The following is a 57,671-nucleotide window of genomic DNA, read 5'->3' as shown; positions in this document are numbered from 1 at the left end:
TCGCGGGCTCGCGCGCCCGGCGCTTCTGCAGGTCGAGCAGGCCAGCGACGATCGCGAAATTGTTCTTCATGCGATGATCGAACTCGGCGAGGAACAGGTCGCGCTCGGCGATCTCGCGGTCGCGCTCCTGCGTGGCGTGGTGGGCGGTGCGGCGGAACAGCTCGGCGATGGCGATGGTCATGACCGTGGTGACGATCACGATGCCGACCGAGAAGGCGCCCGCGCTGTTGACGAATTTGAACGAGCGCTCGAGCGGGTAGAGGAAATACCAGATATAGAGGATCATGATCGTCGCCGTCAGCGCGCCGGCAAAGGCGCGGGCGAACAGCGTTGCGAGCATGATCGCCGGATAGATCAGCGCGAAGGGTGCTGCGCCGCCCGCCACCATGTCGAAGCCCAGCCGCAGGATTCGCGCGCCGACCACGATCAGCAAGGTGACGCCGACCTGGGTCACCCAGACAGGTATCGCCGGCGACAATCGTTCACATAAATCAAAGGCGCCGATGCGGGACATAAGCGAAGTCACCCCGCGCACGCGCCCAAGTCAAGCGACGTTGCGACAAAGATGAGCCATATCAATGACTATATGAGCGATCGCCCATTTCGTCCCGCCAGATCGGTTATATAATGCCAGGCGACGCGGCCCGAACGGCTGCCGCGCCGGGTCGCCCAGCCGATCGCCTCGACCGGGTCGAAGGGCAGGCCGTACGCGTCGGCATACCCCTTCACGATGGCGATATAGCCGTCCTGGTCGATCACGTGGAAGCCGAGGCTGAGCCCGAACCGGTCGGCGAGGGCGAGCTGGTCGTCCACCGCGTCGCGCGGATTGATCGCGCTTTCCTGCTCCGCGATGTCGCGCGGGATCAGGTGACGGCGGTTCGAGGTGACGATCAACCGGGCATTGGCGGGCCGCGCCTCGGCCCCGCCCTGGAGCATCGAGCGCAGCGCGCGGGCGTCGCCCGCCGCGTCGAAGCCGAGATCGTCGATGAACAGGACGAAGGACCGCGGCAGCGGCGCGATGGCGGCGAACAGCGCCGGGAGGGTGTCGAGCCGGGTCGTCACCACTTCGATCAGCGCGAGATTGCCGCCCGATGCCTGGACATGGGCGACCGCGCTTTTCACGAGCGCCGATTTGCCGGTGCCGCGTGCGCCCCAGAGCAGCGCGTCATGCGCGGCCGCGCCCTTCGCCAGGCGATCGAGATTGTCGACCAGCGCAGTCTTCTGGAGATCGATATTCTGGAGCTGTTCGAGCGGCAGCCCGACAAAGTCGCGTGCCGCCGTCAGCGTGTCGCCCCGCCAGATATAGGCCGGGTGCACGAGCGGGTCGGCCGGTGGCGGCGGCGGCGGGGCCAGGCGTTCCAGCGCATCGGCGATGCGGATGAGAGGGTCGGTCATTCCCGGCCTGTTACAACCCCCCGCCTACCAGGCAATAGTCTTCACCGGGGAGGGAGGGTTCAGCTGTTGAGCGTCCTCAGCACCGCCTGCGCCGCATCCCGATCCTGGAAGCTCGGATCGGCCAGCGCCGCCTGGATTTGCCCGGCAGCCTCGGCCTTGCGGCCGAGATCGGCATAGACCTGGCCGAGGTGCCAGCGCAGCACGGCATGGTCGGGCGCGATCGATACGGCCTTTTCTAGCAGCTGCAGCGCTGGGGCATTCTCGCCCGACTGGTAAAGCGCCCAGCCATAGGCGTCGGTTGCGGCCGGGTTCATCGGGGCGAGCTTGTACGCGGCTTTGCCATAGGCCAGGCCGGTCTGGTCGTCCTCATCGCCGAGATAGGCATAGGCCAGTTCCGCCAGCAGCGCGGCGTCGCGGTTGCCGACGCGCTGGCGCAGGCCCTCGAGCGTCTCGATCGCCGAATCCCATTCGCCCCCGGCGATCTGCCAATGCGCAGCGAGGCGCTGACCGGCGATGTTCTGCGGGTTCTGCGACAGGAACAGCGCCAGCACATTGGCCGCGGCGGGCCGCTGGCCGGCACGGTCGAGCGCATCGACCGCCCGGAGCATGGTCGGCTCGTCGAAATGCACGTCGGCGGCGCGGCGATAGGCGGCCGCTGCGTCGGCGTAACGGCCCAGCACCATCAGCGTGTCGCCGACCGCGAGATGCGCGGCGGGCGCGCCGGGATTGTCGCGGGCGAGCGCCTGGGCCTGGGCCAGCGCACTGCCGGCATCGCCCGCGTCGATCAGCCCACGCAGATAGCCGACCCGGCGGATCGGATCGTCGGGCGCCTCGTTGGCAGCGGCGGTGAGGATCGGCAGGCTGTCGTCGGTGCCGAACGGGGCCGATCCCTCGCGCGACGGCCAGGCGGCGCGGTCGAGGAACTTGCCCGACCAGTCGCGTTCGCCGGTGCGCTCGAAGGCGCGGGCGACGAGGCTGAGCGTATAGGTGTCGGCATCGCCGCGCAGCGCCACGGGGCGAAGCGCCTCGAGCGCACCCTTCGCATCGCCCGAGCGCAGCAGCGCGGCACCGAGTAGGCGGCGCGCGGTGATGTTCATCGGCTGGCGGCCGACGACCTGGCGGAACTGCTCGATCGCCTGCTCAAAGGCGCCGGCCTGATAGGCAAGCGTGCCGCCGAGCAGCAATGCTCCGGGGATGTCGCCGAGCTGCCCGGCGGTCCGCTCCATCAGGGTGCGGGCCAGATCGAAATTGCCGGCGCGCGCGGCGAGCACTGCCTGGAGATAATAGGCCTGTGGGCTACCCGGCCGTGCAGCGAGCGCCTTGCGCGTCGCCTCCAGCATCTCGCCATAGCGTCCGACATCGCCCAGCGTGCCGGCATATTCGATCAGCGCCGGGTGGAAATAGGCGTCATGCTTCAGCGCCTGCTCGAACCAGGGCAGGGCGGCAACCAGGCCGTATTGGCCGCGCACCAGCTCGCCGCGCAAGGTCAGCGCCGCGATATTGTTGCGGTCGATGGCAAGCGCGCGGGTCGCAGCGTCGATCGCGCCGGCAATGTCGCCGCTATTGTAGCGGACCCGGCCGAGATCGGACCAGGCGGCGCTGTCGTTCGGCGACGCGGCGAGGATATTGGAGAGCGTGCGCTGCGCGCCGGGCAGGTCGCCCTGCGCCGCGTGGGCAAGGGCGCCGACCCGGGCGGCATAGCCGGCATAGAGCGGTTTCGCCTTGGCGGCCTCGGCGAGGGCGCGCTTGGCGTCGCCCTGGAGCAGCCAGGCATGCGCGTAGAGCTGATGCGCACGTTCGATATCGAACCCCGTCGCCCGGGCGCGACCCAGCTCGCCCTCGGCCGCGACGCCGTCGCCGAGCGCGAGGAAGATGCGGGCCATCACGGCATGGGCCAGGCCCCAGTCGGGATCGGCCTTGATTGCCGCCTGGGCATGAGCGCGGGCGGCGCTGATATTGCCGAGCTTGAGCAGGCCGAGGCTCTGGCCGAGTTCGGTGCGTGCGCTGGCGGCGTCGGCGCGCACGGGGCGTGTCACCGCAAAGGCGAAGGCGAGCGCGCACAGCAGGGCAGCGCCGCTCGCGACGATGAACACGCCCCAGCGCCGCGTGCGCCCGGCCTTGCTCCGGGAGCGGCGACGCCGCCCATTGGCATGCGACGGAAGGTCCGGCGCGGCGAGGGGCTCGGCACGGACGGAGAAGCGGGTCGGCGATTGCTCAAGCATGGAGGTCATAGCTCTTCAGCAGGTCGTACAGCGTCGGGCGGCTCACCCCGAGCAGCTTGGCGGTGTTCGAGATATTGCCCTCGGCCCGGGTCAGGGCGTGGCGGATCGCCTTGCGGTCGGCGGTCTCGCGCGCGGCGCGCAGGTTGAGCGGCACGTCGTCCGCGCCTTCGGCCAGGTCGAGATCGGCCGCGGTGACCAGCTTTCCCTCGGCCATGATCACCGCACGCTTCATGCGGTTCTCCAGCTCGCGGACATTGCCGGGCCAGCCCCAGGCATCGATTGCCGAGCGCGCATCGGGCGAAAGGCCGGTGACGGCGCTGTTCATCGACTTGGCGTATTTCTTCAGGAAGTGCCGCGCCAGCAGCCCGGCATCGCCGCTGCGTTCGGCGAGCGACGGAATGCGCACGACGATCTCGGCAAGGCGGTAATAAAGATCCTCGCGGAAACGCCCTTCCGCGACCATCGCGTCGATGTCCTGGTGCGTCGCGCAGACGATGCGCGTGTCGACGGCAATCGCCTTGCGCCCGCCGATCCGCTCGATCACGCGCTCCTGCAGGAAACGCAGCAGCTTGACCTGGAGCGGCAATGGCACGTCGCCAATCTCGTCGAGGAACAGGGTGCCGCCGCTGGCCTGCTCGATCTTGCCTTCGGTCGTCTTGATCGCACCGGTGAAGGCGCCCTTTTCGTGGCCGAACAGCTCGCTTTCGAGCAGGGTGTCGGGGATCGCCGCGCAGTTGATCGCGACGAACGCGCCTTTCGCCCGGCGACTGGAATCGTGCAGGCCGCGGGCGAGCAACTCCTTGCCCGTACCGCTCGCGCCGAGCAGCATCACCGAGACGTCGGCGCCGGCGACGCGCTCGATGGTGCGCGTCACTTTCAGCATCTCGGGCGAGGCGGTGATCATGCCGCCCAGTGCCGTCTCGCCGTCCTGGCGCTCGGCGAGGCGGCGATTCTCCGCCTCGAGCGCATGGACGTGGAAGGCGCGCGCGACGATCAGGCCGAGCGCGTCGATATCGATCGGCTTGGCGTAGAAATCCCAGGCGCCGTCGCCGATCGCCTTGAGCGCGCTTTCGCGGGCGCCGTGGCCGGAGGCGACGATCACCTTGGTATCGGGCTTGAGCGCAAGGATCGCCTCCAGCGTGGCGAAGCCTTCGGTCACGCCGTCGGGGTCCGGCGGCAGGCCGAGATCGAGCGTGACGACCGCCGGCTCCTCGGCGCGCAGCGCGTCGAGTGCCGAGGCGCGGTCGCTGGCGACGATCACTTCATAATCCTCATAGGCCCAGCGCAGCTGGCGCTGCAGGCCGAGATCGTCCTCGACGATCAGCAGCTTGGGTTTGGGGGTGCCGGTGCCGTTCATGCCGCTTTCCCGAACTGCATGTCGCGCGCGGCGGGCAGGGTGACGCGGAAGCGCGATCCTTCGCCCTCGCGGCTGTTGACCTCGAGCGTGCCGCCCATCGCCTGGGCGAGCTGGAGCGCTTCATAGGCGCCGATGCCGAAGCCGCCCGTCTTCGACGAGACGAAGGGCTTGAACAATTTTTCGCGCAGAAAGGCAGGCGACATGCCGCAGCCCTTGTCGATCACGTCGATCTCCACTCGTGTGTCCTTTACCGCCACCGCGATCGTCACGGGCTCGGCAGGGTTGCTTGCCTCGATGGCGTTCTGGACGAGATGGCCGAGCAATTGCTCGAGCCGCGCCGGGTCGGCGAGCGCCACCGCTTGGCCGCGCGAAACGGTGGCGATCGGGTGCTGGGTACGCCGCCGGGCCGCGACTCGCTCGATCAAGGGCGACACCTCGACCGCACGCAGCTCTTCGGCGCGGCCGGAATGATGTTGCGACAGGCGGGCGAGCAGGTCGTTCATACGCCCGGCCGAATCCTGCAGGGTCGCGATCATGTCGGCGCGGAACTCGGGATTGTCGGCGTGGCGTTCGGCGTTGCGCGCGGTCAAGGTCAGCTGGCTCACCAGATTCTTGATGTCGTGCATGATGAAGGCGAAGCGGCGATTGAACTCGTCGAACCGCTGCGCATCCGATAGCGCCTCCTGCGCGCGGGCTTCCGCAAGGTAGCTCGCGACCTGGCGGCCGGCGATACGCAGCAGATCGAAATCCTCCCAGTCGAGTGACCGGTCGACCGGCGGGCGGGCGAGCAGAATCGCGCCTTGCAGCCGGTCGAGATGGACCAGCGGCACCAGCGCCCACGCCGTGCTCTCGTCAGTCATCCACAAGGGCACGCTGGCGAGTTCGCCCGGCTCCGCGGTGTCGCCGCGCACCATGTCGAGTTCGACGATCCGGCCGGTCGTCGCGAGATAGGTTGCGAGCGCTTCGTCCCCGCCGATCGGCGGCAGGCCCTCGGGCGCCCAGTTCCAGTCGGCGCCGATGCCTAAACCTGTCCCTTCGGGCACGAGCAGGAGTCCTGCGGGCGAATCGGTCAGGTCTGCCACTGCCTTGACGATGCGCTCGTCGAGCGGGGCCGCGCCCTCGCCGGGCTTGCCCAGCGTATCGGTGAAGCGAGTCCATTCGGCGCGGTAATCATAGCGGTGCCGGAAAAAATGTTTGGCCACCTTCACCTTCGCCCAGGCCCGGACCCAGGGCGAGGAGAGGATGGTCAGAACGGCGGCGGTCGACCCGAACACAAAGGCGGTCTGCAGCACCCGGGCATTGTCGCCGCCGAACGCCGCGATCGCGCTGGTCGCGGCCAGCATGATCACCGCGTAGAGCAGGGTGATGGCGAACGTCAGCGTCTGCCACGCGACTGTCCGCGAGAGCTGGAGCGTCCAGTCCCCGTTGCGCTGTACGGCGATGGCGAAGATGGGCGCCGCCAGCACCATGACCACGCCGCGTACGGCGATCAGCACCGCAGGCGCCAGGCTGGTAAGATAGGCGGTCGCATAGAGCACCAGGTCGATGCCCCACATCCCGGCCAAGGCAATCACCACCAGCGAGATGCCGCCGCGTGCCCGCGGCGCGACCGCCGAATAAAGATGGTTCACCAGAACCAGCGCACTGATCGCGACCATCGCGCGGAGCAGGGTCCTTACCGTGCCGAGCGCGGGCACCACGCCCGGGCCGATCGTCTCGTCGGTAACCGCAAGCCCGGCACCGATGACGACCAGGATCGCGACGACGCCGTAGATGATCGCGACGGCTCGAGCCTCGGGCCCGCCGCCGTCGCGCCGGACCAGCACGAACATGAAGCCCAGCCAGGCGATATTGCGCGCGCTCTCCGCGATGCGCGTCACCAGATCGGACGGACCGATGCCCGCCACGGCCAGCGCCCAGAGCGCAGTGACGCCGAGCGCGACGACGAAGGTCAGGCGGGGCAGGGCGGTCCCCGCATCGCGCAGCCGCGTCAGCGCCACGCCCGCGAAGAGCAGGGCGGCGAGCGCGTGGCTCCACAGGATGGCCGTCACCGGCATCGGATCAGCGCGCCCCCTCCGGCCAGAGCACGACGCGGATCGTCTGCAGCAGGATCAGCACGTCCAGAAAGGGCGAGTAATTCTTCGCGTAATAGAGATCATATTCCAGCTTCTGCCGGGCATCGTCGATCGAGGCGCCATAGGGATAGTTGATCTGCGCCCAGCCAGTGATGCCGGGCTTCACCATGTGGCGTTCGGCATAATAATTGAGCTGCTGCTCCAGGTCCTCGACGAACTGTGGGCGCTCGGGGCGCGGGCCGACAAAGCTCATCTCGCCCTTCAGCACCGACCAGGTCTGGGGCAGCTCGTCGATGCGCGTCTTGCGGATGATCCGGCCGATCCGGGTGATGCGCGGATCGTCCTTCTCGGCCCAGACCGCCTTGCCATCGATCTCGGCGTCCTGCCGCATCGAGCGCAATTTGATGACGTCGAAGCCGACGCTGTACAGGCCGACGCGGCGCTGGCGGTAAAAGGCCGGGCCCTTGCTCTCCAGCTTGATCGCGATCGCGGTGATCAGGATCAGCGGCAGGGTGACGATCAGCAGTACGAGGCTGGCTGTGATGTCGAACAGCCGCTTGAACATGCTGGACAGCATGCGGCCCGAGGAAAAGCCGTCGGAGAAGATCAGCCAGCTCGGGTTGACGCTCTGCAGGTCGACCCGGCCCGTCTCGCGTTCGAGGAAGGTCGAGATCTCGTTGACGTGAACGCCCGTGGTCTTGATGCGCAGCAGGTCCTTGAGCGGCAGCGCATTGCGGCGCTCCTCGAGCGCGAGCACCACTTCGCTCGCGTTGAGCAGCACGACATGGTCGGCGAGATTGTAGATCGCGTCACGCGCGATCGCCTCGGGGATGACGCGCGCCGCCTCGCTCATCGAGACATAGCCGACCACGACGAAGCCTGCGCCGGGCGTGGCGGCGAGCGCCTTCAGCCGCGCGGCGCGTGCGCCGGCGCCGAGCACGACGATGCGCCGCTTGAACACCTGGCCGCCAAGCGTCTTGCCGAGCAGGATGCGCAGCGCGATCAGCAGGCAGATCGCGATGCCCATCGAGTAGAGCAGGTTGGACCGCCAGAAGGTGATCGAGGGCACGAGGAAGAAGATCACGCTGAGGAAGATCACGCCCAGTGAGATCGCGACGAGCAGACGGGCAGCGGCGAAGCGCAGCGACTGGAGCGCGCCTGCGCCGTACACGCCGACCGCGATCATCGCGAGCTCGACCGAGGTGGCGAAGGTGATGAGCTGGGGGATTCGGTTCTGGATCGGGTCGAGCAGGCTGCCGATCTGGTGGATGCGCAGCGAATAGCCGAGCTCCCCCGCGACGACCAGCAGGATGAGGTCGAACAGGCCGAGCAGCAGCACGGCGTTGGGAATATAGTGCTTGAACAGCCTGATCATCGTCGTTCCAGCCTCTACGACCCACGTGTAAACAAATCCGACACGCGGCTTCGCTGTCGCAGAAATTGACAAACAAAGGTTGAACGCGAGCTCCTTAAGCCCCTCTCCTTCAGGGGAGGGGGAAGGGGTGGGGCAGCGTCGAGCGGGGCTCGATGCCCCGATCGGCGCTTCGACGCTGGCGCCGCGTTCGCGACTCCCCCACCCCAACCCCTCCCCTGAAGGGGAGGGGCGTAAGAAGAACATGGACCCGGATTGATCCACGACAGTTCCTAAGCCGCGCCTCCCGGGCTAAGGGGAGCGCGTCACAGGAGATCAATGCATGCCGCTTTCCAAGCCGATCATCCCTGTCATCCTGTCGGGCGGATCGGGCACGCGTTTATGGCCGATGTCGAAACCCGAGCGGCCCAAGCAGATGCTGGCGTTGACGGCCGAGGATACGATGCTCCAGCTGACAGCGCGGCGCGCCTGCGGGGAGCGGTTCGCGGCGCCGATCGTCGTCGCCAATGCGCGGCATGCCGACATGGTCGAGGAACAGCTCGAGGCGGTCGAATCAGCGGCGCAGGCGCTGATCCTCGAGCCGATGGGCCGCAACACCGCGCCCGCGATCGCGCTGGCGGCGCTGGCAGCGGGCGGCGGTTCGGATGCGCTGCTGGTGATGCCGTCCGACCATGTCATCACGGATGTGCCGGCCTTTCATGCCGCGATCCATGCGGCGATGCCGTTGGTGGCGGAAGGATGGCTGATCACCTTCGGGATCGATCCGCATGCGCCCGAGACGGGCTATGGGTGGATCCATGTCGGCGAGGAGATTTCCGGCGGCGTCCACCGGGTGGCGAAGTTCGTCGAGAAGCCGCCGCGCGACAAGGCCGAGGCGATGCTGGCGGCGGGCGACCATGCCTGGAACGGCGGCATCTTCCTGTTCCGCGCCGACATCTATCTCGGCGCGCTCGCCGCCCATGCGCCCGAGATGTTGCACGCCTGCCAGCAGGCGATGGCGGCCGCCCGCACCGAGGGTTGCCGCATCTATCCCGATGCCGATGCCTTTGCCGCCTCGCCGGCCGATTCGATCGATTATGCGGTGATGGAAAAGGCCGAGCGCGTCGCGGTGGTGCCGGTCAGCATGGGCTGGAGCGATGTCGGTAGCTGGGATGCGCTGCACGAGATCAGCGTTGGCGATGCCGACGGCAACGTCCATCACGGCGAGGTCATTGCGATCGATACCGCCAATTGCCTGGTGCGCAGCGACGGCGTGCGTATCGCGATCGTCGGGGTGGAGGACCTGATCGTCGTCGCCAGCGGCAATGACGTGCTGATCCTGCCGCGCGGGCGCAGCCAGGAAGTGAAGAAGCTGATCGAAGCGATGAAGGGCTGAGCCGACAGGCGAGCAGTCTGTTGGAGACTTTTGTCACACCTATGTGACCTTATCCGCCAGATTTCTTCAGATTTTATACAATGATATCAGCATTTTGTCGGAACGATGCATCGTAACCGTGTGACAAAATTCGTCTGTGTGTTCGGCGCTTGCATATCAAATACCACGTTATATAACGTGTTATGTGATTGGAAGGAGTGACGCATGGCAGGCGATATCGTTGCCGAACTCGGGCATCTTTTCCTCGGCACCCGGCTGAAGCGGCTGGCGGAACGGATGCAGGCGGACGTGCAGAAAGTGGCGGCTGAGGCCGGCCTGCCGATCCAGCCGAGCCAGTATCCACTGCTCGCGCTCATCGAACGCGAAGGCAGCATGACCGTCGGCCAGATCGCCGAGACGCTCGGCATCAGCCAGCCCGGGGTGACGCGCAACATGGCCCGGCTGATCGAGCTCGGCCTGATCGACATGACGCGGGAAGGGCGTGACCAGCGCCAGAAATCCTTGTCGCTGAGCGACGCGGGCAAGGCAGCGATGGAAGTGTCGAAGCGCGAAGTCTGGCCGCGGATCGACATGGCGGTCGCCGCGCTGTGCGAGCCCTTGTCCGGGCCGTTGCTCGGTCAGATTTCGGCGATCGAGCGAGCGCTCGACGAGAAGCCGCTCGATCGGCGCGCCGCCGATCTCGGGCTGACGATCCTGCGCTACGATGATTCGCTGGCGCGGGATTTCCACGACATCAACGCCGAGTGGATCGAGACGATGTACCGGCTGGAGCAGGCCGACCGCGATGTGATGGAGAATCCCCGAGAGCGGATCGTCGATCCGGGCGGCGACATCCTGTTCGTCGAGGCCGAGGGGCTGGGCGTGGTCGGGACCTGCGCCCTGCGGAAGACCGGGCCGGGGCAGTTCGAACTGACCAAGATGGGCGTGCTGGCCTCGGCGCGCGGGCGCAAGGCCGGTGAATTCCTCCTTCGTGCTACGATTGCGCGCGCAGCGGATATGGGTGCGGAGACGCTCTACCTGCTCAGCAACCGCAAGAGCGAGGCGGCGATCCATCTCTACGAGAAGCTCGGTTTCGTGCACGATACCGACATCATGCGCGATTTCGGCGCCCGCTATGAGCGGTGCGACGTCGCGATGCGCTACCGGCCGGCGTAGGGCCGACCCGTCCACAATCGTCATGCCGGACTTGTCCCGGCATCCACTGGCCCGCAAGAGCCTTGGCCTTTGATGTGCGGCACAGTGGACCCCGGGACAAGCCCGGGGTGACGGAAGATGTGTTGGGGGCGCTCGAAAACCTGGCCCGTCACCCCATCAGCGCTTCCGCCTGGTCGAGCGTGTCCTTGAACGTTGCAACCACTGCCTGGTACGGCGCGGGGCTGGCCATATCGAGGCCGGCGCGCTTCAGGATGTCGACGGGATAGTCGGACCCGCCGGCCTTCAGCACGCTCAGATAATTGTCCCGCTCCTTCGCGCCGCCCTTCAGGATCGAGCGGGCGAAATAGGACGCGGCCGAGATGCAGGTCGCATACTGATAGACGTAGAAGCTGGTGTAGAAGTGCGGGATATATGCCCATTCCGAGGCGTAGGACGGGTCGATCGCGACCTTGGGGCCATGATAGCGCTTCAGCAGGTCGAGATAGATCGCGGTGAACTTCTCGCCCGACAGGCCTTCGCCCGCCTCGGCCTTGTCGTGCACCGCAAGCTCGAACTCGGCGAACATCGCCTGGCGGTAGAAGGTGCCGCGCATCGCCTCGAGCTGCTGGCCCAGATAGAAGAGCTTCTCTTCCCTGGTCTTGGCCTGCTTGACCATATAGGCGGCGAGCAGCTGCTCGTTGCAGGTCGACGCGATCTCCGCGAGGAAGATCGGGTAGTCCGACTTCTCATAGACCTGGTTCTTGTTCGAGAGCAGCGAGTGCATCGCATGCCCCCATTCATGCGCATAGGTGGTCATCCCGTCGTAATTCTCGCCGAGATTGAGCAGCAGATAGGGGTGCAGGTCGTAGGCCGCGCCGGGGTTCATATAGGCGCCCGATTTCTTGCCCGGCCGCGGCAGCGGGTCCATCCACTTCGCCGCGGTCGCCTTGGCGAACAGCGCGCCATATTCCGGACCGAGCGGCTTGACCGCTTCGATCGTCGTGGTGCGCATCTCCGCCAGGCTCACCTTCTTGTCGAGCTGAACGAGCGGGGGATAGATGTCGTAATAGGCCATGTCGGGCAGCTTGAGCATCCGCCGGCGCAGCTCGAAATAACGGTGCAGCTGGGGCAGGCCGTTGTTCGTTTCCGCGACGAGCGAGCGGTACACGGCCTCGGGCACATTGGCGCCCGACAGGTACATCGCCAGCGAGGTCGGGTACTTGCGCGCTTTCTTGCGGAAGATGTCGGCCTTCACATGGCTGAGATAGGCGGTGCCGAGCGAGCTCTGGAACCGACCATATTCGGCCCAGAACGTGTCGAACACCAGCTTGCGGTCGGCGCGGTTGGGCGCGTCGCGGGTGAGGGTATAGGCCTGGTCGTCGAGCCGGACCTGCTTGCCGGTCGACAGGGTGACGGTCGGCCAGGGAATGTCCGACGCGACCAACTGCTCGCGCGTGTCGCGCGCACCTGAAAAGGGTGAGGACGTGCCGGCGAGGAGATTCTCGCCCTCTGGCGACAGGGTATGTTCTTCCTGGCGCAGGATGTCGGCGAGATAGAAATCGAAGCGCTTCTTCAGCACCTCATTGGCCGCGACGAAACCGTCGATCTTCGCCTTGCCGATCGCGAGCAGCTCCGGGGCGATCCAGGATGTGGCCTCGCCGAACGCGGTGAACATGTCGTTCGCCTGGGCCTGCTTCTCCTGCGCGGCGGCGACGCGAAGGTCCTCGTCCGCCTTCAGGCTGATATAGGTATAGACCCGGCTGGCGACGCGGCCGAGATCCGACTGGGCGACCAGCGCCGCGGCGAGCGAGTCCGCGCTGGTGCCGAGCGTACCCTTGAACTTGAGCAGACCGGGGATTTTCGCGAGCACATCCTTGCGTGCGGCGTCCCAGGCGGCGTCATTGGGATAAAGCTCGCTCAGGTCCCAGGCGGCGACGGTGCCGGCGGTTGCGGCATCCTGCGCCCAGGCGGGCATGGCGGCGGCAAGCGTGGTCAGGGCAGCGGCGGCGAGAGCCTCGCGGCGCGAAAGACTGGTCATGTGACGGGAATCCCCCAAAGTATCGATTGCAACGACTTTGTCGCGCTTCCCGGCGCTTGGGAAGGGGGTGTGCCGATAAACTAACGCACGTCTGCTGCGAACGGCACGCCTGGACCGCTCAACGACACAAAGTCGGCGGCGGCGCGGGCTGTATGGGCGGGATGAAGGCGATGCCGTCGAGCATACGGACCCGTGGGATAAGCGCCGCGGGCACCTGCTCGCCGCGATAGAGGATGTAGAGCCGCGTCGGATCGATCCGGCCGGCGAGGAAGGTGCGGCGATCCTTGTCGATCCGCGCCTGCACCGATCGTGGGATGCGTGCGACATACATGTGGCGCATCGGGCGGCAGGCCAGCATGGCGCGCCAGCCGATCTCCTCGGTCAGCCGCAGGTCGCGGTGCGGATCGGGCGGCTGAAGCTCGATCGCCGAGGCGCTGGCGATCAGCGCCTGCCAGCGCGGATCGCGCGTCGCGCCATAGGTGCCGGGCTTGCTCGCCAGCGCGGTCTGGGGGCGGATCGCGGCGAACATCGCTGACATGTCGGCGACCTGCAGTACCAGAGCCGCGGCAAGCACCAGCATACGCCGTTCGAGCCGGTAGGCGGTAAGGATGGCGGCATAAACCATGGTGTAGGCGACCGGCCAGAACAGCCGCCCGGAGCCGCGGACCAGATCGAGCGCATCGACTACCCGTTGGGGCAGGGGCACGAACAGGATGCGCTGGCCGTGCAGGACCAGCACATTGGTGATGGCGAGCAACGTGAGCACGGCAAAGGCGGGCAGGAGCCAGCGCAGGTCGCTTGGTTCGGCTTTCCGTGCGCGGATCGTGGCGACGATCGCGACGAGGACGAGCAGGATCAGCCCGGTGCCGAGATACTGGAAGCCCTCATAGCCCATGGCGCTGTTCGGCGTCGACGGCAGGAACAGGGTATAGCCGGGATTGGCCGGGTTGATCAGCGCATCGAGCGCCATCGGGAAGCCGCCATAGGTGCCGGTGGACACGGGCGGATCAAGCAGGCCGTGCAGCAATGCCAGCCCCGTCGCCATCGCCCCGACCACACCGGTCATGGCGATAGCGCGGCGCCGGTCGGGCGCGGCGCCCGTCACCAGGTCGCGCAGCATCGCGCTGGCCCAGATCGCGCCGACGATCAGCAGCATATAGCTGTGGACCAGCCCCGCCACGCCGATCAACGCGAGCCAGGGCAGCCAGCGGCGCGACCGCGCGCGGTCGATGAAGATCCACAGTGCCCACAGGATCAGCCAGTGCGCGCAGAGATTGGCGTGGCCGTAGCGATTGTAGAGCGTCGGCAGCAGGGTGAGCAGCGCCGTGCCCAGCCAGGCGCTCGGGAAATCCGGCGCGTGCGGCTCCACCAGCAGCCAGGCGAAACGGACATGCAGCGCGAGGCTGATCAGCAGCCACCAGCCGATGAACTGGACGCCGGCCGGCAGGAAGGGGGCAAGCGGCTTGAGCAGCAGCCCGAGCAGCGGGTTGCCGTCCATCATCAGCAGGTGCACGCCCTCCGGCGCGAGGATCAGCGGTGTCGCGGTGCCCGGCCAGTCGCCCGACTGGAGATAGGCCGCGAGCCCGAGCGCAGTCGGCCCCCAGTCCTGGCCTGCCAGCACCCAGCCGACATTGGTGACGTCGAGGATCGCCGGATTCATCCAGGCGAGGAATGCGCCCAACGCGATCGCCGCGAGCGCGATGAAGCGAAGGGCAGTGGTGGCCATGATGCGCTTCTGCCCGATCAGCGCGACTATATGGTTAACGCCGCGGCGGCGGGCCGGGTGCGATGATCGCGACGCCGTCGAGCTTGGTCACTCGGTGGGCCAGCACCGGCGGCGCCTTGCCGTCGAGCAGGACATAGAGGCGGCGCGGGTCGGTCTGCCCCAGGATGAACGCCGCGCTGTCGCGCTGCAGGCGGCGGCGCACCGCCACCGTCTCGCGCGAGGCATAGAAGAAACGCACCGGCTTGCCCGCGACGATCGCGCGCCAGGTGACTTCCTCCATCAGCGCGAGATCGCGGTACATTTCGGGCGGCTCGAACTGGATCATGTCGGCCTGGGCGATCAGCGCGTCCCAGCGCGGATCGAGCGTGCGGTGATAGGGGCTGGTCAGCTCGGCCCACCCGCCGCTCTCGCGCGCCGATTTGAGCAGCGGCATCGTGTCGATCACCTGCAGCAGCAGCGCTCCCGCGAGCAGCCAGGTGCCGAACCGCATCCGCGCCACCACCACGATCGCCGCGAAGGCGAGCGTGTAGAGCACCGGCCAGAACATCCGCCCGGCCGCGCGGATCGGGTCGAGTGCCTTGCCGACCCAGTCGGGCATCGGCAGGCTGGCAATCACCACGCCGCGCCAGATGAGGTGCGGGGCGATCGCGACGATCGTCAGCACCAGAAAGGCCGGCAGCAGCCAGGCGAGGCGGCGGAACAGCTGGTCGTCGCGGATTTCCCCCCAGCGGCGGATGCCCTGAAACAGCGCCACGACGATGAGCGCGAGCAGTCCCGCACCGGGATAGTTCATCCCCTCCAGCGCCTGGGAGGGGTTGAGCGCCTTGGCCGGCAGCAGCGCCGAATAGGCGCCGGTATTCGGATTCCACAGCGCGTCGAGCGCCATTGAGAAACCGCCATAGCCGCCGACTGCGATGGTCGGTTCGCTGACCGTGCCGAGCAGGATCGGGACGATCAGCAGCGGTGCGACGACGATCGCCACATCGCCGAACATCCTCGCGCGGGCCCTGTTGTCAGGCGCCAGCAGGAATTGCCGCAGCATCGCGCTCGCCCAGATCGCCGCGACCATCACCAGGATATAGGGGTGGATCAGGATCGAGGCAGTGACGACCGCCACCCACCAGCCCGGGCGCTCGGATCGATCGGCGTCGACATAGATCCACAATGCCCAGAGGATCAGCCACTGCGCGCAGAGATTGACATGGCCGAAGCGCGCGAGGAGCACCGGCATCAGGGTCAGCAGCGCAGCGCCGATCCAGGTCGCCAGCGGGTTCGGGGTGAACCGCCGGACCAGCGCCGCGGCGAAAGCGGTATGGAGCAGGATGCAGGTCAGCAGCCACCAGCCGATATACTGGATACCGACCGGCAGCACCGAGGCGAAGGGCCGCAGCACCAGGCCGAGCAGGGGATTGCCGTCGGTCAGCGAGAGCGGAATGCCATCGGGCGCCATCAACAGGTTGGAATGCAGCGACGGCCATGGTGGCGGTGCGCGCAGATAGGCCGCCATGCCGATGACGGCCTGACCATGGTCATTGCCGTCGAGCAGCCAGGCAATGCGGGTCGGATTGAGGACGTTCGGGTTCTGCCAGCTGAAGAACACGGCCACGCTCAGGGCGAGCCAGGGAAGGATCCAGGTGAGCAGGCGGCGCATCGGGGGAGGGTCATGGCGGAGTGGGGGCGGAAAATCCATGGCCCAACGCATTCCTCCCCGGAACGGGGAGGGGGACCACGAAGTGGTGGAGGGGCTTGGAGCGCGGGGCAGATGTACCGTGCCCCTAGCCCCTCCACCACGCGCTGAAGAAGCGCGCGGTCCCCCTCCCCCGGAGGGGGAGGAATGAGAATGAGAATAAAAAAGGGCCGGAGGTTTCCCTCCGGCCCTTCTCTTTTCCAGCCGGTCGGCCGGACAGTCCTGGAATTCCGGCGCGGGCAAAGCCCGCGCTGTCGTCGGACGGGTTCGGCAGTATCCTGCCGACCCGCCGTCCGTCCTCGGGCGAGTCCTGCGCCAGTCTGGCGCAGGCCGCCCTTCGGATCAGAAGTCCATACCGCCCATGCCGCCCATGCCGCCGCCGCCCATGGGCATGGCGGGCTTGTCTTCCGGCAGCTCGGACACGGCGGCTTCCGTCGTGATGAGCAGGCCGGAAACCGAAGCCGCGTCCTGCAGGGCAGTGCGGACGACCTTGGTCGGGTCGATCACGCCGCTCTCGACGAGGTTCTCATACTTCTCGGTCTGGGCGTTGAAGCCCTGGGTCGGATCATTGCCCTCGAGCAGCTTGCCCGAGATCACCGCACCGTCATGGCCGGCGTTCGAGGCGATCTGACGGACCGGAGCATAGAGCGCCTTGCGGACGATATCGATGCCGCGGGTCTGGTCGTCGTTCGCGCCCTTCATGCCCTCGAGTGCCTTGGTGGCATAGAGGAGAGCCGTGCCGCCGCCGGGGACGATGCCCTCTTCGACTGCCGCGCGGGTCGCGTGGAGGGCGTCGTCGACGCGATCCTTGCGCTCCTTCACCTCGACCTCGGTCGAACCGCCGACCTTGATCACGGCAACGCCGCCGGCGAGCTTGGCGAGACGCTCCTGGAGCTTCTCACGGTCGTAATCGCTGGTGGTGTTCTCGATCTGCTGACGGATCGCATCCGTACGGCCCTTGATCGCGTCATGGTCGCCAGCACCATCGACGATGGTGGTGTTGTCCTTGTCGATCGTGACGCGCTTGGCGGTGCCGAGCATGCCGAGCGTGACGCTCTCGAGCTTGATGCCGAGATCCTCGGAGATCACTTCGCCCTTGGTCAGGACCGCGATGTCCTCGAGCATCGCCTTGCGGCGATCGCCGAAGCCAGGAGCCTTGACGGCTGCGACCTTCAGGCCGCCGCGGAGCTTGTTGACGACGAGCGTGGCCAGGGCCTCGCCCTCGATGTCCTCGGCGATGATCAGCAGCGGACGGCCCGACTGAACGACGGCTTCCAGGATCGGGAGCATCGCCTGCAGGTTCGACAGCTTCTTCTCATGGATCAGGATGTACGGATCGGCGAGCTCGACCGACATCTTTTCCGGGTTGGTGATGAAGTAAGGCGACAGATAGCCGCGGTCGAACTGCATGCCTTCGACGACATCGAGCTCGAATTCGAGACCCTTGGCTTCCTCGACGGTGATCACGCCTTCCTTGCCGACCTTCTCCATCGCCTCGGCGATCTTCTCGCCGACGACGGTGTCGCCATTGGCCGAGATGATGCCGACCTGGGCGATTTCCTTGGTGCCCGAGACGGGCTTGGAGCGCGCCTTGAGGTCCTTGACGACTTCGATGACCGCGAGGTCGATGCCGCGCTTCAGGTCCATCGGGTTCATGCCGGCCGCAACCGACTTCATGCCCTCGCGGACGATCGCCTGGGCGAGAACGGTCGCGGTGGTGGTGCCGTCACCGGCGACGTCGTTGGTCTTCGAGGCCACTTCGCGCAGCATCTGCGCGCCCATGTTCTCGAACTTGTCCTTCAGCTCGATCTCCTTGGCGACGGTGACGCCGTCCTTGGTGATGCGCGGTGCGCCGAACGACTTGTCGATCACGACGTTACGGCCCTTCGGCCCCAGCGTGACCTTCACTGCGTCGGCGAGGATGTCGACGCCGCGGAGAATGCGCTCACGCGCGTCACGCGAAAATTTTACGTCCTTGGCTGCCATGTGAGGCTACCCTTTCAAATTGGAAAGTTGAGGAAATTCGGAAAGTCGTGGCTTAGCCGACGATCCCCAAAATATCGGATTCCTTCATGATCAGCAGGTCTTCACCGTCGATCTTAACCTCGGTGCCGGACCATTTGCCGAACAGAATCTTGTCGCCGGCCTTGACGTCCAGCGGGGTGATCGTGCCGTCCTCGGCGCGAACGCCGGTGCCGACGGAGACGACTTCGCCTTCCTGCGGCTTTTCCTTGGCGGTCTCGGGGATGATGATCCCGCCCGCGGTCTTCTCTTCAGCCTCTACGCGGCGGACGAGGACGCGGTCGTGCAACGGACGAAAGGTCATATGCGCTAGTCCCTTTAAAGTTGGGGTCGATGAATCATTGTTAGCACTCGCCTGCGGTGAGTGCCAGCGAGGTGCATATGTGCCCGCACCCGCGCCGCGTCAACGGGCCGCGGCCTGAAAAATGCCACCGGTTGTCGTTCCGCCTGCGTGTCGCACGGCGGCGCCGGCGGCCGTTGCCGTCGTCGCGTTCAGGGCCGGTACGGAATTTACTCCCGTTCACGCTTGCTCTAGCGGTGAAGGCCAACCGCTTGTGCAGGGGTAGGCTTAGTGAAACTGGTTCGGGGCGCCTGGAAGATCCTGGTCGGCATCAAGGACGCGCTTGTCCTCATCGCCATGCTCATCTTCTTCGGCCTGCTGTTCGGCGCGCTGTCCGCGAAGCCCGGGCCGACCGTGATCCGCGACGGCGCGCTGGTGCTGCGGCTCGACGGCCAGATCGTCGAGCAGCCGGCCGAGGCCGATCCCTTCGCGGCGCTGGGCGGTTCGGCCCCGGTGCATGAATATCGCCTGCGCGACCTGGTCCGCTCGCTCGACAAGGCCAAGGACGATGATCGGGTGAAGGCCGTCGTGCTCGATCTCGACTCGTTCGGCGGGGGCTATCCCGCGGCGGTCGACGAAGTCGCCAATGCGGTCCGCCGCGTGCGCGACGGCGGCAAGCCGGTGCTCGCTTACGCCACTGCCTATACCGATTCGGGCTATCGCCTCGCCGCCAATGCCAGCGAGATCTGGATGAGCCCGATGGGCGGCACGCTGTTCATGGGGCCGGGCGGATCGCAGCTTTATTACAAGGGCCTGATCGACAAGCTCGGCGTCAACGCGCATGTCTACCGCGTCGGCAAGTATAAATCCTTTGTCGAACCCTATACCCGCGCCGATGCTTCGCCCGAGGCGAAGGAAGAGAATCTGAAGCTCTACGGCGTGCTGTTCGGCCAGTGGCAGGAAGCGATCGCCAAGGCGCGCCCCAAGGCGAAGTTCGCCGATTTCCTGAGCAAGCCGGGCGAAGTGATCACGGCAGTGCAGGGCGATATCGCCAAGGCGAACCTGCAGGCCGGGCTGGTCGACAAGCTCGGCACGCGCTTCGATTTCGGCAAGCGTGTGGCGGAGCTCGTCGGGTCCGACAGCAACAAGCCGGCCGGCACCTTCAACACGATCAGATATGCCTCCTATGTCGAGGCGAACCCGCTGCCGACCGGCGGCGACGCCATCGGCGTGCTGACCATCGCGGGCGACATCGTCGACGGCCGGTCGCGTACCGGCAGCGCGGGGGCCGATACGGTCAGCAAGGCGCTGCTCGACGGGCTCGCCAAGAAGAACCTCAAGGCGCTGGTCGTGCGGATCGACTCGCCCGGCGGCTCGGCGCTCGCGTCGGAGGACATGCGCCGCGCGATCATGGAGGCGAAGGCGCAGAAGCTGCCGATCGTCGTCTCGATGGGCAGCCTGGCCGCGTCGGGCGGCTACTGGGTATCGACCGCGGGCGACGTGATCTTCGCGCAGCCCAATACCATCACCGGATCGATCGGCATCTTCGGCATCATCCCCTCGTTCGAGAACACGCTACGCAAGATCGGCGTCACGACGGACGGGGTGAAGACGACGCCGCTGTCGGGCCAGCCCGATGTGATGGGCGGCTTCACCGCGGAGACCGATACGATCTTCCAGGCGGGCATCGAGAATGGCTATCGCCAGTTCATCACCCGCGTGTCCGAAGCCCGCAAGCTCAGCCCGACGCGCGTCGACGAGATCGGCCAGGGCCGGGTGTGGGACGGCGGCACCGCGCGCCAGATCGGCCTGGTCGATCGCTTCGGCGGGCTGAAGGACGCGATCGACGAGGCGGCACGCCGCGCCGGCCTGAAGCCCGAGGACGTCCATGCCGAATATCTGGAGAAGAAGCCGGCCTGGTTCGGCCAGTTCGTCGAGAAGATCATGGGCCCGGGGGATGACGACGACGATGCGAGCAGCGAGGGCAGCGACGCCTTCACGAAGATCGCCGCCGAGCGCCGCGCGATCTTCGCCCGCGCGCTGGGTGACGTGAAGCGCATCGGCACCGGGGCCGCGATCCAGGCGCGCTGCCTGGAATGCGAAGGCCTGGGCGGCAGCTTCGGTACCGCGAGCGCCTCGGCCTCGGACATCAAGCTTCTCGATTTCGTACTCGCAAAGGTGACTCAATGATTGCAATCCGCGCCGCCCGATCAGACGACGCTGCCGCCATCGCCGCGATCTACGCACCCTATGTCGAAACCGGCACCGTCTCCTTCGAACTGGAGCCGCCGGACTCGCGGGCGATGCGGACTCGCATGGCCGCGTCCGAAGGACTCTATCCCTGGCTGGTCGTCACCAATGGCGACGAAGAGGGCGGGGTGCTCGGCTATGCCTATGCGACCAAGTTCCGCGACCGGCCGGCGTATAAATATATCGTCGAGACCTCGGTCTACCTCGCCAGCGGCACCCAGGGGCAGGGCAATGGCCGGCAGCTCTACGACGCGCTGGTATCGACGCTTCGTGCGCAGGGTTTCACGCATGCGGTCGGCGCGATCGCCTTGCCCAACGACCATTCGATCCGCCTGCACGAATCGGTCGGCTTCCGCCGCACCGGCGTGCTGCGCGAGGTCGGGTACAAGCAGGGCCGCTGGATCGATGTCGGCTTCTGGCAGCGCGAGCTGAACCCGGCGACCATCCCGCCGCTGGAGCCGAAGCCGTTCAGCGAAGTGGGGCTCGTGCGGAACGGGTGATATTTCCCTGTCCCGCCTGGGGATGATCGATTCCAGGCCTGACGATCAGGGTAACGTCATGCCGGACTTGTTCCGGCTTCAGCGAAATTGCCGGACAAATCGCATATTGCGAACGCCATTCGCCCAGGCGGCAAAGCCGTCGATCTTGCCGTTGGGCTTGCGCGTAAAGACGAAGGTGGTTGTGCCCCGAAGCCGCGTGGTGAAGCCATTGTCGAAGCGCGGCGTCAGCGCCCATTCCACGGCGAAGGGCTGGCGCATGACCAGGGCCTGGCCCTGTCGTACCACCGCGATTCGCGTATCCAGTTCCGCGCTGTAATAGGTGCCGACATAGGCGGCGAGCGCGTTGTCGTCGGTCCTGGCGGGCGCGACGGCGATGAAGCGCTGGCGCGCTCCGGCATGCTCGAATGTGACGCTAACCGGCCTGCCGGTCGCGCCGGCAAACTGCACGCTGTCACCGTCCGCGCGCCGAAAACGCTGGCCATGGTCGAAGATCAATATTTGGGATCCCCCTTGCTGCAGCGTCAGCCGATGATCGACGACCTTCATCTCGACCAGTTCGCCGGTGACCGGATTTCGAAAGAGTCCCTGGTACCGCGTTAGGTCCCCGTGGGGCGCCGTCGCGGCCGGTCGCAATGCGGAGGCTGCGATCTCCCCGTCGGAATGCCCCATGGCAAGGCCCTCGGCGAGGAGAGCCTGCTCTGCGACCTTTTCGCCCAGGCCGACCGGATCCACGCCCCCATTGTTGCAAAGCACCGCCACCGAAATGCCCTTTTCGGGGTAGCGACCCAGCCAGGTCTTGTAGCCACCGGTCGAACCGCTGTGCGAAACCATGCGCAATCCGTGCGTGCGGGTAACCTCGAGACCCAGGGCGTATTCGAGCGCTACGCCATTGCTCAACGTGCCGGGCGTTTGCAGCCTGGCCACCAGAGCCTCGCCGCCGGGCAGCTCTGACGGATGGTCGAGGAAGGCGTTCCAGCGCAACAGGTCGCCGATCGTGGTAAGCAGGCCGCCATTTCCGTAGACATTGGTGAAGGGCATGCTGGCGATGAATCCGTCACCGGCCGACGCATAGGCCATTGCCCGCCCCGGAACGACCGTACGGAAATCCTCCCGCCATCTGCTGTGGCTCATCCCGAGAGGCCGGAACAGCCGCTGGTCCGTGAAGCGCTGCAAGCTCGTGCCGCTGACCCGCTCGATGATGATCGCCGCCAAAGCGTAGTTCGTGTTGGTGTAGAGGAATTCCGCGCCCGGGGTGAAGTTCAACCCCTTTTGGCGCGATGCCAGGTCGAGGATCGTGGCCTGGGTGTGCACCTGGCTTCCGGGCGGATTGCCGGCGAGGGCGAGCAAGCTCCATTGCTCGCGCAGGCCGCTGGTGTGGGTGAGGAGGTGCCGGATCGTGACCGCGGTGCCATAGTCGGGCATTTCCGGCAGGTAGCGCCGGATATCATCGTCGAGCGTCAGTTTGCCGTCCTGAACCAGCATCAGCATGGCAGCGGCGGTGAATTGCTTGGCGACGGATCCGGTCTCGAAAACGCTGTCTGCCGTAAGCGCCGACGGGTGCTCCAGATCGGCGAGCCCATAGCCGCGCGTCAATGACGCGGTTCCCGCGGATTTCACACCCGCCACACACCCCGGGCCCGTTGGGGCGATCGATGCGAAGATGCCGTCTAGGTCGATAGTGGGGCGTTCTTGCGGAGAGGGCATGTTCTGGGCGGCGGCAGGCAAGGCAGCGGCAAGCAGCCAGGACAGGGCTGGGATGGCGATGCGAGGGGAAACAGGACGCATGGAGAACTCCGATGAACAGGAGGGGCTTCGAAATCGGGTTGCTGCAAACAGCCAATGTCGGATCGGTGAACGACGTGGCGGAAAAACCGTTGATGGTGCGACGGCATCGCGCACGAGAGAATTTGATCCGCCCGATCAAGCCACCTTGAACGTCGGCGGCGGCAGGGCCAGCCTTGTATCCGCCACCCCCTCGCCGCGGAAGAATCGCACCAGCAGGACCTGCACCTCGGGATGGGCCTCGAAGACATTGTGGCCGGCATTCTCGACGATCACCCGGGACTTGCGCTGGAACTGGGCCGCCACCTCGTCCTGTTCGGCCAGCACCGTGCGGCCGTCCAGCGACCCGGCGACGAGCAGGGCGGGATGGTCGATGCGCATCGGCGCCCGGAAGCCTTCGCCCAGGTCGACGCCGGGGATCGCACCCAGCAGCTGCGGCATCGGGAAGTTCAGCGTCTCGCCCAGCACGGCGCTCCGCCCCTCGCGCCGCACCAGCGCCAGCCGGCGCGGCGAGATTCCGGACGCCAGATCCATCGCCTCGGGCATGCCCCTCAGGTTCAGCAGGTCGGCCACGTCACCCAGGAACGGCGCCAGAACGTCGGTCCGGCCGGCGTCCAGCGCCAGATACATGGCCGGCAACATCGCCAGGGTGTGGGGATTGGCGATCAGCCCGCCCGCCAGCATCTGGACGCCGAAGCCGCCCATCCTGATCTCGGCCGGCGCGCCCTTCAGCATGACCTTCGTCACGGCCGGCTGTGCCTCCAGCCTGGCGTGCACGCGGCGCATCAGGGCCGGCAGGTCGGGGATCGCCGCGCGGGCGGCGGGGTCAGCGCCCAGCAGGGCGTCCACCTGGCGCAGATAGGCGTCGGTCCGCGCCGGCCGCTTCACCGTCTGGTCCAGGCCCTCCAGGCTGGACAGGGCCACGCGGTTCACCCGGTCGCCGTGCCGCTTGAGCACGCTGAGCGCCAGATGCGATCCGTAGCTGGTGCCCCAGAGGTCGACCTTCTCCGCGCCGAGGTGGCGCCGCAGGTCGTCGATATCGTCGGCGCTTTGTTCGGTGTTGTAGCCGGCCATGGACACGCCGGCCCTGGTCCAGTCGGCCCAGGCGCTCTGGAGTTCCTCGCGGAAATAGGAGGTCAGCCCTTCCTGCGTGAACAGCGGCAGCGGGCGCGTCGAGGCCGGGCGTCCCGGGATGGTGCTGGAGAGGCCGGTGCCCCGCTGGTCGAGGGCGATGACGTCGGCCACTGCGCGCAGCGCCATGAAGATCGGAAAGCGCGGTCCGGTTGCCGCTCCCGTTCCCTCGCCGCCCGGTCCGCCGGCCAGATAGACGATCGGCGGACCCGGCCTCACCGCCGTCGAGGCGAACCGGACATAGCCCAGCTGGATCTTCCGCGAGCCGGGATCGCGCCGATCCTCCGGCACCTCGAAATAGCCCCGCTCGGCATCGGTCTCCGCGCCGCGCCAGCCCTTGAAGCGGATGGGGCCGGCCTGCGATGGAGGCGCCGTCTGGGCGGAGGCCCGGGCGAGCGCCAGGGCGGGAAAAGCGAGGGCGGCGGCAGCGAGCACGGCGCGGCGATTGAGCGATGTGTTGGTCATGCCCCCGGCTGAGCCGTTCGCGGCGCCGTCCGCTACATCGCTTCGGCCAATGGCGGCCCCTCATCGGCGAATGGCGGTGCATCTCGGCGAGTGGCGGCCTAGAGGGACGCGCATGTGGCGAATCCTGTTCCTCCTTCTCCTCGTGATAGTCCCCGCGGCCTCAGCCCAGGCCCAGGACATGCCGTGGCAAGCCTGTCACGGTACGGTTGGTCCGGCCGGTCCGGTGCTGAGCGACTGCCGCCCGATCCGGGATTTCGTCGATCCCCAGGGGCGCGAGCTCTGGCTCCGGTCCGCCGTCGGCGCCCCCACTGATACTCGGCCGCACGCCTTTTATGTGGCGGGCGTCGCCTCGTCCGAGGCCTGGCTCAACGGCAAGCGCCTCGGCGTCAACGGCCAGCCCGGTGCCACGGCGCAGGCCGAGCGTCCCGGGCGCTACCAGGCGATCTTTCCCATCCGCGAGACCGCCTGGCGGTCCGGCGGGAACACGCTGGTGCTGCGCCTGTCGTCCTTCCATGGCGGCCTGCATTTCGCCCGCCCGATGAGCGCGATGGTCGTCGCGCCCTATCCCTATCCGCAGCGGATCGCGCTGCTGGCCATCACCTTCGTGGCGGCCGGCGCCTTGCTGGCCGCGGCGTTCGGCTTCGGCGTCATCCACGCCATGCGCCGTACCGGGTCCAGCCTGGTCCTGGCCGCCATGGCCGGGGTCGCGGCGCTGCAGGCCGTGGTCGAGAGCCTGCGGACGCTGTTCGACTATGCCTATCCGCTGCACGCCTGGCGGATGAGCGCCATCTGGGTGCTGGCCGCTGCCTTCGCGATCCTGCTGGTGACCTATGCCACCACCCGGTTCCTGCCCAGGGCGCGGGGCCTGATGGTCGGCCTGGCGCTGGGCGTGGTCGGCGCCACGGCCCTGCTTCCGGGCTTCGACGTAAAGACGGTCTGGGCGCTGATCCTGGGGGTGGCGCTCGCCGCCGTGCCGGCCGCGGCGGGCGTGCATCGGCATATCCCCGGCGCGCGGCCGACCCTCGCCTGGCTGGCGCTGTTCCTCGCGCTGGCCCTCGGCTTCCCCGAATGGCTGACTGACCTCTCCTATTTCCTGCTCGCCGCCAGTCTGGTGCTGCCGCTGCTGATGGTCGAGGTGGTGCGGCTGGGCCGCGACGCCCGCGGCCGCGAGGCCGCCCTGACCCGCGCCGCCAGCCGCCCCGACCGCCTGACCGTGGCGTCGGCGCGTGGCGTCGAACTGGTGCCGATCGCGGAGATCCTCGCCGTGGTGGGGGCCGACGACTATGTCGAGCTGCGGCTGGTCGGCGGCCGCACCCTGCTGCACGCCGCGCGCCTCGACGGCCTGGCAACCGAGCTGCCGGCGAGTTTCCTGCGCATCCACCGCTCGGTGATCGCCAACCTGGCCCAGGTGCAGCGCCTGGAACGCGACGGCGACCGCTGGCGGCTGCACCTGAGCGAGGGCGCCCCACTGCCCGTCAGCCGCTCCCGCCAGCCCGCCCTGCGCGAAGCGCTGGATGCGCCGCGCCTTGGGGCTGTGTCAGGGTAGCGATGGTTTGAAAAAATGCGGAGCTGACTTCTTCTTCCCCTCTCCCGGCGGGAGAGGGGCAAGCCGCGAAGCGGCGCGGGGTGAGGGTGAGTACGAAACGCTCGGATACGTCACCCTCACCCTCCCATCGCTACGCGATGGGCCCCTCCCTCTCCCGCTGGGAGAGGGGCTTGAGAGTTCAAACCGCCCGCAGCCCCGGATGAACGCCCCGGCGGATAGCGCTGATATAAAGCTCGTCGCACCGGCGCTGCTCCTGCGACAGGCGGTGGATGCGGAAGCGGACGCGGCACCATTTCTGTACCTCATCCCATCGGCCGCCCTGCGTGGCATTGGCGATGTTGCGTTCGATCGCCTCGAGCGAGCGGTCGCCCAAACCCATCGTCTCGCGTGCGAGCACGGCTATTTCGTCCTCGCCTGTCATGGTCATCTCCCATTCCCGTTCGGGCCAATTACCCAGGCTAGACGAGTGCCGAGGGGCCGCGGTTCCGGCGAATCATGCCTAAGCGCGGGTTAACGGCCGGGGCGGACGTTTCAGCCGGGGCCGCCGCCGCCGATTCACCTATGCGAGTCATCGGGTTATGACGGTGGGTCGATCGAATAAGGCCTGAAGTAAAGCATGAAGAAAATCCGATACCCCTCGCATAATTATTACTTGCGGAGCCCAATGCCGCGCGGCTCATCGTGCAGTCGCGCGAAGGTGCGTCCGCGAGTCGCAAGATGGCGATATCCGATCGTCACGAAAAGATTCTGCAGGCCGGAAATAGTGCTCGATTCCGGCTCTCTCGCAGGTGGGTCGCATAATTCCGCGAGTACTTGTCTTGCTCCGCCGCGCGAACTTGCGGAGTCCAGCGCCGGCCTGCCGAATTACGGGCGCTCCAACACCGCATCTTGGCCCGCCCTCTCGCGGCGCGGGTCTTTCAACCCATCAACCTCTCGTCTAAAGCCCGCTCACTCATGACCGACGCACCAGAAAATCAGCGCGATTGGCGCGACACCGTCTTCCTCCCGAAGACCGATTTCCCCATGAAGGCCGGCCTCGCCCAGAAGGAGCCGGCTATCCTCGCGCGCTGGGCGGAGATCGGCCTGTACGATCGCCTGCGCGAGCAGCGCAAAGGCCGCGAGCGCTTCATCCTGCATGACGGCCCGCCCTACGCCAATGGCGACATCCATATGGGCCATGCGATGAACAAGGTGCTGAAGGACATCATCGTCCGCAGCCAGTCCCTGCTCGGCAAGGACGCACCGTACGTGCCCGGCTGGGATTGCCACGGCCTGCCGATCGAATGGAAGGTCGAGGAAGCCTATCGCGCGAAGAAGCTCGACAAGGATCAGGTGCCCGTCGCCCAGTTCCGCGCCGAATGCCGCGCCTATGCCGAGAAATGGGTCGCGGTGCAGCGCGTCCAGTTCGAGCGGCTCGGCGTGATGGGCGACTGGGAAGACCCGTACCTCACCATGAAGTTCGAGGCCGAGGCCGCGATCGTCAACGAGCTGCTGAAGTTCGCCGAAAGCGGCCAGCTCTATCGCGGCGCCAAGCCGGTGATGTGGTCGCCGGTCGAAAAGACCGCGCTGGCCGAGGCCGAGGTGGAATATGAGGACGTGGTGTCGACCCAGATCGACGTCGCGTTCGAGATCACCGAAGCGCCGAACGCGCCGGAGCTGGTCGGCGCTCATGCGGTGATCTGGACGACCACGCCGTGGACGATCCCGGTGAACCAGGCGCTGAGCTATGGGCCGGAGATTCAGTATGTGCTGCTGGAAACAACGTCTGGCCTCAAGGTACTGGTGGCTGATGAGCTGCAAGGGGCTTTCGGCAAGCGAACCCGTGCCGCTGCTTTAAGTGGCGGCTATCAAGACGAACGCTTATCCGACGGCAACGACGTGGAGCTTTGGCGGGGCAAGGGCTCCGACCTTGCAGGTGCCGTCGCCCGCCACCCGATGCACAAGCTCGGCGGCTTCTTCGCCAGGCCCCGCCCGTTCCTGCCGGGTGATTTCGTCACCACCGACGCCGGTACCGGCCTGGTCCATATGGCCCCGGATCACGGCGAGGACGATTTCCTGCTGTGCAAGGCTAACGGCATCGATCCGGTTTTCGCGGTCGATGGCGCGGGCATGTACCGCGCCGACTGGCTGTGGCTGGGCGGGCAGGGCAGCGTCATCAACAAGAAGTTCGTCGCTTCGGACGGGCCGATCTGCACCGATCTGCGCGAAGTAGGTGCGCTGCTCGCAGCCTCCGACGATTTCGCGCACAGCTATCCGCACAGCTGGCGGTCCAAGGCCAAGGTGATCTTCCGCGCCACGCCGCAATGGTTCATCCCGATGGACGAGATCAAGCAGGACCTCGCCGTCGCCGAGCCGATCGAGCTTGGCGCCGATGTCGGCTTCGCGCCGATGCTCGGCCACGGCGTCGGCAATGCGCCGACCCTGCGCGAGATCGCACTCGACGCGATCGAGCGGACGCGCTGGGTGCCAGCGCGCAGCCAGAATCGCATCCGCGCGATGGTCGAGCAGCGCCCCGACTGGGTGATCAGCCGCCAGCGCGCCTGGGGCGTGCCGATCGCGCTCTACGTCGACCGCGTGACCGGCCAGTATCTCAACGATCCGGCGGTCAATGCGCGCATCGTCGACGCGTTCAAGGCCGGCGGTGCCGACGCGTGGTTCGCGGCCGACCATCAGACCCTGCTCGGCGAGAAATATCGCGCCGAGGATTATGAGGTGATCACCGACATCCTCGACGTGTGGTTCGATTCGGGCTCCACCCATGCGTTCGTGATCGAGCAGCGTTACGGCGAGGGCGTCCGCGCCAATCTCTATCTCGAAGGCTCGGACCAGCATCGCGGCTGGTTCCAGTCGTCGTTGCTCGAAAGCGCCGGCACGCGGGGGCGTGCCCCCTACGATGCGGTGCTGACTCATGGCTTCGCGCTGGACGGGCAGGGGCGCAAGATGTCCAAGTCGCTCGGCAATGTCGTCGATCCGCTCAAGATCATCCAGGAATCGGGCGCCGATATCCTGCGCATGTGGGTCGCGCAGACCGATTATTTCGAGGATGTGCGCATCGGGAAGGAAGTGCTGAGCACGACCAGCGACGCCTATCGCAAGCTGCGCAACACCTTCCGTTATCTGCTCGGCGCGCTCGACGGGTTCAGCGACGCGGAGAAGGTCGACACGCGGCACATGCCCGAGCTTGAGCTCTACGTGCTCCATCTGCTCGGCCGGCTCGATGTCGAGCTGAAGGCGGCGACGGAGAATTTCGAGTTCAACCGTTATCTGCGGCTGCTCACGGATTTCGCGCAGGAGGATTTGTCGGCCTTCTTCTTCGATATCCGCAAGGACAGCCTTTATTGCGACGCGCCGGACGACGCCAAGCGCCGCGCCTATCGCACGGTGCTCGACATCCTGTTCCACGCGCTGGTGCGCTACGCCGCGCCGATCCTCTGCTTCACCGCGGAAGAGGTATGGCAGGAGCGCTATCCGGACGATCAGGGATCGGTGCATTTCCTCGAATGGCCGGTGCTGCCCGCGCTGCCGGGCGACGATGCGGTCGCGACCGTCTGGGCCGATGTCCGCGCGCTGCGTGTCCAGGTGACCGAAGCGATCGAGCCGCTGCGCCGCGAGAAGATCGTGCGTTCCAGCCTCGAGGCCGAAGTGGTCGTCCCGAAATCGCCGCTGTCGAACGCGGCACTGGCCGAACTTTTCATTGTGGCGAAGGTCACGACCGGCGATGCCGTGTCGGTCACCCGTACCGCTTTCCACAAATGCGGCCGTTGCTGGCGCCATCTGCCCGACGTCGCGGAAGATGGTGCGCTCGACGATCGTTGCGCAAAGGTCGTTTCGCGATGAAGAAGCTTCCGCTTGTCGGCCTCGTCACCGGCGCCGTCCTGTTCGTGGTCGATCAGGCGACCAAATATGGCATCACCGACATGCTTCGCCTGGATGCATCCAGCCTGGGGCGGGAGATCACGTCCTTCTTCACGCTGCGCTTCGTCGCCAATCGCGGCGTGTCGCTCGGCCTGTTGCATGCCGATACTGAGGCGATGCGCTGGGCCCTGGTCGCGCTGACCGCGGCGATCGCGGTCGGCGTGCTGGTGTGGATGCTGCGCGAGCCGAACCGGCAGGACCAGGTTGCGCTCGGTCTCGTGCTCGGCGGCGCGGTCGGGAATATCCTCGATCGCATCCGGTTCGGCTATGTCGTGGACTTCGCGGATTTCCACATTGGGGCATGGCGCCCCTTTTTGGTCTTCAATGTCGCTGATGCGGCGATTACGATAGGGGTGCTCATCCTGCTTGTGCGAGCGCTCCTGGTGCGCGACAAGCCGCGGGCAGGGCGTGCTTCAGTGGAGAATATGAATGCGTAAGTTGGTGTCGATCGCAACCGGGCTTGGCCTGGCAGCCCTGCTCGCCGGTTGCGGCCATGGCGGCATGGACCGTGAGCGTCCTGACGAGTTCGCCGTCGCCCGGCAGGCGCCTTTGGTGATCCCGCCCGATTTCGCGCTGACGCCGCCCCAGCCGGGCGCCGCGCGCGCCAATGACGTGAGCCCCAACGCCCAGGCGCTCGATGCGCTGTTCGGCGGCAAGTCGGCCCGCTCCGCTTCGGAAAGCGCGACGATCGATGCGGCCGGTGCGGAAGTCGCCGATCCGGGCATCCGTTCCGCCGTGGGCGACCCCGGCACGACGGTCGTCGACAAGGGCTCGACCACCCGCGACATCGTCGCCGCCCCCGAAGGCGACGGCCAGGACGCCCGCGCCGCGACGGCGAATCCCTGACTTAACTCCCCTCCCGCTTGCGGGAGGGGTTGGGGGAGGGCCTGTTGGACAAAGCCTATGGCAGACCGACGCTACGCGCTCGCGAATTGCGCGCCAACGCGACGGATGCCGAGCGCTTGTTGTGGACCCATCTGAGCGCCCGCAAGGTGGCCGGGGTGCGCTTCAATCGCCAGGTGCCGATCGGCCCCTTCATCTGCGACTTCGTATCGCGCTCAGCCAAGCTGATCGTCGAGGTGGACGGCGGCCAGCATGATTCAAATGCGTCCGCTGATGAGGTACGAACACGATACCTTGAAGCGGGAGGGAAGTAGAGTTTCATGCGCGCGATCCTGATCCGCAGGCTCGCGACCGCGATTCCAACGCTGCTCGCCGTTATCCTGCTGTCCTTCGTGCTGATGCGCGCGGCGCCGGGCAGCCCGTTCGACAGCGAACGCCCGCTCGATCCCGCGACCCGCGCCGCCTTCGCGGCCGCTTACGGCCTCGACAAGCCACTGCCCGAACAGGCCGCGCGCTATCTCGGCGGCGTCCTGACCGGCGATTTCGGGCCGTCGCTGGTCTATAAAGACTTCACCGTCGGCGCGCTGATCGGGCAAGGCCTGCCCGTGTCGCTCACCCTCGGTGGCCTTGCATTGCTGCTGGCCCTGGCGCTTGGCATCGGCGCTGCGACCTTCGCCGGGACTCACGCAGGCGGCTGGGCCGATCGGGCGATCATGACCGTCGCGACCTTGCTGACGGCTGTCCCCACCTTCGTGACTGGCCCGGCACTCGCCCTGGTCTTCGCGCTATGGCTTCAGGTGCTCCCCGTCTCCGGACTGGACGGTGCCGCGTCGCTGGTGCTGCCAGTGGTCGCGCTGGCACTCCCCGTCGCAGGCGCGATCGCCCGGCTGGCGCGGGCCGGGCTGGCGGTGGCACTGGCGCAGGATCATGTGCTGACCGCCCGGGCGAGAGGCCTCGCGCCCCGCACCATCCTGTGGCGGCATGCCCTCAGACCAGCGTTGGTGCCGGTCGTGAGCTATCTCGGGCCTGCCGCAGCCGGGCTGCTGACCGGGGCAGTGGTGATCGAGACCGTCTTCGGCCTGCCCGGGCTCGGTCGCTATTTCGTGCAGGGCGCGCTCAACCGCGACTATCCGCTCGTGCTGGGGGTGGTGATCCTCTACGCGGGCCTGATCCTGCTTTTCAATCTGATCGCCGACCTTGCCTATGGCTGGCTTGATCCGCGGGTGCGCGGATGAAGGTCGCCGGCTGGACCATCGTGGTTGTGATGCTGGCGGCGCTGCTGCTGCCGTTCGCGCTGCCCTGGAGCTATGATCAGATCGACTGGCAAGGCGTCCGCGCTGCGCCCTTCACGCACGGCCATCTGCTCGGCACCGACAGCGTCGGGCGCGACTTGCTGGCCCGGACCCTGATTGGCACGCGGATCACGCTGACCGTCGCGGCGGCGGCGGCGCTGGTCGCGTTGCTGATCGGCACTGCCTGGGGCGCGATCGCGGGCTGGGTCGGCGGCCGGGTCGACGAGGCGATGATGCGCGTGGTCGACGCGCTCTATGCGCTGCCCTTCATGTTCGTCGTCATCCTGTTGATGGTCGTGTTTGGCCGGTCCATCGTGCTGGTGTTCCTGGGCATCGGCGCAGTCGAGTGGCTGACCATGGCGCGGGTGGTGCGCGGGCAGGTGATGGCACTGCGTCACCGGCCGTTCGTGCTGGCGGCGGAAGCGGCGGGGGCGCCATCCAGCGCGATCCTGCTGCGGCATGTGCTGCCCAATGTCGCCGGCGTGGCGCTCGCCTATCTGCTGCTGACCGTGCCGCAGGTGGTGATGGTAGAGAGCTTCCTCTCCTTCCTCGGCCTCGGCGTGCAGGAGCCGCTGACCTCGCTCGGCATCCTCGTGCATGACGGCGCGGAGGACATGGACGTCGCGCCGCTCGCGCTGCTGGTACCCGGCGGCGTGCTGGTCGGTCTGATCCTTGCCCTGACCGCTTTGGGCGAGCGCCTGCGCGACCGGCTCGCGCGATGACGCTCTATGCGGTCGAGCGGCTGGGCGTGGCGATTGGTGGGATACCGCTCGTCCATGATATGAGCTTCACGGTCGAGCCCGGGCGCTGCACCGCGCTGGTCGGCGCATCCGGATCGGGCAAGAGCTTGTCCTGCCTCGCGCCCTTCGGCCTTAGCGCAGGTGTTCCGAGCGGATCGGCACGCTTCGAGGGGCGCGAACTGATCGGCCTGAGTGATGCCGATCTCCGCCCGATCCGCGCGCGCGCCGGCTTCGTGTTCCAGCATCCGCTGACCGCGCTCACACCGCATCTGAAGATCGGCGCGCAACTGGCCGAAGCGGCGATGGCGCTGGGCGGACCGCGGCCGGATCGGGCGGCGCTCGCGGCGATGCTCGACCGGGTCGGGCTGACCAGGCCGGAGGCGAAGCTCGACGCCTATCCGCACCGCTTGTCGGGCGGCGAACGCCAGCGCGTGCTGATCGCCGCCGCCATCGCGCATGGGCCGTCCCTCCTTATCGCCGACGAGCCGACCAGCGCGCTCGACGCGCATCTGCGCCATGCGATCATGGAGTCCCTGGCACGGCTCCGCGACGATGGGTTGGGCCTGTTGCTGGTCAGCCACGATCTCGCGCTGGTCGCACGTCATGCCGATAGCATCGTGGTGCTCGAGGCAGGGAATCTTGCCGAGGCAGGCACCGCGGATGACGTCATGACGCATCCCGCGAGCAAGGCTGCCCGCGCGCTGATCGCCGCATGTCCGAAACTCAACGATCCGGCGCCGGACCTGCCAGCCACGGGCAGCACTCTGATCGAAGCCGAGGGGATTCAAGTCGGCTTTCGCGCTGTCGGCTGGCGTGGCGGGCGCATTGCGGCGGTCGACCACGCGTCGTTCGTGCTGGCGGAGGGTGAGGCGCTGGCGATCGTGGGGGCATCCGGCTCGGGCAAATCCACCCTGGCGCGGGCGGTCGGACGGATCGGGCCGTGCGACAGCGGGACGGTTAGGTGGCGCGGCGAGGACTTGCCGCCACGTCGTGCAATGCGACGCGAGCATCGCGCACGGATGCAGGCGGTGTTCCAGGATCCTGCGGCGAGCCTCGACCCGCAATGGACCGTGGCGGAAAGCGTCGCCGAGCCGCTGCGCCATCTGATGCCCGACCTGACCGCCGCCGAGCGCCGCACCCGAGCGATCGAAGCGCTGGAGACGGTCGAACTGGACGCGGGCTTTGCCGACCGCCGTCCCGCCGGCCTGTCCGGCGGGCAGGCGCAGCGCGTCGCGATCGCCCGCGCGCTGGTCGCGTCGCCCGACCTGCTGATCCTGGACGAAGCGACCTCGGCGCTCGATGTGCTGGTGGCCGGACGGATATTGGAGCTGCTCGAACGGCTGCAACGAACGCGCGGGCTCGCGATCCTGATGATCACGCACGATATCGCAGTGGCGCGCCGGCTGTGTCACCGTATCGCGGTGCTGGAGGCGGGGCGGATCGTCGAGGAAGGGCCGTCCGAGATGATCGTGACAGCGCCGCAATCAGCCGCGGCAAGGGCCCTGATTGCAGCGAGCAGATAAGCGAAAGGGGACGGCGCGAACCGTCCCCTTCCACCCGTGACGATTGCTTAGAAGCTGACGCCGACCGAGCCGACCACGCCGGCCTTGGACGCGTTCTTGCCCGTGTAGGTGATGAAGTCGCCGTCGGTGTCGACATACTGGACGCCGAAAGTCAGCGCCTTGTAGGTCACCGTCGCGCCGAGGCCCCAATCGGTATATTCCTTGCCGATCGACAGCCAGCTCGGGCCGAAAGTGTGGCCGAGATGGCCGGTCAGGCCGATCGGCGTGCCGGGAATCGCGGCCGACAGGTCGCCGGCGAGATACAGATTGTCTTCCTTCGGGCCGATCTGGTCGAGCGCCAGCGCCTTCTGCTTCGGCGCATAGTTCGCCGTCGCCTTGGCCGTGACCGGACCGAAGGTGTGCGCGACCGAGACATAGGGCTCGATGAAGTCGGAGCTGCTGTTGTCGCCGGCGAGCTTCGTCTTGGGATAGACGTAATAGAGCGCGCCGATGTCGAAGGTCGTGCCGTTCCAGGTCTTCTTGAAGCCGGCGATCAGGTCGAGTTCCTGCGTGCCGGTGACCGCTGCGGTCACATAGTTGCTGACCGAGGATCCCCATGCCGAGACATAGAAGCCCGATTCGTGGCTGATCGTGATGCCGCCCTGAACGGCGATGTTCTTGTCCGTCTGCGAGATGCCGCGGAACCGGTAATCGGTCACGATCGTGGCGCTGCCGTTGATCGTGATCGGCGGCGGTGGCGCGGTTTCTTCCTGCGCGAAGGCCGGCGTAGCGGAGGCAAGCATCAGCGCGCTGAGGCTGATCGTGGAGAAGCGCATGGGTGTCCCTTTCGATATGAAAACCGGGTCCCCACCTGCGGCCGACCGGACCTGGCATCTGTGGTGGGCCGTGAAACGACCCCGTGCCAATGTTTCCGTTCGGTAAGGAAATATTGCCGAAACGCGCTGCAGCGCACAACATAATTCTGTCACACGCCCGCCGGTTTGCGGAGCATGTTGCACCTGCGCAACAGTGGTGGGACGCTACGGCAACGGATTTGCGGTGCGCGAATCCGGGCTGATATGGACCTGGCGCTGCGGGAACGGCACCTGGATGCCATGCTCCTTGAACAGCCACCACAGGCGATTGAGCACGTCCGAGCGGACATTGCCGACGCCGCTCTCCGGATCGCTGATCCAGGCGAGAATCTCGTGCTCGACCCCGCTCTCGCCGAAGTTCGTCAGCCAGACATTGGACTTGGGGCTGTTGAGCACGCGCGGGCTTTCCGTCGCGGCGCGCAGCATCAGTTCCTGGGCGAGCTTCAGGTCGCAGCCATAGCCGACCGTCACCGGAATCCGCACGCGGACGTTGCGGTCGGTATAGGACCAGTTCTCGACCTCGTTGGTCATGAGGTTCTCGTTGGGGATCAGATGCTCCTTGCCGTCGCGCGTCAGCACCGAAACGGCGCGGATGCCGATGCGGTTGACCCAGCCGAAGCTCTCCCCGACGACGATCACGTCTCCCGGTTTGATCGAGCGGTCCATCAGCAGGATGATCCCGGCGATCAGGTTGCCGATCGTCTTTTGCAGGCCGAAGCCGACGGCGAGGCCGAACGCGCCGGAGAAGACGGCGAACGCCGTGAGGTCGATATCGAGCAGGTCGATGCCGATGAAGAAGGCGATGGTGACGACCGCGATGGCCGCGAGCTTCTGCGCGAGCAGCTTCTGCGTGGGGTCGAAGCCGCGCGAACCGGCGATCCAGTGCGCCATCGCGCGGTTGACCAGCCGCACCCCGGCAAACAGCGCGACCGCCGTGACGGCGATGATGATGAGCGACAGCAACGAAAAGCGGCGCTTGCCGATGTCGAAGCCGATGCGTTCGAGGACTCGCGTTATCGGCTCGAGCCCCCCGACGGCGTGACTGAAGATCGCAACGAACAGGATCGCCGCCACCATCCAGGCCATGTAGCGCTGAATGCCGAGGCCGCGGAGAATCGAAACGCTGGTGAGCCCAACTGCTGCCCCTAGCGCGAGCCCGATCGGGGCACCCGCAAGCGGCGGCCAAGGCGCCGAGTTGAGCAGGATGGCCAGCAACAGGGCAGCGGTGCCGTGGCGCAATATCCGGTGCAGCCGATCACCCACGCCCTCGGCGTGGTGCCCCAGGCGCTGCTTCCATTCCCGCTCCGCGACTGGTCCGACGACTCGACCCATCATCACGCCGCAGGCCAGCGCGGCGAGCACCAGCCCGCCAGCGATGGCAACCTCGTTCGCCATGCTCTGCGAAATCGTTGCCAGCCCCTGCGCATGCAGCCAGGCGGCGACCGAATTCATGCCAGTGCGGTCCGGAACCGTTCGAGCCCCGCATCGAGATCCGCGATCAGGTCGTCCGGATCCTCGATGCCGATCTGCAACCGCACCAGCAACCCCGGATCGCGGCGCTTGGTGGCGGTGCGGTAGCGTGCCGGATCGACCGGCAGCGCCAGGCTTTCGAACCCGCCCCAGCTATAGCCGATGCCGAAATGCTCGAGTCCGTCGATCAGCGCGGAGCGTGCGTCCTCGGTCGCGTCCTTCAGGGTGAAGGAGAATAGCCCGGTCGATCCCTTGAAATCACGCAGGAACAGCTCGTGGCCGGGGCAGTCCGGCAAAGCGGGGTGGAACACCGCCGCAACCTCTGGCTGCTCCTTCAGCCAGTGCGCGATCTTCAGCGCGCTGGACTGGTGCTGGGCAAGGCGGATGGCGAGCGTGCGCAGGCCGCGCGAGCCGAGCCAGCAATCGTCCGGGCTGGCGATCTGGCCGAGCTGGAAGCTGGTATCGCGCAGCTTGGCGAAATGGCCCGGCGCGGCGGTGACCGATCCGAGCATCACATCCGAATGGCCGACGATATATTTGGTGCAGGCAAGGATCGAGAGGTCGATGCCGCGCTCGATCGCCGGGAAGAAAAGGGGCGTCGCCCAGGTATTGTCGAGCAGGGTCACGATGCCGCGCGCCTTCGCTGCAGCCACGATGGCGGGAATATCCTGCACCTCGAACGTCAGGCTGCCGGGGCTTTCCATGAGGATCGCACGCGTCTTGTCGCCGATCAGGTCGGCGATGCCGGCGCCGATCAGCGGATCGTAGAAGCGCGTCGCGATACCCATGCGCTTGAGCAGGCCGGTGCCCATCGACCGGGTCGGATCGTAAGCGCTGTCGGGCAGCAGCAGTTCGTCGCCGGGCGACAGCACCGACAATAGTGCCGCGGCGATCGCCGCCACGCCCGAGGGATAGAGGAAGGTCGCCTCGGCGCCCGGCTCCAGATCGGTCAGCGCATCGGCGAGCGACCACTGCGTCGGCGTACCGCGCCGGCCGTAGAACAGCCGGTGATGCGTATCGCGCCCGCCCGCTGCGCGGAGCTCCGCGACCGAACCGTAGAGGATCGTCGATGCACGCCATACCGGCGCATTGACGATCCCCTGGGTCCATTCAGGCCGACGTCCGGCCGAGACGACGCGGGTCGCGTCGCCCTTGGGGTGGCCGTCCTTGTCACTCATTCATTATCGCTCACGCTGTTCCCATTGCCTTGGGGGTTGACCGGTCCGCGCCCCATTCGGACCAGCTGCCGTCATAAACGGCCGCCTCGTTGCCCAGCAGGTGAGCGCCGAAGGCGAGGACCGAGGCAGTGATGCCCGACCCACAGGTCATGACGACCGGTTTGGCCAGATCCACACCGGCCTTGTCGAATTCGGCCTTCAGCGCCTCGCCCTGTTTCCAGGTGCCGTCGGCGTTGAACAGCTGGCCATAGGGCAGGTTCTTCGATCCCGGAATATGCCCGGCATGGGTGGCGGGGCGCGGATCGGGCTCTTCGCCGGTGAAGCGCGCGGCGGAGCGGGCATCGAGGACCTGTTCCGCGCCGTTGCCGAGATTGGCCTTCATCTGGTCGAGGGTGCGAACGCCCTTGTCGTCCGCCCAGACCGTGAAGTGGCGGTGGCGCAGGCTTTCCTTGCCGCTTGCGACATCGCGGCCCTCGGCCTGCCATTTGGCGAGCCCGCCGTCGAGGATCGCCACGTCATGCGCGCCGAAGAGGCGGAGCATCCACCAGGCGCGCGCGGCGGTGTGGTGCGGGGCATTGTCGTAGAGCACGACGCGGCTGCCATCGCCCAGACCGAGCGACTGCATGCGGCTGGCGAATTTTTCGGGCGGGGGCAGCATCGAAGGCAGGGGATTCGACGTGTCGGAGATATCTGCGAGATCCATGAATACCGCGCCGGGGATATGCGCCGCCTCATATTCCGCCGCCGCATCGCGCGGCGCTTCGCCGGGCAGGGTGGTGAAATAGGTGGCGTCGACGATCCTGAGGTCGTTCGCGCCCAACTCGTTCGCGAGCCATTCCGTCGTAACCAGCGAGTCCATGTGTTCCTCCTAACAAGTCCGCTCGGGTCGAGCATCCGGTGACTCCCCTCCATCCACCGTCCCGGGGAGGAAGAACGACCCAAGGCCGAGGCACTGGGCGGAAGGAAAGGAATCTCCTGCGCTTATCTCTAGCCAGTGGTGGCGGCGGCGTCGAGCCGAACGCGGCGCGATTGCTCGATCCGTTCCATTTTGCGCACCGGCACCCTAGATAGTCGGCCATGACCCCCAAGCATCTCGGCCAGGCCAGCGCGCTGCCCGCTTCTCCCGAAGAGGCGGTGCTCGATTATGTCCCCAATCCGCGCCCCGGCCGCCTCTATCTGGTGCGTTTCGCCGTGCCCGAATTCACCTCGCTCTGCCCGGTGACGTCGCAGCCCGATTTCGCGCATCTCGTGATCGACTATGCGCCGGGCGAGACGATCGTTGAATCGAAGTCGTTGAAGTTGTTCCTCGGATCCTTTCGCAACCACCAGGCATTCCATGAGGATTGCACCGTTGGCATCGGCGAGCGGCTGGCGGCGGAGATGAAGCCGGTCTGGCTCCGAATCGGCGGCTATTGGTATCCGCGCGGGGGCATTCCGATCGACGTGTTCTGGCAGTCAGGACCGCCCCCCGAGAGCCTTTGGCTGCCTTCCCAGGATGTCCCGGGATATCGCGGGCGGGGCTGAGCCGTTCATTTCGGCTTAATCTTGACCTAGATTATCGCGAATCTCTTGTTGCGCTGCAGCATTGCTGCAACCATATTGAAACTTGGCCGTTCGTGGGAGGCAATTCCGGGGCTCCCAGCCCCGTTTCACAAGAGGTTTCAATCGATGGCTCTATCGGAAAAGGTCGTGACCCCGATCGATCACCTGGCACTGATCGGCAATTTCCTCCCTCGGAAATGCGGCCTTGCAACATATACTACCGATACGTTCACTGCGTTGAAGGGCCGATTCCCTGACCTGAAGATCGACGTCTATGCGATGGACGACCATCCCGGTCGCTACGATTATCCAGCCGAAGTGACCGCGAGCATCCCCGACCAGGACCGACTCGCCTATATCGAGGCCGCCCGCGCGATCGAACGCAGCGGCGCGCAGGCGCTCTGGGTCCAGCACGAATATGGCATTTATGGCGGGCCGGCAGGCGAGCATATCCTCGCCTTGCTCGACCGGGTGTCGATCCCGGTCATCGTCACGCTCCACACCATCCTCGAAAAGCCCAGCGCCGATGAGCGCCGGGTGTTGGAAGGGCTGCTGCGTCGCGCCACGAAGATCGTGGTGATGGCCGAGCGCGGCCGCGAGATTCTGGAGCGCGTCTACAGCGCCAAACCCCGCTCGATCGTGATGATCCCGCACGGTGTGCCGGATCGCGCGTTCGTCGACCCCGAGACGCTCAAGGCCCGGTTCGGTTGGCAGGGGCGCAAGACGCTGCTGACCTTTGGCCTGCTCGCGCCCAACAAGGGCATCGAGACGATGATCGATGCGCTGCCGGCGATCGCCGCCGAGCATCCGGACGTTCTCTATGCGGTGCTCGGTGCGACCCACCCGAACCTGGTCGCGCATGAAGGCGAGGCCTATCGCGAGCGGCTGAAGACGCTCGCCGAGGAGCATGGCGTCGCGGGGCATGTCGAGTTCATCGATGCGTTCCTCGAGCATGACGACCTGATCGACTACCTGCAGGCCGCCGACATTTATGTGACGCCGTACAACAACCCGGCGCAGATCACGTCGGGCACGCTGTCCTATGCCGTCGGTGTAGGAAAGGCGGTCGTCTCGACGCCTTATGTCCATGCGACCGAGATCCTGGCGGACGGGCACGGCGTACTGGTCGACTTCGGCGATAGCGCCGCCTTTGCGCGCGAGATCAACGGACTGCTGGGCAGTGATCGCAATCGCATCAACCTGTCGGAGCGCGCCTATGCGCGCGGCCAGACGATGATCTGGCCGCGCCTTGCCGAAGTGGCAATGGGCGAGATCGCCGAGATGGTCGCGACCAAGCCGCGCCGCCTTGCGCCCAAGGTGCGCCTGACGCCGCTCAAGCCGGATATCGCCGCCGTCGAGCGGATGAGCGATTCCACCGGCATGCTGCAGCATTCGATCTATTCGGTGCCGGATCGCCGCCATGGCTATTGCATCGACGACAATGTCCGCGCGTTGATGCTGATGACCGCGATCGACACGCTGGACGAAGGCGTGCGCGACAAATGGATGACGGTCTATGCGTCCTTCATCCAATATGCCTGGAACCCGGACAAGCGCCGTTTCCGCAACTTCATGAACTTCGATCGTACCTGGTGCGAGGATTTCGGATCGGAAGATTCGAACGGCCGTACGATCTGGGCGCTGGGCGTGACCGCGCGTCGTTCCACCCTCGCCAAGCATCGCGACTGGGCGGTGCGGCTGTTCGACGAGACCGCGTCGCTCGCCTTCGAGCTGGGCAGCCCGCGCGCGCAGGCCTTCGCCATGCTTGGCGCAGCGGCGATGCTCGGCGCGCATCCGGGGCATGAGCTGGCGCTCAATATCCTCGAGCGCTTCTCCAACGACCTGCTTGCCCTGGTCGAGGAAGCGCGGCGGCCGGAATGGGAATGGTTCGAGATCGTGCTGGCGTACGACAATGCGCGCCTGCCCGAGGCACTGATCCGCGCCGGTATGATGCTGGGGCGCGAGGATCTGCTGAAATGCGGCCTCTCCACCCTGAGCTGGATCGTCGCGCAGCAGACGTCGCCCGAGGGCCGCTTCCGCGCGATCGGCACCGAGAGCTTCGGCCGCGCCTATGAAGAGCCGCTGCCGTTCGACCAGCAGCCGCTCGAGGCGCAGGCGACGATCGACGCCTGCTCCGCCGCGTTCAGGGCGACCGGGGACTCGCGCTGGGTCGAGGAAGCGCAGCGCGCCTATCGTTGGTATCTGGGCCAGAACGATCTCGACCTGCCGCTGGCGACGGCGCAGGACGGCGGCTGTTTCGACGGGCTGATGCCGACCGGCCTGAACCGTAATCAGGGCGCCGAGTCGATTCTGGCACTGCAATTGGCATCTTGCGCCATTTCGGGGCTTTCAAAGCGGGTCGAAAGCGTGGCAGGACCGGAGCGCGCCGTCGCATAGCCTCGCTAGCGACGTCGCCAAGACGTCATTGGTGCGAGGCCCACACGTGATCGACCTGTTTCACCACGCGCTGCGGTTGCATGCCGATCCTTCCCGTGTCGTGGTGCGTCCCTTCCATCTGGCCTGGGCCGGAAACGGCGGCAGCCGCACCGAGCGGCTGGTCAGGGAAGTGCTGGAACTGGACACGGCGGCGACGCGCGCGGAACTGGAACTGGTGCTCAAGGATTTCGAGGCGCGTCACTGGCAGACGCGGCGCGTGTTCATGACGCGCTATGACGAGATCGAGGAAATGCTCGGGCTCGATGGCAGCGAGATCGGCGACGAGAAGCGTCAGCTGATCGGCGCCTATTTCTGCCATGAATACAGCTATGCCGCCGCGGCGTTGATGAACCCCAGCGCCGTGCCGCATTTCGACCAGACCGGCATGCCGGAAGGATCGCTGCGTATCCTGATGTCACTGCGCGCGGTGGGCGAGGGGCATATCTCCTCGGTCGCCTTTCGTGAGGGGATCATCACCAGCAAGAATGAGCTGAAGCTGGCGCCGGAGCCGCCTTTCGCCACCGCGACCGATGCGGTCGGCCAGGACGAGGAAGAGCTGCCCGAAGGCGAGATCACCGTTTATCGCCACCGCGATTCCACCCTGTCGGGCACGGTGATCTTCCCGATCACCGCCGCGCAGTCGAAGGGGCTGGAGGATCTGCGCCTCGTCAAGTTCACCCATGACGACGGCTCGGCCGAATGGCTTGGTACCTATACCGCCTATAATGGCTCGGCGATCCAGTCCGAGCTGCTGCGCACCCGGGACTTCCGCGCGTTCGATCTGGTGCCGATGACGGGGCCTGCCTCGCGCAACAAGGGCATGGCGCTGTTCCCGCGCAAGATTGGCGGTCAGTATATGATGATGGGCCGGCAGGACGGCGAGAACCTGTTCCTGCTCAAGTCCGACACCCTCACGCACTGGGAAGAGGGCGAGAAGCTGCTCACCCCGCATTATCCCTGGGAGCTGGTGCAGATCGGCAATTGCGGCCCGCCGATCGAGCTCGACGAAGGGTGGCTGATGCTGACTCACGGTGTGGGCGCGATGCGTAAATACTCGATCGGGGCTGTGCTGCTCGACAAGGAGGATCCGTCCAAGGTGCTCGGCCGCACCTGCGAGCCGATCCTGGCGGCGGCGCATGAGGATCGCGAGGGCTATGTGCCCAATGTGGTCTATAGCTGCGGGGCGATCCGGCATGGCGACAAGCTGTTCGTGCCGTACGGCGTGGCGGACAGCTCGGTCGCGTTTGCGTTTATCGATATCAAGGTGTTGCTCGGGGCGATGTGAGGCTTGCCTTAAGCCCCTCCCCTTCAGGGGAGGGGTTGGGGGTGGGGGACTCCGAGCCACCATTGAGTGCTGTATTTGCGGGACTGCCCCACCCCAACCCCTCCCCTGAAGGGGAGGGGCTTAAGAGGTCACCGCGCCATTGCCTTCGTCCGATTGTAGAGCAGCCAGATCAGGCCTGCGAACGCCACCGGCGCGGCGAACAGGGCGATCGTCTCGAAGCTCGCACCCACCACCGCCAGCGGCGCGTCCTTGCCCGAGGCGCCGACGATGCCGGCAAAGGCCACCCCGAACAGGCTCTCGCCGACGATCAGGCCGGTTGCGGCAAGCGTGCCCATGCGCTCGGCAAAGTCGGGGTTGCTCTGGCGCCTAGCCCATTTGTCGTAGAAATGGCCGATCAGCGCGCCGACCGGGATGAGCAGGGTCAGCGCCATCGGCAGGTAGATGCCCATGCCGACGCCGAGCGGAGGCAGGCGCATCTTGCCGGCGCGGCCGAGCATTTCGTCGAGGAAGATCACCACCACCCCGATGCCGGCACCGACGCCGATCAGCCGCCAGTCGAGATCGCCGCCGAGCACGCCCTTGGCGAGCGACGAGATCAGCGCCGCCTGGGGCGCGGCGAGCGCGGTTTCCTTGGCGTTGGGCGCGCCCTGGAAGGTGAAGGCGGTGTTGAGCAGGTCGAGCACCGGCGGGATCACCAGCGAGCCGAAGATCACGCCGAGCACCAGCGCGAACTGCTGTTTCCACGGCGTCGCGCCGACGAGCTGGCCGGTCTTCAGATCCTGGAGATTGTCGTTGGAGATGGTCGCGACCGAGAAGACGATCGCGGTCGTGAACAGCGCATAGGCGATCAGCGCGTTGGTACGCGCCACATCCGTGCTGTGGCCGTAGATAGCGACGAGCAGCAGCGAGGCGCCGAGCACGGCCAGGATGCCGACGCCTGAAACCGGGCTGTTCGACGCACCGATCAGGCCGGCCATGTACCCACACACCGCGGCGATCACGATGCCGATGACGAGGATGTAGAGGATCGTGCCGAGGATCACCGCGAAGCCGTGATCATGGATCGGGCCGCCGGCGGAGAAGCTCCACAACAGGTACGCGATCGGGGGTAGGGTGCCGAGGATCGAGAGGCCGACAATGCCGATCGGCAGGTCGCGCTCGGTCAGGTCGAGGATCGAGCCGGCCTGGCGCGCGCGCGACGCGGCCATGGCGGAGCGGATGCCGCCGATGATCGGGCCGAGAATCTTGAGCAGGGTCCATATCGCCGCGACGCCGATCGTGCCGGCGCCGATGAAACGGACTTCGGAGCGGAACACGGTGCTGACGACCTTGTCGAGGTCGCCCGGGACGCCGCTGGTAAGATAGGGCATCAGGCCGCCCCAGGCGATGATCATGCCAAGAAACATCGCGGCGCCGACCGACAGGCCGACGAGATGGCCGACGCCGATCAGCGCCATGGAGAAGCTGGTCGAGGCGCCGGTCGCGCTACCGCCGATGCGGAAGTTCTTCACCGCTTCGCCCGCGACGAGCTTCATCGCGGCGAGCAGGGCAAAGCCGGCGGATACGACCGAGCCGAGGATGATGACGCGCAGGCCCTTGGCATTCTCCTCGTCGCCGTCTTCCGCGGCGCCGACCTTGAGCACTTCGGCCGCGGCGACGCCTTCGGGATAGGGCAGGTCCGATCCGGTGACGAGCGCCCGGCGCAGCGGCACCGAGAACATCACGCCGAGGATGCCGCCGACCGCGCAAACTGCTGCGGTGGTCCAATAGGGGAAGCCGGTCCACCAGCCGACCAGGATCAGGCCCGGCAGCACGAAGATGATCGCGGCCAGGGTGCCCGCGGCGCTCGCGATCGTCTGGACGATGTTGTTCTCCAGGATGTTGGCATCCTTGAAGAAGCGCAGGATCGCCATGGAGATGACCGCGGCCGGGATCGAGGTGGCGAAGGTCAGGCCGACCTTCAGCCCGAGATAGACGTTCGCGGCGGTGAACAGGACGGTGATGAGCCCGCCCAGGATGATGCCGCGGATGGTCAGCTCGGCGAGCGGACGGGCGGCTGGGGTCGTGGATGCTTGCATGGGGTCATGTGGCATAACAGGGCGGGTCTGGGACAGTGGTTTCTGTCGAGACGAGTTTTGCCCCCAATCCCTCCCCCGAAGGGGAGGGGCTTTTCAAACCCGCCCGTAGCGCCTCTCGTACAGCCAGCCGCCGAGCCACACCGTCGGAAACGCCGTTATCGCCAGGGCGATCGGATACCATCTCGGGCCGAGATTCAGGTTCCAGCTCACCAGCACCCCCGCGATCCCGCCGAGCGTGCCGATCACCGCCAGGATGATCACGTGCCGCATCCGTGCACGCGGGGCGAGCCAGGCGGTGACGAAGCCGCCGGCGACGGTGAAGAGGCAGCGGTAGCTCAGGGCGAGGAGATTGAGCCACGGATCCCACATCGCGCCGCGCGGGATGATCCCGGTGGAATGCATGATCTCGTCGGTGCCGTTATGAGTCACGACGACGAGGATGAAGCCCGCAAGTACGGCGGCGACGCTGCGGAGATAGAGCCACAGCATGCTGGCTGGTCGATCGGTCATTCGGCACTCCCCCGGTAGTCTGCTGATGATGCCACAGCTTCCCGAAGCTGGACAGGCCGTCCGCCCGCTGATTCCCGCCGTTGACCGGGCAGTATGATGTATATACATCATGTTTGTGGCTTCTCCCGCATCTTCCGATTCTCCCTGTGCGTGCACGTCGTTGCGCAAGGCCGCACGGGCGGTGTCGCGGGTCTATGACGACGCGTTGAGCGGGACGGGGATGACGATCGCGCAATTCTCGGTGCTGCGGCACATCGCGCGAGGCGGGGAAATGCCGCTGAGCCGGCTGGCCGAAGCACTGGTGATGGACCGGACGTCGCTGTACCGCGCGATCGCGCCGTTGGAGCGGCAAGGCTGGATCGAGGTCGCATCGGCCGCGCGCGGACGGGCGCGGATCGCGTCGCTGACTGAAGCGGGAAGCGCGGCGATGGAGGGCGCCACTGGCCCCTGGCGCGCGGCGCAGGAGCGGCTGATCGGCGCATTCGGTGCGACCGAGTGGACCCGGCTCGAGACCCTGTTGCGCGGTGTGGTCGATGTGGCCGGCCCGGCCCATGACTGATGTGCGAGGAATGTCGATGCGGTTGAGCCGCCTGTCCGCCCGGGCGCCCTATATCGTCGTCGGCGTGACGTTTCTGGCGCTGCTGATCTCGGCCGGGCTGCGCTCGGCACCCGGCGTGATGATGGTCCCGCTCGAACTGCATTTCGGCTGGGACCGGGCGACCATTTCCTTCTCGGCGGCGGTCGGCATCTTCCTCTACGGATTGGTCGGCCCGTTCGCGGCGGCGCTGATGATGTCGCTGGGCATCAAAAGGACGATGCTCGGCGGCCTGCTGCTCATGTCCGCCGCAACCTTTGCGAGCCTGTGGATGACCGCACCCTGGCATTATGTGCTGAGCTGGGGCGTGCTCTCGGGCGTCGGCAGCGGCGCGGTCGCGTCGGTGCTGGGCGCAGCGGTGGTCAATCGCTGGTTCGCGACCCGGCAGGGGCTGGTGATGGGCATGCTGAGCGCGAGCACTGCGACCGGCGCGCTGGTGTTCCTGCCGTTGCTCGCCTGGCTGTCGAGCGCGGGCGCGTGGCGCCCGGTGGTGATCGCGGTGAGCATCGCCTGCCTCGCGCTGATCCCGCTCGTGCTGTTCTTCGTACCCGAGCGGCCCGGCGATGTCGGCATCAGGCGTTTCGGCGAGACCGATGCGAGCGAACCACCGCCGCCGCTGAAACAGGCCGCGACGCCGATGCTGGCTTTCGAGGCGTTGTTCCGCGCCGGGCGCACCCCGATCTTCTGGTTGTTGTTCGGCACCTTCTTCGTTTGCGGCCTGACCACCAACGGGCTGGTGGGGACCCATATGATTGCGTTTTGCGGCGACCATGGCATTGCCCCGGTCGCGGCGGCGGGGCTGTTGTCGATGATGGGGCTGTTCGACCTGGTTGGCACCACTGCCTCGGGCTGGCTGACCGACCGCTATGATCCGCGCAAGCTGCTCTGCGTCTATTACGGCCTGCGAGGACTCTCGCTGATCGCCTTGCCCTTCATCGACTTCGGCGCGGTGAGCCTGACGATCTTCGCGATCTTCTACGGGCTCGACTGGATCGCAACCGTGCCGCCGACGGTGAAGCTGACCAACATGTCGTTCGGCGAGCGCGATGCGCCGATCGTGTTCGGGTGGATCATGGTCGGGCACCAGATCGGGGCTGCGACCGCGGCGTTCGGTGCCGGGGTGATCCGCGAGCAGGCGGGCACGTATCTGCCTGCCTTCCTGATCGCAGGCGGGTTCGGGGTAGCTGCGTCGGTGTTGATCGTGGCGACCGGGCTGGCGGGCCAGCGAGTCGCGCGGGCGGTCTGAGCGGCGATTCTCCAACAGGCCCACCTGTTTTCACCTGTTATTTCAGGCCGATTTTTTTCTCACCTGTTATGTTGGATTTTGTAGGCCGATTTCAGGTTGTTTTTCAATAGGATGCCGCCGCCCACCTGTTATCGGGATAACAGGTGCGGAACAGGTGAATAACAGGTGCCGATTCCGCGGAACAGGCAATGAGAATGAGCGGGCCCTCTGGTCGTTTGCGAGCGAACTTAGGGTAGGCGCGATGATAGCGCGGGTGGTGGGGGTTTGAATCAAGGTCGGTTCCGGAACTGGATTCAGTCAGGGTGAGTGCATGTATTTTTTCGTCTTCCCCGGCGAAGGCCGGGGTCCAGTTGGAATGGTCTAGTGAAGACGCGCGGCGCCTGATTACCGCCGTTCCCCAACTGGACCCCGGCCTTCGCCGGGGAAGCGTAAATGTTGAAAAACCTACAATCGCGAACGAGGCCGGCAAGCGGATCAGCGGGTCAATCGAGCCCATTGTCGAGGAACCGCTCGGCAACCGCGCAGTGCATGGCCACCCCGCGGGCCATGACCTCTTCCTCGATGGTCATGCGGGTATTGTGGAGCGGCGGGTTGGTCGTGGCGTCGCTGCCCTTGGGCGCGACGCCGAGAAAAGCCATCGAGCCGGGGATTTCGCGCAGGACATAGGAGAAATCCTCGCCGCCCATGATCGGCGCCGGCATGGTGCGCCAGGCGTCAGCTCCGCCCAGCTCCTCTGCCACGCTGCGCATCAGGCCAAGCGCACGGGGATCGTTCATGGTGACGGGATAGCCGTCGTCGATCACCACTTCCGCCGTGCACCCATGAGCGAGCGCGATATGCTCGGCGATGCGGGTCAGGCCCTCGCGCGCCTTGGTGCGGGTGGCATTGGAGAGGGTGCGCAGCGTGCCCTTCAGCTTCACTTCGTCGGGCACGATATTGTACGCCGAGCCGGCGTTGATCTGGGTGATCGACAGCACCGCCGGATCCGTGACCGGGATCTGGCGGGCGATGAAGGCGCTGAGTGCCGTCACGATCTCGCAGGCGACCGGGATCGGATCGATCCCCTCATGCGGCATGGCGGCATGGCCGCCCTTGCCGCGGACGTTGATGTTAAGCGCGTCGGTCGAGGCGAGGAGCGCGCCCGGGCGGCTCCAGAACACGCCGGCAGGCGCGTTGGGCATGATGTGGAGCGCGAAGGCTGCCTCGGGCCGTGGCTCGTCGAGCAGCCCGTCTTCCATCATGTAGCGCGCGCCGTGATAGCCCTCCTCGCCGGGCTGGAACATGAAGACAACCGAGCCCGACAGCCGGTCGCGCCGCGCGCAGAGCGCGCGGGCGGCGCCGACCAGCATGGCGCTGTGCGCGTCATGGCCGCAGGCGTGCATCGCATTCGGCACCTGCGAGGCGAAGGGCAGACCGGTCTCCTCCTGCATCGGCAGCGCGTCCATGTCGCCGCGCAGCAGCACGGTACGGCCATTGTCGCGGCCGCCGCGCAGGATCGCGACGAAGCCGGTGGTCGAGGTCCCCTCGCGATATTCGAGGGGAAGCCCCGCCAGCGCCGCCTTGATCTTGTCCGTGGTGCGCGGGCAATGCAGCCCGATCTCCGGGTCGGCATGGATGGCGCGTCGAAGCTCGACCACATCGGCAAGCTCGGCCTCGGCAGCGGCGCCCCAATCCTGATGAAGATCGAGAGTGGCGTCCATTAGTCGAGTCCTTTGTTGCATTGCCGAAGGGCGAGCCTACGCCTCGGGCAGCGCCGCTTACAAGCCCGCCTTACAAGCCCAGCGCGGCCTTGATCTGCCCCCAACGCACCAGCTTGAAGTTCTGCGCCCTGGGTGGGTTCGCGCCGTCCTGCGCGATCATGATGCCGTCGGGGAAGGCGGGGCCGAAATCGCCGGTCGCGATCTCGATGCCGTCGGTCTCTTCGGTCGAGCCGAACGAGCCGGGCGCGATGCGGTAGCGGCCGACATAGGAATCGTCGGCGAGGCGATAGACGGCATAGGCATTGTCGCCCTGGCTGGAGACGACGAGATAGCCGCTATCGCCTTCCTGCGCGATCGCCACGCCTTCGGCATCCGCCACGATCTGCTTGCCGTCCGCGGCCGCGATCTTCACCGGCTCGACCGGGCCGTCGGCGCGGGCATCGAAGCGCCAGAGACCCACATCCTCCTCGGCGACATACAGGCGCGCGGTGCGCGGATCGACCGCGCAACCCTCGGATTGAGTGGCGAGTTTCATCGTGCGGACGATCCTTGCCTTGGGCGTCGCGCCCGCCACGTCGAGCGCGAGCTGGCGGATCGTGCCGTCCTTTGCGACCATGAAGGCGTAGAGCGCGGTCGGCGTATTGTAGAGGCACATGCCGTACGCCTCGCCCGCGCCCGCTGGGACACGTCCAAGCGTAGCCAGTTTTGCGGAGGCGGGATCGAGCGTGAACAGGGCGACCTGCGCATTGAGGGGATCGTTGCGGTCGCTCGCGGCGACGATGATCCGGCCGTCATGCTCGGCGAGCGCGACATTGTTGACTCGCCCTGCGTCGTGGAAGTCCCGGGCCTTGCCGTCCAGGCCGTAGACATAGAGCCCGGCCTTCTTGTCGGTGCCGATGATCAGGCTCGCTGCCGGCGTTGCTGCGTTGCGCCAGATCGCAGGGTCGTCGGCTGCATCGGCGTTCGCCGTGGCCACTGCCTCGGTCTCTCCGGAGGCCTGGACGGTGGCGGTGGGCAGAGGGGACGGGACCATCGCAGGAGGCGTCTGCGCCTGTGCACTGTAACTTAGAAGTAACATGAATGTCATTGAAATGTAACGGATATCGCACTTGCAGTTCATGTTCGACTCCTACCGGCGGTTTCGAGGCGCCCGTTCGCACGCGCCGCATAATCGGTCAATTCATCGCAAAAGGGGTCTGTCATGGTTCGCAAGGGGACATTTCTAGGGGGCTGCGCGCTCGTCGCGCTCTTGATGCCGATCAATGTCGCGATGGCGCAGGAAGTGCCGGGCGAAACGCAGACCGAGGAATCGACCGAGAGCGCCAGCGACATCATCGTCACCGGCCAGATCGCGTTCCGCAACCGCACCGAGGATACCAACCCGGTGCTGTCCTACGACCTGGAATATTTCCAGCGCTTCGAACCGGTCTCGGTCGGCGAAATGCTGAAGCGCGTGCCGGGCGTCACCTTCACCTCCGACGTGCTCGAATATGACGCGGTCCAGTTCCGCGGCCTGCCGCCGGGCTATACCCAGGTGCTGATCAACGGCCGCCGCGCGCCGGGCGGCGAGGCGGATCGCAGCTTCTTCGTCGACCGCATCCCGGCCGAGCTGGTCGAGAAGATCGAGATCGTCCGCTCGCCCCGTGCCGACCAGCCAAGCGAAGGCGTCGCCGGCACCTTGAACATCGTGACCAAGGAAGCCGCGACCTTCAACGGCGGCTTCGCCAAGGTCGGTGCGCTGATCAACAAGGACGGCAAGGCGCGCCCGTCACTCGCCGCCGCTTATGCCGGCACGCTTGGCGACCGCACCTCCTATTGGGCGGCGCTCAACTATCAGGAACGGCGCAACGCCAAGAAGAAGGTGTCGCTGCGCTTCGACGATTTCACGACGGGCCCGCTCGACCAGACCAACCCGGAGTTCAGCGACACCGAGCTGCAGGACGATACGCGCGACGGCAGCGACCTGTCGGGTAGCGCCGAGATCAAGACCACGATCGGCGACGACGGCTTCATCCGCCTCCAGGGTTTCTTCGTCGATACCAATCGCAAGGAAGACGAGGTCTCGCTGACCTATGAGGATGCCGATCTCGATTTCGACGGCGCCGAGACCCAGCATGAGGACATCAAGCAGCGCACCTATGCGATCACCTCGGACGCCCGCATTCCGCTCGGTTTCGGCGATCTTGGCCTTGCGGCAGGCTGGTCCGGCTATCGCGAGAACACGACGACCACAACCTATGAGGGCGACGAAGAGGATCTGAGCGATCTCACGCTCGATGAGGTCGAGAGCATCCATATCAAGGACGATGAATATACCGGCACGGTCAGTCTCGGCTTCGGGGCGGACGCCACGCGCTTCAAACTCGGCGTCGATCTGTTCCACAAGCTGCGCAACGGGTTGAACGACGGCGATTTCCTGAGCGGGGAATTCAAGGTCAAGGAGAACCGGTACGATCCCTATGCGCGGTTCACCTTCGAGCCGAACTCGATGCTGTCGATCGACGCCGGCCTGCGCTACGAGATCACGCGCCGCACGGTTTCCGGCGATGCGCTGCCGACCGTCAGCTACAATGCCGAGACGCTCAATCCGTCGCTCCATTTCCGCTACGCGCCGACCAAGGCCGATCAGTTCCGCGCCTCGATTGCGCGTACCGTGCGGCGACCGAGCTATGATTCGGTCTCGCCGATCGAGCGGGAGGAAGCGCCGGGCGACGACGACATGACCCGCGGCAATCCCGGTCTTCGCAATGAAAAGGCTTGGGGCGTGGATCTGGGATATGAGCGGCGGCTGGGCAGCAAGGGCATCGTCGGCGTCAATTTCTTCTACCGCGACGTCAAGGACGTAATCGAACTCGTCGCGCTGGGCGAAAATCCGGACAATCCCGACGGCCAGCTCTTTACGCCGCGCAACATCGGAGACGGCAAGACCTGGGGTGCCGAGATCGACTTCTCCGCGCCTCTCGATGTGATCGGCATGCCGGATACGGGCCTGTTCGCCAATTACACCTATCTCGACAGCTCGATCCGCGATCCGTTCACGGGCGAGAAGCGGCGGTTCAACAACCAGCCGCACCATGTCTACAATGTCGGCTTCATCCAGACCTTGAAGAAGCTCGACGCAAGCTTCGGCGCGACGGTGTCGGGGCGTAGCGGCGCGACCGAGTCGAACTTCGACGAGACGGTGAACCTGACTTACGATCCCGATCTGGAGGCGTTCGTCGAGAAGCGCATCGGCAAGCATTTCGTGCTGCGCTTCTCGGTGCAGGACATCCTGCGCCGCTCCAAGAAGGAAGCCTTCCTGAAATATGACGGCGATTCGTATCAGGAGATCCTCGACAACCGCCGCGCGGGCGATGTCGATGAGTTCGAGCTGGAGCGCGAGAAGGCTGGGCCGCTGTATCAGGTGACGCTGCGCGCGGCGTTCTGAGGTTTGAGCCTGGTGGTGCCGTCTCCGCATAGGGAGACGGCATCAACACCTTGTTCTTCCCCGGCGAAGGCCGGGGCCCAGTTGGGAAGGCTCCAGTAATGGAGCGGACCGCCTGATTACCAGCGTCCCCCAACTGGGCCCCGGCCTTCGCCGGGGAAGAAGAAGTTAGGGGGCGCCGTCTCCCTCAGCGCCCCTTGAACAACCCGCCCAGAATGCCGCGCACCAGCCCGCCGACGATGCCTGAGCCGGCGCCGCGCGACGAGCCGAACACCGCTTTCGATACCTCGTTCGCGACCGACCGGCCGACCGCCGAGGAGGCGGAGCGGGTGGCAGAGGTGATCGCGCGGTTCCAGGGCGAGTTGGCGGCGGCCCGTTCCGCCTCTTTCTGCTGCTGGGCGGCGAGCTTCGCCTGGCGATCCGCTTCGCGCTGGTCGGCGATGCGCTGGCGTTCGGCTTCCTTGGCGGCGCGGGCGTCTTCCTTCGCCTGGAGCGCGGCGGCCTTGTCGGCTTCCGTCTTCGCAGCGGCTTCGGCGGCAGCGGCGCTCGCTTCGTGCGACTTGGCGGAGAGGATCTCCTCCGCGGACTCGCGGTCGATCAGCGTGTCGTATTTCGACCCGACCGGATCGGTCTGGATCATCACGCCGCGTTCGACCGGGGTGACCGGGCCGACGCGCGAGGCGGGCGGCTTGATCAGGGTGCGCTCGACCGGGGCGGGCGCGCCGTCGGGCAGGAGCAAGGAAACCAGCGCCTCGCCGACCTTCAGCTCGGTGATCGCCTTTTCGACATCGACGCCGGGATTGGCGCGGAAGGTGGTGGCCGCCGACTTTACCGCAGCCTGATCGCGCGGGGTGAAGGCGCGCAGCGCGTGCTGGACGCGGTTGCCGAGCTGGCCGGCGACGGTATCGGGGATGTCGATCGGGTTCTGGGTGATGAAATAGACGCCGACGCCCTTCGAGCGGATCAGGCGCACGACCTGCTCGATCTTCTCGAGCAGCGCCTTGGGCGCGTCGGCGAACAAGAGGTGCGCTTCGTCGAAGAAGAAGGCGAGCACGGGCTTGTCGGGATCGCCGACTTCCGGGAGATGCTCGAACAGCTCGCTCATCAGCCAGAGCAGGAAGGTGGCGTAGAGCTTCGGGCTGGCCATCAGCTTGTCGGCGGCGAGGATGTTGACGATGCCGCGGCCCTTGTCGTCCACGCCGATGAAATCGCTCATCGTCAGCGCGGGTTCGCCGAAGAACTTCTCGCCGCCCTGGCTGCGCAGCTGGAGCAACGAGCGCTGGATCGTACCGATGCTCTGCTTGGAGACATTGCCGAGCGTGGTGGTGAGCTCGTCGGCGCGCTCGCCGCAACTCACCAGCATCGCCTGGAGATCGTCCAGGTCGAGCAGCAGCATGCCCTCCTTGTCGGCGACGTGGAAGGCGATGGTCAGCACGCCTTCCTGCACTTCGTTCAGGTCCATCAGGCGCGAGAGGAGCAGGGGGCCCATTTCCGAGACGGTGGTACGGATCGGGTGGCCCTGCTCGCCGTACAGATCCCAGAATTGCACGGGATTGTCGGCATAATGCCAATCCTCATAGCCGATCTCCTTCGCGCGGGCGGCGAAGATCTCGTGCATCTTGGAGGTGGGCGAGCCGGCCATGGCGAGGCCGGACAGGTCGCCCTTCACATCGGCGACGAAGCAGGGGACACCGGCCGCGGACAGGCCGTCGATGATGCCCTGGATAGTGACGGTCTTGCCGGTGCCGGTCGCGCCCGCAATCAGGCCGTGGCGGTTGGCGCGCTTGAGCTCGAGCTGCTGGCGCTGGCCGTTCGCGTTGCTGCCGATGAAGATACTGGTGCCGTCCGCCATAAGTCCTCCGGAGTTGGGAGGGCGGTATCGCGCGAAACGGGGCAGGACGGAAGGTGGGGAGGGTAAATTCCTCCCAGCTACGTTCCTCCCCATGCGCTGCACGGGGAGGAAATAGGGGTTACTTGATCTTCACCGCGCGGAAGCCGGCGGGGTTGCGGCCGCGCTGGATCAGCAGTGCGACGGTCGTGCGGCCGGCGGCTTTCGCCTGGGTGACCACGCCGGCAAGATCGGCGGCGGTGCGCGTCGGGACGCGGTTCGCCGACAGGATGATGTCGCCGCGCTGCAGGCCCTTGGTCGCCGCGTCGCTCGACTGATCGACATCGACGACCACAACGCCTTGCGTGGTCGGATCGATGTTGAGGCCCCGCGCGATGTTCGGGGTCAGCGGCTGGACCGACAGGCCGATCGCATTGGCGCTTGCCTGCTGGCCGCTTTGCGCACCGCTCTCGGGCAGGCCGTCATCGTCTTCGCCGCCGTTGAGGTTGGCGAGCGTTTCCTCGGACGGGCGGGTGCCGACCAGCGCGGTGATGGTCTGGCGCTTGCCGTCACGAATGATCTCGAGCGGCACGCGCGTACCCGGCGTCGTGTTGGCGACGAGATAGCTGAGCGTCTGATCGGGGGTCACGTCCTTGCCGCCGACGCGGACGACGACGTCGCCCTGCTTCAGACCGGCCTTGTCGGCGCCTTCGCCCGGCTCGATCCGCGCGACGATCTCGCCCTGGTTGGCGGGGAGGCCGAACGCGCCGGCGATATCCTCGGTGATCGGCTGGATGCCGACGCCGAGATAGCCGCGCTTGACCGCGACACCCTTCATCAGCGTGTCGATGATCGGCTTGGCCTCTTCCGCCGGAATCGCGAAGCCGATGCCGACATTGCCGCCGGTTGGCGACAGAATCTGCGAGTTGATGCCGATGACGTTGCCGCCGAGATCGAACATCGGGCCGCCGGAGTTGCCCTGGTTGATCGACGCGTCGGTCTGGATGAAGCGGTCATAGGCGCCGCCCTGGCCGGTCACGCGGTGCAGCGCCGAGACGATGCCGGCGGTGACGGTCGAGCCGAGGCCGAACGGGTTGCCGATCGCGACGACCCAGTCGCCGACGCGGGCGCGGGCCGAATCGCCGAACTTGACGAAGGGCAGGCCCTTCGCCTCGATCTTGAGCAGCGCGAGATCGGACGCAGGATCGCGACCGATCAGCTTGGCGGTATATTCCTTGCGGTCGGTCAGGGTGACCTTGATCGATTCGACCGTGGCGCCCTTGGCGCCGGCCGCGATCACATGGTTGTTGGTGACGATATAGCCGTCGGGCGAGATGATGAAGCCCGAACCGAGCGACTGCGCCTCGCGCGTGACCGGCTGGCCGTTACCGCCCTGGCCCTGGCCGAACTGGCCGAACAGGTCGCCGAGCGGCGTGCCGGAGAAGGGGTTGGTCGGCTGCTGCAGGGTAACGCGCTGCGTGGTCGAGATGTTGACCACCGCGGGCTGCAGCGTGGCGACCATGTCGGCAAAGCTCATCGGTGCGCCGGCCTTGGGGGCGGCGGCGGCGATGGCGCCGGGTTCGTTCTGCGCGACCTGACCTGCTGGCGGCTCCAATGTCATGGCAGCGGCAGCGCCGCTCAGGAGCAGGGCACCGGTGATGGCGTAAGCGTAGCGCACTTGGGTCGTTTCCTCTCGTCTGCCGTATCGCGACAACCGTCCGTGTTGCGGATGGTTGCTGAACGGCGATTGAATATGAACCGCCTGAAAGCTTTCCCGAACGATTCAGGCTCAGCGATTGCCCTTGAATTCCTTCAGATAGGCATTGTCGGTGGACAGGACCATCGATGTCGTCCCCTTGGGCACCGCGCTGCCGTCAGCCCCGAAGGTGAAACGATAGGACTGCATCGCCCGGTAGAAATCGTAGAAGCCGGGGTCCTTGCTGAAGCTTTCGGCATAGATGCGCGCGGCATTGGCATCAGCTTCGGCGCGGATGATCTGCGCTGCCTTCTGGCCCTGGGCGATCGTCGAGGCGCGTTCCTGCTGGCGCGCGGTGCGCATCCGCGCGAGCGCGCTGTCGAGCGGGCTGCCGTCGGGCAGGTCGGCATGCTTGATGCGGACGTCGACGACCTGAACGCCGTACTGGCCGGCGAGGCGCTGCAGGCCGGCCTGGATATTGTCCATCACCTGGCCGCGCTCCGGGCTGAGCAATGCCGCGAACGGGCGCTTGCCGAGTTCGTTGCGCAACGCCGAGCCGAACAGCGGTTGCAGCGCGTCGATCACGCGCTGTTCCGTGTTGGACGAGCTGCCGGTCGAGACGACTGCCTTGAGCGGATCGACGATGCGGAACCGCGCATAGGCGTCCACCTGGAGCCTGAGCTGGTCGGTCGAGATCACCGGCGTATCGTCAAGATCGACGTCCAGCACGCGCTTGTCGACCCAGACGAGCCGGTCGATGAACGGCACGCGCGCGATCAGGCCGGCGCCGGTGCTGCCGAACTTCTCGTTCGGGCGCCAGCGGTTGATGGCGTCGCCGACCGGCTGCTCGAAGCGCAGGATCACGGCCTGCTTGGTCTCGGGCACGATCGCGAAGGTGCTTGCGGCGAGGATCACCAGCAGCATCAGCGAGATGCCGATCGCTACCGGGTTGCGGAAAAGAGTGCTCATTGGCCGCCTCCCTGCACCGGTGCGGGGGTTGTCGCGGCGGCCGCTGGAGCATCGGGCAAACGACGGGCGGTGCCCGACAGCGGCAGATAGGGAACCACGCCGGAGCCTTCGACGATCGTCTTGTCGGTCTTGGCCAGCACGGCCTCCATCGTCTCGTAATACATGCGTCGGCGAGTCACGTCGGGAGCGA

Annotated in this window: 44 protein-coding genes (2 of these 44 cut by a window edge); 18 read left to right on the top strand and 26 right to left on the bottom strand. The window is 66.5% G+C overall.

Annotated features, from left to right (window positions below):
* The 6 genes from WC729_RS02990 to WC729_RS02965 form a co-directional block, all read right to left on the bottom strand.
* Positions 1–454: the beginning of a sensor histidine kinase gene (locus WC729_RS02990; RefSeq protein ID WP_372849377.1), read on the bottom strand. 503 nt of this gene lie to the left of the window's left edge; 454 of the gene's 957 nt are visible here — the first part of the coding sequence; it begins with the start codon at positions 452–454; the stop codon falls past the left edge of the window.
* 128 nt (positions 455–582) lie between these two features.
* Entirely contained in the window at positions 583–1,395 is an 813-nt protein-coding gene (locus WC729_RS02985; protein ID WP_372849375.1) for an ATP-binding protein, read from the bottom strand.
* A 59-nt stretch (positions 1,396–1,454) separates the two neighbouring features.
* Positions 1,455–3,626 carry a tetratricopeptide repeat protein gene (locus WC729_RS02980; protein WP_372849373.1) on the bottom strand — a complete coding sequence of 724 codons (2,172 nt, stop codon included), beginning with the start codon at positions 3,624–3,626 and terminating at the stop codon, positions 1,455–1,457.
* A complete protein-coding gene (gene prsR / locus WC729_RS02975) occupies positions 3,610–4,974 on the bottom strand; it encodes a PEP-CTERM-box response regulator transcription factor (protein ID WP_372849371.1) in 1,365 nt (454 codons plus the stop codon). The genes WC729_RS02980 and prsR overlap by 17 nt, the downstream gene beginning before the upstream one ends.
* Positions 4,971–7,031, bottom strand: coding sequence for an XrtA/PEP-CTERM system histidine kinase PrsK (gene prsK, locus WC729_RS02970; protein ID WP_372849369.1), 2,061 nt, complete (start codon positions 7,029–7,031; stop codon positions 4,971–4,973). Before prsK ends, prsR begins: the two co-directional genes overlap by 4 nt.
* Before the next feature lie 4 nt (positions 7,032–7,035).
* On the bottom strand, positions 7,036–8,424 hold the full coding sequence (locus WC729_RS02965) for a TIGR03013 family XrtA/PEP-CTERM system glycosyltransferase (protein WP_372849367.1): 1,389 nt from the start codon (positions 8,422–8,424) through the stop codon (positions 7,036–7,038).
* 319 nt (positions 8,425–8,743) lie between these two features.
* Between WC729_RS02965 and WC729_RS02960 the strand changes: the two genes are divergently transcribed.
* Positions 8,744–9,796 carry a mannose-1-phosphate guanylyltransferase/mannose-6-phosphate isomerase gene (locus tag WC729_RS02960; RefSeq protein WP_372849365.1) on the top strand — a complete coding sequence of 351 codons (1,053 nt, stop codon included), beginning with the start codon at positions 8,744–8,746 and terminating at the stop codon, positions 9,794–9,796.
* 204 nt (positions 9,797–10,000) lie between these two features.
* Positions 10,001–10,951, top strand: coding sequence for a GNAT family N-acetyltransferase (locus tag WC729_RS02955; RefSeq protein ID WP_372849363.1), 951 nt, complete (start codon positions 10,001–10,003; stop codon positions 10,949–10,951).
* A gap of 148 nt (positions 10,952–11,099) precedes the next feature.
* On the opposite strand, the gene pepF is transcribed toward WC729_RS02955, so the two are convergent.
* From pepF to groES, 5 genes are all read right to left on the bottom strand, one after another.
* Positions 11,100–12,968 carry an oligoendopeptidase F gene (gene pepF / locus WC729_RS02950; RefSeq protein WP_372849361.1) on the bottom strand — a complete coding sequence of 623 codons (1,869 nt, stop codon included), beginning with the start codon at positions 12,966–12,968 and terminating at the stop codon, positions 11,100–11,102.
* A 118-nt stretch (positions 12,969–13,086) separates the two neighbouring features.
* Positions 13,087–14,694 carry a DUF6311 domain-containing protein gene (locus WC729_RS02945; RefSeq protein WP_372849359.1) on the bottom strand — a complete coding sequence of 536 codons (1,608 nt, stop codon included), beginning with the start codon at positions 14,692–14,694 and terminating at the stop codon, positions 13,087–13,089.
* A gap of 34 nt (positions 14,695–14,728) precedes the next feature.
* Complete coding sequence (locus tag WC729_RS02940; protein ID WP_372849358.1) at positions 14,729–16,345, bottom strand: DUF6311 domain-containing protein; 1,617 nt, start codon at positions 16,343–16,345, stop codon at positions 14,729–14,731.
* 378 nt (positions 16,346–16,723) lie between these two features.
* On the bottom strand, positions 16,724–18,367 hold the full coding sequence (groL, locus tag WC729_RS02935) for a chaperonin GroEL (RefSeq protein WP_372849356.1): 1,644 nt from the start codon (positions 18,365–18,367) through the stop codon (positions 16,724–16,726).
* Positions 18,368–18,419: 52 nt separating this feature from the next.
* Positions 18,420–18,707 (bottom strand): co-chaperone GroES, encoded by a 288-nt coding sequence (groES, locus tag WC729_RS02930; RefSeq protein ID WP_372849354.1) that lies wholly within the window; start codon positions 18,705–18,707, stop codon positions 18,420–18,422.
* A 267-nt stretch (positions 18,708–18,974) separates the two neighbouring features.
* Here groES and sppA point away from each other — a divergent pair, with 267 nt between their 5' ends.
* The gene (gene sppA / locus WC729_RS02925) at positions 18,975–20,873 is read left to right on the top strand and encodes a signal peptide peptidase SppA (RefSeq protein ID WP_372849352.1); all 1,899 of its coding nucleotides are present in this window, start codon (positions 18,975–18,977) and stop codon (positions 20,871–20,873) included.
* Entirely contained in the window at positions 20,870–21,433 is a 564-nt protein-coding gene (locus WC729_RS02920) for an N-acetyltransferase family protein (RefSeq protein WP_372849350.1), read from the top strand. Before sppA ends, WC729_RS02920 begins: the two co-directional genes overlap by 4 nt.
* A gap of 78 nt (positions 21,434–21,511) precedes the next feature.
* On the opposite strand, the gene WC729_RS02915 is transcribed toward WC729_RS02920, so the two are convergent.
* Together WC729_RS02915 and WC729_RS02910 are read right to left on the bottom strand one after the other, a co-directional pair.
* Positions 21,512–23,218: a serine hydrolase domain-containing protein gene (locus WC729_RS02915; protein ID WP_372849348.1), complete on the bottom strand. Its 1,707-nt coding sequence runs from the start codon at positions 23,216–23,218 to the stop codon at positions 21,512–21,514.
* 135 nt (positions 23,219–23,353) lie between these two features.
* On the bottom strand, positions 23,354–24,811 hold the full coding sequence (locus WC729_RS02910; RefSeq protein WP_372849346.1) for an alpha/beta fold hydrolase: 1,458 nt from the start codon (positions 24,809–24,811) through the stop codon (positions 23,354–23,356).
* A gap of 142 nt (positions 24,812–24,953) precedes the next feature.
* On the opposite strand from WC729_RS02910, the gene WC729_RS02905 reads away from it, so the two are divergent.
* The gene (locus tag WC729_RS02905) at positions 24,954–26,357 is read left to right on the top strand and encodes a LytR/AlgR family response regulator transcription factor (protein ID WP_372849344.1); all 1,404 of its coding nucleotides are present in this window, start codon (positions 24,954–24,956) and stop codon (positions 26,355–26,357) included.
* Between the two features lie 178 nt (positions 26,358–26,535).
* Here the strand turns inward: WC729_RS02905 and WC729_RS02900 are convergent, their stop codons facing one another.
* Positions 26,536–26,778, bottom strand: a complete 243-nt coding sequence (locus tag WC729_RS02900) for a hypothetical protein (protein WP_372849342.1) — start codon at positions 26,776–26,778, stop codon at positions 26,536–26,538.
* Between the two features lie 533 nt (positions 26,779–27,311).
* On the opposite strand from WC729_RS02900, the gene ileS reads away from it, so the two are divergent.
* From ileS to WC729_RS02865, 7 genes are read left to right on the top strand one after another with little or no spacing between them, the layout of a single operon-like run.
* Complete coding sequence (ileS, locus tag WC729_RS02895) at positions 27,312–30,194, top strand: isoleucine--tRNA ligase (RefSeq protein WP_372849340.1); 2,883 nt, start codon at positions 27,312–27,314, stop codon at positions 30,192–30,194.
* On the top strand, positions 30,191–30,709 hold the full coding sequence (lspA, locus tag WC729_RS02890; protein WP_372849338.1) for a signal peptidase II: 519 nt from the start codon (positions 30,191–30,193) through the stop codon (positions 30,707–30,709). The genes ileS and lspA overlap by 4 nt, the downstream gene beginning before the upstream one ends.
* Positions 30,702–31,118 (top strand): DUF3035 domain-containing protein, encoded by a 417-nt coding sequence (locus WC729_RS02885; protein WP_372849336.1) that lies wholly within the window; start codon positions 30,702–30,704, stop codon positions 31,116–31,118. The genes lspA and WC729_RS02885 overlap by 8 nt, the downstream gene beginning before the upstream one ends.
* A 44-nt stretch (positions 31,119–31,162) precedes the next feature.
* Positions 31,163–31,429, top strand: a complete 267-nt coding sequence (locus tag WC729_RS02880) for an endonuclease domain-containing protein (protein WP_372849334.1) — start codon at positions 31,163–31,165, stop codon at positions 31,427–31,429.
* 6 nt (positions 31,430–31,435) lie between these two features.
* On the top strand, positions 31,436–32,350 hold the full coding sequence (locus WC729_RS02875) for an ABC transporter permease (RefSeq protein ID WP_372849332.1): 915 nt from the start codon (positions 31,436–31,438) through the stop codon (positions 32,348–32,350).
* On the top strand, positions 32,347–33,129 hold the full coding sequence (locus WC729_RS02870) for an ABC transporter permease (RefSeq protein ID WP_372849330.1): 783 nt from the start codon (positions 32,347–32,349) through the stop codon (positions 33,127–33,129). Before WC729_RS02875 ends, WC729_RS02870 begins: the two co-directional genes overlap by 4 nt.
* Positions 33,126–34,670: an ATP-binding cassette domain-containing protein gene (locus WC729_RS02865; RefSeq protein WP_372849328.1), complete on the top strand. Its 1,545-nt coding sequence runs from the start codon at positions 33,126–33,128 to the stop codon at positions 34,668–34,670. Before WC729_RS02870 ends, WC729_RS02865 begins: the two co-directional genes overlap by 4 nt.
* A gap of 47 nt (positions 34,671–34,717) precedes the next feature.
* On the opposite strand, the gene WC729_RS02860 is transcribed toward WC729_RS02865, so the two are convergent.
* The 4 genes from WC729_RS02860 to sseA form a co-directional block, all read right to left on the bottom strand.
* Positions 34,718–35,485, bottom strand: coding sequence for a TorF family putative porin (locus WC729_RS02860; RefSeq protein WP_372849326.1), 768 nt, complete (start codon positions 35,483–35,485; stop codon positions 34,718–34,720).
* A gap of 204 nt (positions 35,486–35,689) precedes the next feature.
* Positions 35,690–36,976 (bottom strand): mechanosensitive ion channel family protein, encoded by a 1,287-nt coding sequence (locus tag WC729_RS02855; protein WP_372849324.1) that lies wholly within the window; start codon positions 36,974–36,976, stop codon positions 35,690–35,692.
* The gene (gene metC / locus WC729_RS02850) at positions 36,973–38,172 is read right to left on the bottom strand and encodes a cystathionine beta-lyase (RefSeq protein ID WP_372849322.1); all 1,200 of its coding nucleotides are present in this window, start codon (positions 38,170–38,172) and stop codon (positions 36,973–36,975) included. Before metC ends, WC729_RS02855 begins: the two co-directional genes overlap by 4 nt.
* A gap of 10 nt (positions 38,173–38,182) precedes the next feature.
* Positions 38,183–39,031 carry a 3-mercaptopyruvate sulfurtransferase gene (gene sseA, locus WC729_RS02845; protein WP_372849320.1) on the bottom strand — a complete coding sequence of 283 codons (849 nt, stop codon included), beginning with the start codon at positions 39,029–39,031 and terminating at the stop codon, positions 38,183–38,185.
* Positions 39,032–39,249: 218 nt separating this feature from the next.
* Between sseA and queF the strand changes: the two genes are divergently transcribed.
* From queF to WC729_RS02830, 3 genes are all read left to right on the top strand, one after another.
* Entirely contained in the window at positions 39,250–39,696 is a 447-nt protein-coding gene (queF, locus tag WC729_RS02840; RefSeq protein WP_372849318.1) for a preQ(1) synthase, read from the top strand.
* 144 nt (positions 39,697–39,840) lie between these two features.
* Complete coding sequence (locus tag WC729_RS02835; RefSeq protein ID WP_372849316.1) at positions 39,841–42,111, top strand: glycosyltransferase; 2,271 nt, start codon at positions 39,841–39,843, stop codon at positions 42,109–42,111.
* Positions 42,112–42,157: 46 nt separating this feature from the next.
* Positions 42,158–43,435, top strand: a complete 1,278-nt coding sequence (locus WC729_RS02830) for a glycoside hydrolase family 130 protein (protein ID WP_372849314.1) — start codon at positions 42,158–42,160, stop codon at positions 43,433–43,435.
* Between the two features lie 128 nt (positions 43,436–43,563).
* On the opposite strand, the gene WC729_RS02825 is transcribed toward WC729_RS02830, so the two are convergent.
* Positions 43,564–45,513, bottom strand: coding sequence for an OPT family oligopeptide transporter (locus WC729_RS02825; RefSeq protein WP_372849312.1), 1,950 nt, complete (start codon positions 45,511–45,513; stop codon positions 43,564–43,566).
* A gap of 93 nt (positions 45,514–45,606) precedes the next feature.
* Positions 45,607–46,023, bottom strand: a complete 417-nt coding sequence (locus WC729_RS02820) for a hypothetical protein (protein ID WP_372849310.1) — start codon at positions 46,021–46,023, stop codon at positions 45,607–45,609.
* Positions 46,024–46,183: 160 nt separating this feature from the next.
* On the opposite strand from WC729_RS02820, the gene WC729_RS02815 reads away from it, so the two are divergent.
* Positions 46,184–46,582, top strand: coding sequence for a MarR family winged helix-turn-helix transcriptional regulator (locus tag WC729_RS02815; protein ID WP_372849308.1), 399 nt, complete (start codon positions 46,184–46,186; stop codon positions 46,580–46,582).
* Positions 46,583–46,598: 16 nt separating this feature from the next.
* On the top strand, positions 46,599–47,864 hold the full coding sequence (locus tag WC729_RS02810; RefSeq protein WP_372849306.1) for an MFS transporter: 1,266 nt from the start codon (positions 46,599–46,601) through the stop codon (positions 47,862–47,864).
* Positions 47,865–48,346: 482 nt separating this feature from the next.
* On the opposite strand, the gene WC729_RS02805 is transcribed toward WC729_RS02810, so the two are convergent.
* Both WC729_RS02805 and WC729_RS02800 read right to left on the bottom strand, forming a co-directional pair.
* Entirely contained in the window at positions 48,347–49,564 is a 1,218-nt protein-coding gene (locus tag WC729_RS02805) for a M20 family metallopeptidase (RefSeq protein WP_372849304.1), read from the bottom strand.
* 70 nt (positions 49,565–49,634) lie between these two features.
* A complete protein-coding gene (locus tag WC729_RS02800) occupies positions 49,635–50,642 on the bottom strand; it encodes a phytase (protein WP_372849302.1) in 1,008 nt (335 codons plus the stop codon).
* 123 nt (positions 50,643–50,765) lie between these two features.
* Between WC729_RS02800 and WC729_RS02795 the strand changes: the two genes are divergently transcribed.
* Positions 50,766–52,991, top strand: coding sequence for a TonB-dependent receptor plug domain-containing protein (locus tag WC729_RS02795; protein ID WP_372849300.1), 2,226 nt, complete (start codon positions 50,766–50,768; stop codon positions 52,989–52,991).
* Between the two features lie 184 nt (positions 52,992–53,175).
* Here the strand turns inward: WC729_RS02795 and WC729_RS02790 are convergent, their stop codons facing one another.
* The 4 genes from WC729_RS02790 to hflK all read right to left on the bottom strand — a co-directional run.
* Complete coding sequence (locus tag WC729_RS02790; protein ID WP_372849298.1) at positions 53,176–54,840, bottom strand: helicase HerA-like domain-containing protein; 1,665 nt, start codon at positions 54,838–54,840, stop codon at positions 53,176–53,178.
* 118 nt (positions 54,841–54,958) lie between these two features.
* Complete coding sequence (locus WC729_RS02785) at positions 54,959–56,494, bottom strand: Do family serine endopeptidase (protein WP_372849296.1); 1,536 nt, start codon at positions 56,492–56,494, stop codon at positions 54,959–54,961.
* A gap of 111 nt (positions 56,495–56,605) precedes the next feature.
* Positions 56,606–57,481: a protease modulator HflC gene (gene hflC, locus WC729_RS02780; RefSeq protein ID WP_372849294.1), complete on the bottom strand. Its 876-nt coding sequence runs from the start codon at positions 57,479–57,481 to the stop codon at positions 56,606–56,608.
* Positions 57,478–57,671, bottom strand: the 3' end of a protein-coding gene (gene hflK, locus WC729_RS02775) for a protease modulator HflK (RefSeq protein ID WP_372849292.1). Its footprint extends 961 nt past the window's final position; only the last 194 of its 1,155 coding nucleotides appear in the window; its start codon lies beyond the right edge, outside the window; the stop codon is at positions 57,478–57,480. Before hflK ends, hflC begins: the two co-directional genes overlap by 4 nt.

The organism is Sphingomonas sp., from assembly GCF_041661825.1.
GTDB lineage: Bacteria > Pseudomonadota > Alphaproteobacteria > Sphingomonadales > Sphingomonadaceae > Sphingomonas.
This window is presented reverse-complemented; position numbering and strand designations above follow the sequence as displayed.

Excerpts from the sequence above, each read along its gene's own strand:
- WC729_RS02985 (WP_372849375.1), bottom strand. The coding sequence starts at position 1,395 with ATGACCGACCCTCTCATCCGCATCGCCGATGCGCTGGAACGCCTGGCC.
- WC729_RS02980 (WP_372849373.1), bottom strand. The coding sequence starts at position 3,626 with ATGACCTCCATGCTTGAGCAATCGCCGACCCGCTTCTCCGTCCGTGCC.
- prsR (WP_372849371.1), bottom strand. The coding sequence starts at position 4,974 with ATGAACGGCACCGGCACCCCCAAACCCAAGCTGCTGATCGTCGAGGAC.
- prsK (WP_372849369.1), bottom strand. The coding sequence starts at position 7,031 with ATGCCGGTGACGGCCATCCTGTGGAGCCACGCGCTCGCCGCCCTGCTC.
- WC729_RS02965 (WP_372849367.1), bottom strand. The coding sequence starts at position 8,424 with ATGATCAGGCTGTTCAAGCACTATATTCCCAACGCCGTGCTGCTGCTC.
- WC729_RS02960 (WP_372849365.1), top strand. The coding sequence starts at position 8,744 with ATGCCGCTTTCCAAGCCGATCATCCCTGTCATCCTGTCGGGCGGATCG.
- WC729_RS02955 (WP_372849363.1), top strand. The coding sequence starts at position 10,001 with ATGGCAGGCGATATCGTTGCCGAACTCGGGCATCTTTTCCTCGGCACC.
- pepF (WP_372849361.1), bottom strand. The coding sequence starts at position 12,968 with ATGACCAGTCTTTCGCGCCGCGAGGCTCTCGCCGCCGCTGCCCTGACC.
- WC729_RS02945 (WP_372849359.1), bottom strand. The coding sequence starts at position 14,694 with ATGGCCACCACTGCCCTTCGCTTCATCGCGCTCGCGGCGATCGCGTTG.
- WC729_RS02940 (WP_372849358.1), bottom strand. The coding sequence starts at position 16,345 with ATGCGCCGCCTGCTCACCTGGATCCTTCCCTGGCTCGCCCTGAGCGTG.
- groL (WP_372849356.1), bottom strand. The coding sequence starts at position 18,367 with ATGGCAGCCAAGGACGTAAAATTTTCGCGTGACGCGCGTGAGCGCATT.
- groES (WP_372849354.1), bottom strand. The coding sequence starts at position 18,707 with ATGACCTTTCGTCCGTTGCACGACCGCGTCCTCGTCCGCCGCGTAGAG.
- WC729_RS02920 (WP_372849350.1), top strand. The coding sequence starts at position 20,870 with ATGATTGCAATCCGCGCCGCCCGATCAGACGACGCTGCCGCCATCGCC.
- WC729_RS02915 (WP_372849348.1), bottom strand. The coding sequence starts at position 23,218 with ATGCGTCCTGTTTCCCCTCGCATCGCCATCCCAGCCCTGTCCTGGCTG.
- WC729_RS02910 (WP_372849346.1), bottom strand. The coding sequence starts at position 24,811 with ATGACCAACACATCGCTCAATCGCCGCGCCGTGCTCGCTGCCGCCGCC.
- WC729_RS02900 (WP_372849342.1), bottom strand. The coding sequence starts at position 26,778 with ATGACAGGCGAGGACGAAATAGCCGTGCTCGCACGCGAGACGATGGGT.
- ileS (WP_372849340.1), top strand. The coding sequence starts at position 27,312 with ATGACCGACGCACCAGAAAATCAGCGCGATTGGCGCGACACCGTCTTC.
- lspA (WP_372849338.1), top strand. The coding sequence starts at position 30,191 with ATGAAGAAGCTTCCGCTTGTCGGCCTCGTCACCGGCGCCGTCCTGTTC.
- WC729_RS02885 (WP_372849336.1), top strand. The coding sequence starts at position 30,702 with ATGCGTAAGTTGGTGTCGATCGCAACCGGGCTTGGCCTGGCAGCCCTG.
- WC729_RS02875 (WP_372849332.1), top strand. The coding sequence starts at position 31,436 with ATGCGCGCGATCCTGATCCGCAGGCTCGCGACCGCGATTCCAACGCTG.
- WC729_RS02870 (WP_372849330.1), top strand. The coding sequence starts at position 32,347 with ATGAAGGTCGCCGGCTGGACCATCGTGGTTGTGATGCTGGCGGCGCTG.
- WC729_RS02865 (WP_372849328.1), top strand. The coding sequence starts at position 33,126 with ATGACGCTCTATGCGGTCGAGCGGCTGGGCGTGGCGATTGGTGGGATA.
- WC729_RS02860 (WP_372849326.1), bottom strand. The coding sequence starts at position 35,485 with ATGCGCTTCTCCACGATCAGCCTCAGCGCGCTGATGCTTGCCTCCGCT.
- WC729_RS02855 (WP_372849324.1), bottom strand. The coding sequence starts at position 36,976 with ATGAATTCGGTCGCCGCCTGGCTGCATGCGCAGGGGCTGGCAACGATT.
- metC (WP_372849322.1), bottom strand. The coding sequence starts at position 38,172 with ATGAGTGACAAGGACGGCCACCCCAAGGGCGACGCGACCCGCGTCGTC.
- sseA (WP_372849320.1), bottom strand. The coding sequence starts at position 39,031 with ATGGACTCGCTGGTTACGACGGAATGGCTCGCGAACGAGTTGGGCGCG.
- queF (WP_372849318.1), top strand. The coding sequence starts at position 39,250 with ATGACCCCCAAGCATCTCGGCCAGGCCAGCGCGCTGCCCGCTTCTCCC.
- WC729_RS02835 (WP_372849316.1), top strand. The coding sequence starts at position 39,841 with ATGGCTCTATCGGAAAAGGTCGTGACCCCGATCGATCACCTGGCACTG.
- WC729_RS02825 (WP_372849312.1), bottom strand. The coding sequence starts at position 45,513 with ATGCAAGCATCCACGACCCCAGCCGCCCGTCCGCTCGCCGAGCTGACC.
- WC729_RS02820 (WP_372849310.1), bottom strand. The coding sequence starts at position 46,023 with ATGACCGATCGACCAGCCAGCATGCTGTGGCTCTATCTCCGCAGCGTC.
- WC729_RS02810 (WP_372849306.1), top strand. The coding sequence starts at position 46,599 with ATGCGGTTGAGCCGCCTGTCCGCCCGGGCGCCCTATATCGTCGTCGGC.
- WC729_RS02805 (WP_372849304.1), bottom strand. The coding sequence starts at position 49,564 with ATGGACGCCACTCTCGATCTTCATCAGGATTGGGGCGCCGCTGCCGAG.
- WC729_RS02800 (WP_372849302.1), bottom strand. The coding sequence starts at position 50,642 with ATGTTACTTCTAAGTTACAGTGCACAGGCGCAGACGCCTCCTGCGATG.
- WC729_RS02795 (WP_372849300.1), top strand. The coding sequence starts at position 50,766 with ATGGTTCGCAAGGGGACATTTCTAGGGGGCTGCGCGCTCGTCGCGCTC.
- WC729_RS02790 (WP_372849298.1), bottom strand. The coding sequence starts at position 54,840 with ATGGCGGACGGCACCAGTATCTTCATCGGCAGCAACGCGAACGGCCAG.
- hflC (WP_372849294.1), bottom strand. The coding sequence starts at position 57,481 with ATGAGCACTCTTTTCCGCAACCCGGTAGCGATCGGCATCTCGCTGATG.